Annotated in this window: 65 protein-coding genes (2 of these 65 running past the window's edge); 37 read left to right on the top strand and 28 right to left on the bottom strand. The window is 67.8% G+C overall.

Annotated elements, in window-relative coordinates; translation table 11 throughout:
• Positions 1-42: the final stretch of a PfkB family carbohydrate kinase gene (locus LFM09_RS14405; protein WP_414096910.1), read on the top strand. 804 nt of this gene lie to the left of the window's left edge; 42 of the gene's 846 nt are visible here — the last part of the coding sequence; the start codon falls outside the window, past its left edge; the stop codon is at positions 40-42.
• Positions 6-641, top strand: coding sequence for a nucleoside/nucleotide kinase family protein (locus LFM09_RS14400; RefSeq protein ID WP_414096909.1), 636 nt, complete (start codon positions 6-8; stop codon positions 639-641). Before LFM09_RS14405 ends, LFM09_RS14400 begins: the two co-directional genes overlap by 37 nt.
• Here the strand turns inward: LFM09_RS14400 and LFM09_RS14395 are convergent.
• Together LFM09_RS14395 and LFM09_RS14390 are read right to left on the bottom strand one after the other, a co-directional pair.
• Entirely contained in the window at positions 638-1,408 is a 771-nt protein-coding gene (locus LFM09_RS14395) for a right-handed parallel beta-helix repeat-containing protein (protein WP_414096908.1), read from the bottom strand. The genes LFM09_RS14400 and LFM09_RS14395 overlap by 4 nt on opposite strands.
• A gap of 266 nt (positions 1,409-1,674) precedes the next feature.
• Entirely contained in the window at positions 1,675-2,343 is a 669-nt protein-coding gene (locus LFM09_RS14390; RefSeq protein ID WP_414096907.1) for a DedA family protein, read from the bottom strand.
• 156 nt (positions 2,344-2,499) lie between these two features.
• On the opposite strand from LFM09_RS14390, the gene LFM09_RS14385 reads away from it, so the two are divergent.
• Entirely contained in the window at positions 2,500-3,876 is a 1,377-nt protein-coding gene (locus tag LFM09_RS14385) for an FAD-binding oxidoreductase (RefSeq protein WP_414096906.1), read from the top strand.
• Here the strand turns inward: LFM09_RS14385 and LFM09_RS14380 are convergent.
• Positions 3,866-4,492, bottom strand: coding sequence for a maleylpyruvate isomerase family mycothiol-dependent enzyme (locus LFM09_RS14380; protein ID WP_414096905.1), 627 nt, complete (start codon positions 4,490-4,492; stop codon positions 3,866-3,868). The genes LFM09_RS14385 and LFM09_RS14380 overlap by 11 nt on opposite strands.
• A gap of 40 nt (positions 4,493-4,532) precedes the next feature.
• Between LFM09_RS14380 and LFM09_RS14375 the strand changes: the two genes are divergently transcribed.
• The gene (locus LFM09_RS14375; RefSeq protein ID WP_414096904.1) at positions 4,533-5,492 is read left to right on the top strand and encodes a sigma-70 family RNA polymerase sigma factor; all 960 of its coding nucleotides are present in this window, start codon (positions 4,533-4,535) and stop codon (positions 5,490-5,492) included.
• Here the strand turns inward: LFM09_RS14375 and LFM09_RS14370 are convergent, their stop codons facing one another.
• The 10 genes from LFM09_RS14370 to LFM09_RS14325 form a co-directional block, all read right to left on the bottom strand.
• Positions 5,493-6,926 (bottom strand): amidohydrolase family protein, encoded by a 1,434-nt coding sequence (locus tag LFM09_RS14370; RefSeq protein WP_414096903.1) that lies wholly within the window; start codon positions 6,924-6,926, stop codon positions 5,493-5,495. It abuts the gene before it with no gap.
• A gap of 43 nt (positions 6,927-6,969) precedes the next feature.
• Complete coding sequence (locus tag LFM09_RS14365; protein ID WP_414096902.1) at positions 6,970-8,115, bottom strand: glycoside hydrolase family 18 protein; 1,146 nt, start codon at positions 8,113-8,115, stop codon at positions 6,970-6,972.
• A gap of 34 nt (positions 8,116-8,149) precedes the next feature.
• Entirely contained in the window at positions 8,150-8,719 is a 570-nt protein-coding gene (locus LFM09_RS14360; protein ID WP_414096901.1) for a TetR/AcrR family transcriptional regulator, read from the bottom strand.
• Positions 8,662-9,798 carry an FAD-dependent monooxygenase gene (locus LFM09_RS14355; protein ID WP_414096900.1) on the bottom strand — a complete coding sequence of 379 codons (1,137 nt, stop codon included), beginning with the start codon at positions 9,796-9,798 and terminating at the stop codon, positions 8,662-8,664. The genes LFM09_RS14360 and LFM09_RS14355 overlap by 58 nt, the downstream gene beginning before the upstream one ends.
• Complete coding sequence (locus tag LFM09_RS14350; protein WP_414096899.1) at positions 9,705-9,944, bottom strand: FAD-dependent monooxygenase; 240 nt, start codon at positions 9,942-9,944, stop codon at positions 9,705-9,707. Before LFM09_RS14350 ends, LFM09_RS14355 begins: the two co-directional genes overlap by 94 nt.
• A 79-nt stretch (positions 9,945-10,023) precedes the next feature.
• A complete protein-coding gene (locus LFM09_RS14345) occupies positions 10,024-10,749 on the bottom strand; it encodes a DedA family protein (protein WP_414096898.1) in 726 nt (241 codons plus the stop codon).
• Between the two features lie 17 nt (positions 10,750-10,766).
• Positions 10,767-10,961 (bottom strand): hypothetical protein, encoded by a 195-nt coding sequence (locus LFM09_RS14340; RefSeq protein WP_414096897.1) that lies wholly within the window; start codon positions 10,959-10,961, stop codon positions 10,767-10,769.
• 4 nt (positions 10,962-10,965) lie between these two features.
• Complete coding sequence (nagA, locus tag LFM09_RS14335; RefSeq protein ID WP_414096896.1) at positions 10,966-12,117, bottom strand: N-acetylglucosamine-6-phosphate deacetylase; 1,152 nt, start codon at positions 12,115-12,117, stop codon at positions 10,966-10,968.
• Positions 12,114-13,025, bottom strand: coding sequence for an ROK family protein (locus tag LFM09_RS14330; protein WP_414096895.1), 912 nt, complete (start codon positions 13,023-13,025; stop codon positions 12,114-12,116). The genes nagA and LFM09_RS14330 overlap by 4 nt, the downstream gene beginning before the upstream one ends.
• Before the next feature lie 139 nt (positions 13,026-13,164).
• Complete coding sequence (locus tag LFM09_RS14325) at positions 13,165-13,728, bottom strand: SigE family RNA polymerase sigma factor (RefSeq protein ID WP_167972523.1); 564 nt, start codon at positions 13,726-13,728, stop codon at positions 13,165-13,167.
• A gap of 40 nt (positions 13,729-13,768) precedes the next feature.
• Here LFM09_RS14325 and LFM09_RS14320 point away from each other — a divergent pair, with 40 nt between their 5' ends.
• Positions 13,769-14,053, top strand: a complete 285-nt coding sequence (locus tag LFM09_RS14320; protein WP_414096894.1) for a YciI family protein — start codon at positions 13,769-13,771, stop codon at positions 14,051-14,053.
• Here LFM09_RS14320 and LFM09_RS14315 read toward each other — a convergent pair.
• Positions 14,043-14,894, bottom strand: a complete 852-nt coding sequence (locus LFM09_RS14315; protein ID WP_414096893.1) for an SDR family oxidoreductase — start codon at positions 14,892-14,894, stop codon at positions 14,043-14,045. The two genes, LFM09_RS14320 and LFM09_RS14315, sit on opposite strands and share 11 nt — an antisense overlap.
• Positions 14,895-14,938: 44 nt before the next feature.
• Complete coding sequence (locus tag LFM09_RS14310) at positions 14,939-15,865, bottom strand: aldo/keto reductase (RefSeq protein ID WP_414096892.1); 927 nt, start codon at positions 15,863-15,865, stop codon at positions 14,939-14,941.
• A 190-nt stretch (positions 15,866-16,055) separates the two neighbouring features.
• Between LFM09_RS14310 and LFM09_RS14305 the strand changes: the two genes are divergently transcribed.
• Both LFM09_RS14305 and fbaA read left to right on the top strand, forming a co-directional pair.
• Complete coding sequence (locus LFM09_RS14305) at positions 16,056-16,847, top strand: TIGR03620 family F420-dependent LLM class oxidoreductase (RefSeq protein WP_414096891.1); 792 nt, start codon at positions 16,056-16,058, stop codon at positions 16,845-16,847.
• 57 nt (positions 16,848-16,904) lie between these two features.
• The gene (gene fbaA / locus LFM09_RS14300) at positions 16,905-17,939 is read left to right on the top strand and encodes a class II fructose-bisphosphate aldolase (protein WP_414096890.1); all 1,035 of its coding nucleotides are present in this window, start codon (positions 16,905-16,907) and stop codon (positions 17,937-17,939) included.
• A gap of 64 nt (positions 17,940-18,003) precedes the next feature.
• Here fbaA and LFM09_RS14295 read toward each other — a convergent pair whose 3' ends face one another.
• Entirely contained in the window at positions 18,004-19,119 is a 1,116-nt protein-coding gene (locus LFM09_RS14295; protein WP_414096889.1) for a hypothetical protein, read from the bottom strand.
• Positions 19,120-19,369: 250 nt separating this feature from the next.
• Here LFM09_RS14295 and LFM09_RS14290 point away from each other — a divergent pair, with 250 nt between their 5' ends.
• Positions 19,370-19,780, top strand: a complete 411-nt coding sequence (locus LFM09_RS14290; protein ID WP_414096888.1) for a DUF3151 domain-containing protein — start codon at positions 19,370-19,372, stop codon at positions 19,778-19,780.
• A gap of 6 nt (positions 19,781-19,786) precedes the next feature.
• Entirely contained in the window at positions 19,787-20,947 is a 1,161-nt protein-coding gene (locus LFM09_RS14285) for an FUSC family protein (RefSeq protein WP_414096887.1), read from the top strand.
• On the opposite strand, the gene LFM09_RS14280 is transcribed toward LFM09_RS14285, so the two are convergent.
• From LFM09_RS14280 to LFM09_RS14270, 3 genes are all read right to left on the bottom strand, one after another.
• A complete protein-coding gene (locus LFM09_RS14280) occupies positions 20,856-21,107 on the bottom strand; it encodes a hypothetical protein (RefSeq protein WP_414096886.1) in 252 nt (83 codons plus the stop codon). The genes LFM09_RS14285 and LFM09_RS14280 overlap by 92 nt on opposite strands.
• Positions 21,107-21,694 (bottom strand): HNH endonuclease family protein, encoded by a 588-nt coding sequence (locus LFM09_RS14275; protein WP_414096885.1) that lies wholly within the window; start codon positions 21,692-21,694, stop codon positions 21,107-21,109. Before LFM09_RS14275 ends, LFM09_RS14280 begins: the two co-directional genes overlap by 1 nt.
• Before the next feature lie 145 nt (positions 21,695-21,839).
• The gene (locus LFM09_RS14270) at positions 21,840-22,448 is read right to left on the bottom strand and encodes a hypothetical protein (RefSeq protein ID WP_414096884.1); all 609 of its coding nucleotides are present in this window, start codon (positions 22,446-22,448) and stop codon (positions 21,840-21,842) included.
• Between the two features lie 110 nt (positions 22,449-22,558).
• On the opposite strand from LFM09_RS14270, the gene LFM09_RS14265 reads away from it, so the two are divergent.
• Complete coding sequence (locus LFM09_RS14265) at positions 22,559-23,848, top strand: adenylosuccinate synthase (RefSeq protein ID WP_112276682.1); 1,290 nt, start codon at positions 22,559-22,561, stop codon at positions 23,846-23,848.
• Positions 23,849-23,854: 6 nt separating this feature from the next.
• On the opposite strand, the gene LFM09_RS14260 is transcribed toward LFM09_RS14265, so the two are convergent.
• Complete coding sequence (locus LFM09_RS14260; protein ID WP_414096883.1) at positions 23,855-24,037, bottom strand: hypothetical protein; 183 nt, start codon at positions 24,035-24,037, stop codon at positions 23,855-23,857.
• Positions 24,038-24,361: 324 nt separating this feature from the next.
• Between LFM09_RS14260 and LFM09_RS14255 the strand changes: the two genes are divergently transcribed.
• From LFM09_RS14255 to LFM09_RS14240, 4 genes are read left to right on the top strand one after another with little or no spacing between them, the layout of a single operon-like run.
• A complete protein-coding gene (locus tag LFM09_RS14255; protein WP_414096882.1) occupies positions 24,362-25,129 on the top strand; it encodes an ABC transporter permease in 768 nt (255 codons plus the stop codon).
• On the top strand, positions 25,114-25,815 hold the full coding sequence (locus tag LFM09_RS14250; protein ID WP_414096881.1) for an ABC transporter ATP-binding protein: 702 nt from the start codon (positions 25,114-25,116) through the stop codon (positions 25,813-25,815). Before LFM09_RS14255 ends, LFM09_RS14250 begins: the two co-directional genes overlap by 16 nt.
• Positions 25,799-26,767, top strand: coding sequence for an ABC transporter substrate-binding protein (locus tag LFM09_RS14245; RefSeq protein ID WP_414096880.1), 969 nt, complete (start codon positions 25,799-25,801; stop codon positions 26,765-26,767). The genes LFM09_RS14250 and LFM09_RS14245 overlap by 17 nt, the downstream gene beginning before the upstream one ends.
• Entirely contained in the window at positions 26,764-27,888 is a 1,125-nt protein-coding gene (locus LFM09_RS14240) for an LLM class flavin-dependent oxidoreductase (RefSeq protein WP_414096879.1), read from the top strand. Before LFM09_RS14245 ends, LFM09_RS14240 begins: the two co-directional genes overlap by 4 nt.
• Here the strand turns inward: LFM09_RS14240 and LFM09_RS14235 are convergent.
• Both LFM09_RS14235 and LFM09_RS14230 read right to left on the bottom strand, forming a co-directional pair.
• Positions 27,878-28,960 carry a glycerophosphodiester phosphodiesterase gene (locus tag LFM09_RS14235; RefSeq protein ID WP_414096878.1) on the bottom strand — a complete coding sequence of 361 codons (1,083 nt, stop codon included), beginning with the start codon at positions 28,958-28,960 and terminating at the stop codon, positions 27,878-27,880. The genes LFM09_RS14240 and LFM09_RS14235 overlap by 11 nt on opposite strands.
• 83 nt (positions 28,961-29,043) lie before the next feature.
• Positions 29,044-30,603 carry a Na+/H+ antiporter gene (locus tag LFM09_RS14230; RefSeq protein WP_414096877.1) on the bottom strand — a complete coding sequence of 520 codons (1,560 nt, stop codon included), beginning with the start codon at positions 30,601-30,603 and terminating at the stop codon, positions 29,044-29,046.
• Between the two features lie 20 nt (positions 30,604-30,623).
• On the opposite strand from LFM09_RS14230, the gene LFM09_RS14225 reads away from it, so the two are divergent.
• The 5 genes from LFM09_RS14225 to LFM09_RS14205 all read left to right on the top strand — a co-directional run bounded on the left by LFM09_RS14225 (position 30,624) and on the right by LFM09_RS14205 (position 36,038).
• Positions 30,624-30,884, top strand: a complete 261-nt coding sequence (locus tag LFM09_RS14225; protein ID WP_414096876.1) for a UBP-type zinc finger domain-containing protein — start codon at positions 30,624-30,626, stop codon at positions 30,882-30,884.
• A gap of 119 nt (positions 30,885-31,003) precedes the next feature.
• The gene (locus tag LFM09_RS14220; RefSeq protein WP_414096941.1) at positions 31,004-32,893 is read left to right on the top strand and encodes a TRAP transporter permease; all 1,890 of its coding nucleotides are present in this window, start codon (positions 31,004-31,006) and stop codon (positions 32,891-32,893) included.
• Positions 32,883-33,860, top strand: a complete 978-nt coding sequence (locus LFM09_RS14215; RefSeq protein ID WP_414096875.1) for a TAXI family TRAP transporter solute-binding subunit — start codon at positions 32,883-32,885, stop codon at positions 33,858-33,860. Before LFM09_RS14220 ends, LFM09_RS14215 begins: the two co-directional genes overlap by 11 nt.
• 16 nt (positions 33,861-33,876) lie before the next feature.
• Complete coding sequence (purD, locus tag LFM09_RS14210; RefSeq protein WP_414096874.1) at positions 33,877-35,133, top strand: phosphoribosylamine--glycine ligase; 1,257 nt, start codon at positions 33,877-33,879, stop codon at positions 35,131-35,133.
• A complete protein-coding gene (locus LFM09_RS14205) occupies positions 35,130-36,038 on the top strand; it encodes an ADP-ribosylglycohydrolase family protein (RefSeq protein ID WP_414096873.1) in 909 nt (302 codons plus the stop codon). The genes purD and LFM09_RS14205 overlap by 4 nt, the downstream gene beginning before the upstream one ends.
• Here LFM09_RS14205 and LFM09_RS14200 read toward each other — a convergent pair.
• On the bottom strand, positions 36,028-36,876 hold the full coding sequence (locus LFM09_RS14200) for an AraC family transcriptional regulator (RefSeq protein ID WP_414096872.1): 849 nt from the start codon (positions 36,874-36,876) through the stop codon (positions 36,028-36,030). The genes LFM09_RS14205 and LFM09_RS14200 overlap by 11 nt on opposite strands.
• Before the next feature lie 49 nt (positions 36,877-36,925).
• Complete coding sequence (locus LFM09_RS14195; protein WP_414096871.1) at positions 36,926-38,077, bottom strand: hypothetical protein; 1,152 nt, start codon at positions 38,075-38,077, stop codon at positions 36,926-36,928.
• Positions 38,078-38,454: 377 nt separating this feature from the next.
• Here LFM09_RS14195 and LFM09_RS14190 point away from each other — a divergent pair, with 377 nt between their 5' ends.
• From LFM09_RS14190 to LFM09_RS14150, 9 genes are all read left to right on the top strand, one after another.
• Positions 38,455-38,910 (top strand): hypothetical protein, encoded by a 456-nt coding sequence (locus LFM09_RS14190; RefSeq protein WP_414096870.1) that lies wholly within the window; start codon positions 38,455-38,457, stop codon positions 38,908-38,910.
• Positions 38,907-39,494 (top strand): DUF3558 domain-containing protein, encoded by a 588-nt coding sequence (locus LFM09_RS14185; protein ID WP_414096869.1) that lies wholly within the window; start codon positions 38,907-38,909, stop codon positions 39,492-39,494. Before LFM09_RS14190 ends, LFM09_RS14185 begins: the two co-directional genes overlap by 4 nt.
• 10 nt (positions 39,495-39,504) lie before the next feature.
• A complete protein-coding gene (locus LFM09_RS14180) occupies positions 39,505-40,797 on the top strand; it encodes a hypothetical protein (protein WP_414096868.1) in 1,293 nt (430 codons plus the stop codon).
• Between the two features lie 23 nt (positions 40,798-40,820).
• Positions 40,821-41,558: an ESX secretion-associated protein EspG gene (locus tag LFM09_RS14175; protein ID WP_414096867.1), complete on the top strand. Its 738-nt coding sequence runs from the start codon at positions 40,821-40,823 to the stop codon at positions 41,556-41,558.
• Between the two features lie 104 nt (positions 41,559-41,662).
• Positions 41,663-41,968, top strand: a complete 306-nt coding sequence (locus LFM09_RS14170) for a hypothetical protein (protein WP_414096866.1) — start codon at positions 41,663-41,665, stop codon at positions 41,966-41,968.
• Position 41,969: 1 nt separating this feature from the next.
• On the top strand, positions 41,970-43,115 hold the full coding sequence (locus tag LFM09_RS14165; protein WP_414096865.1) for a WXG100 family type VII secretion target: 1,146 nt from the start codon (positions 41,970-41,972) through the stop codon (positions 43,113-43,115).
• 20 nt (positions 43,116-43,135) lie between these two features.
• Positions 43,136-44,266, top strand: a complete 1,131-nt coding sequence (locus LFM09_RS14160; protein ID WP_414096864.1) for a pyridoxal phosphate-dependent aminotransferase — start codon at positions 43,136-43,138, stop codon at positions 44,264-44,266.
• Between the two features lie 14 nt (positions 44,267-44,280).
• Positions 44,281-44,430, top strand: a complete 150-nt coding sequence (locus LFM09_RS14155; RefSeq protein ID WP_414096863.1) for a hypothetical protein — start codon at positions 44,281-44,283, stop codon at positions 44,428-44,430.
• A 38-nt stretch (positions 44,431-44,468) separates the two neighbouring features.
• A complete protein-coding gene (locus LFM09_RS14150) occupies positions 44,469-45,194 on the top strand; it encodes a potassium channel family protein (RefSeq protein ID WP_414096862.1) in 726 nt (241 codons plus the stop codon).
• Here the strand turns inward: LFM09_RS14150 and LFM09_RS14145 are convergent.
• Both LFM09_RS14145 and LFM09_RS14140 read right to left on the bottom strand, forming a co-directional pair.
• On the bottom strand, positions 45,138-45,734 hold the full coding sequence (locus tag LFM09_RS14145) for an HAD-IA family hydrolase (RefSeq protein WP_414096861.1): 597 nt from the start codon (positions 45,732-45,734) through the stop codon (positions 45,138-45,140). The two genes, LFM09_RS14150 and LFM09_RS14145, sit on opposite strands and share 57 nt — an antisense overlap.
• A gap of 1 nt (position 45,735) precedes the next feature.
• Positions 45,736-46,677 carry a threonine aldolase family protein gene (locus tag LFM09_RS14140; protein ID WP_414096940.1) on the bottom strand — a complete coding sequence of 314 codons (942 nt, stop codon included), beginning with the start codon at positions 46,675-46,677 and terminating at the stop codon, positions 45,736-45,738.
• Between the two features lie 183 nt (positions 46,678-46,860).
• On the opposite strand from LFM09_RS14140, the gene LFM09_RS14135 reads away from it, so the two are divergent.
• The 7 genes from LFM09_RS14135 to LFM09_RS14105 are packed head-to-tail and all read left to right on the top strand — an operon-like array spanning position 46,861 to position 52,282.
• Positions 46,861-47,379 carry a SigE family RNA polymerase sigma factor gene (locus LFM09_RS14135; protein ID WP_414096860.1) on the top strand — a complete coding sequence of 173 codons (519 nt, stop codon included), beginning with the start codon at positions 46,861-46,863 and terminating at the stop codon, positions 47,377-47,379.
• Positions 47,380-47,396: 17 nt separating this feature from the next.
• Complete coding sequence (locus tag LFM09_RS14130) at positions 47,397-48,089, top strand: hypothetical protein (RefSeq protein WP_414096859.1); 693 nt, start codon at positions 47,397-47,399, stop codon at positions 48,087-48,089.
• Between the two features lie 27 nt (positions 48,090-48,116).
• The gene (locus LFM09_RS14125; RefSeq protein WP_414096858.1) at positions 48,117-48,701 is read left to right on the top strand and encodes a TetR/AcrR family transcriptional regulator; all 585 of its coding nucleotides are present in this window, start codon (positions 48,117-48,119) and stop codon (positions 48,699-48,701) included.
• Between the two features lie 57 nt (positions 48,702-48,758).
• On the top strand, positions 48,759-49,292 hold the full coding sequence (locus tag LFM09_RS14120; protein WP_414096857.1) for a SigE family RNA polymerase sigma factor: 534 nt from the start codon (positions 48,759-48,761) through the stop codon (positions 49,290-49,292).
• Positions 49,289-50,044 (top strand): hypothetical protein, encoded by a 756-nt coding sequence (locus tag LFM09_RS14115; RefSeq protein WP_414096856.1) that lies wholly within the window; start codon positions 49,289-49,291, stop codon positions 50,042-50,044. Before LFM09_RS14120 ends, LFM09_RS14115 begins: the two co-directional genes overlap by 4 nt.
• Before the next feature lie 25 nt (positions 50,045-50,069).
• Positions 50,070-51,488: an adenylosuccinate lyase gene (gene purB, locus LFM09_RS14110; RefSeq protein ID WP_414096855.1), complete on the top strand. Its 1,419-nt coding sequence runs from the start codon at positions 50,070-50,072 to the stop codon at positions 51,486-51,488.
• Entirely contained in the window at positions 51,485-52,282 is a 798-nt protein-coding gene (locus LFM09_RS14105) for an MOSC domain-containing protein (protein ID WP_414096854.1), read from the top strand. The genes purB and LFM09_RS14105 overlap by 4 nt, the downstream gene beginning before the upstream one ends.
• On the opposite strand, the gene LFM09_RS14100 is transcribed toward LFM09_RS14105, so the two are convergent.
• A complete protein-coding gene (locus LFM09_RS14100; protein ID WP_414096853.1) occupies positions 52,279-52,707 on the bottom strand; it encodes a hypothetical protein in 429 nt (142 codons plus the stop codon). The two genes, LFM09_RS14105 and LFM09_RS14100, sit on opposite strands and share 4 nt — an antisense overlap.
• A 93-nt stretch (positions 52,708-52,800) precedes the next feature.
• Here LFM09_RS14100 and LFM09_RS14095 point away from each other — a divergent pair, with 93 nt between their 5' ends.
• On the top strand, positions 52,801-53,676 hold the full coding sequence (locus tag LFM09_RS14095) for a phosphoribosylaminoimidazolesuccinocarboxamide synthase (protein WP_414096852.1): 876 nt from the start codon (positions 52,801-52,803) through the stop codon (positions 53,674-53,676).
• A gap of 50 nt (positions 53,677-53,726) precedes the next feature.
• On the top strand, positions 53,727-54,377 hold the full coding sequence (locus tag LFM09_RS14090) for a DUF2334 domain-containing protein (protein ID WP_414096851.1): 651 nt from the start codon (positions 53,727-53,729) through the stop codon (positions 54,375-54,377).
• On the opposite strand, the gene LFM09_RS14085 is transcribed toward LFM09_RS14090, so the two are convergent.
• A protein-coding gene (locus LFM09_RS14085) for an MBL fold metallo-hydrolase (RefSeq protein WP_414096850.1) crosses the window boundary here: on the bottom strand, positions 54,340-54,673 show its 3' portion. Its footprint extends 290 nt past the window's final position; 334 of the gene's 624 nt are visible here — the last part of the coding sequence; its start codon lies beyond the right edge, outside the window; its stop codon occupies positions 54,340-54,342. The two genes, LFM09_RS14090 and LFM09_RS14085, sit on opposite strands and share 38 nt — an antisense overlap.

Raw genomic sequence — 54,673 nt, 5'->3', positions numbered from 1 at the left:
GCACGGTGGCAGGACAGCAGGTCAGGTTCGAAGAGCTGCTAGAGCGCGCTCGCGCGCTCACCGATCTCGGCGAGCGCAAGATCCTCGGGATCGGCGGGGCACCCGGATCCGGCAAGTCGACACTCGCGCGCCGGATCGTCGAGGCGCTCGACGGCCAGGCGGTGCTGGTCGAGATGGACGGGTTCCACCTCGCGCAACGCGAGCTGGAACGGCTGCGGCTGGTCGAACGCAAGGGCGCGCCCGACACGTTCGACATCCCCGGCTACGTCGACCTGCTCGGACGGATCAAGGCGTGCGGGCCGGACATGATCTACGCGCCGGAGTTCCGCCGCGAGATCGAGGAGCCGATCGCCTGCGCGGTGCCGGTGCACCCGGACGTCCCGCTGGTCGTCACCGAGGGCAACTACCTGCTGCTCAACTACGACAAGTGGAAGCGCGTCCGGATCATCCTGGACGAGGCGTGGTTCCTGTTCATCGACGAGGACGTGCGCGTGCAGCGCCTGATCGACCGCCACCTGCGGTACGGGCGCACCTTGTCGGAGGCGGAGGAACGGGTGCTGCACGGCACGGACCACGTGAACGCGTTGATGGTGAACTCTTCGAAGGGATCAGCGGATTTGCTGATCACCGAGGTTCTTTAAGCGCAGACAATGGTGAAGCAGCCGAGGGCGTCGTTGTTGGAGATGTTGCCGCCACCGTCTTTCACGGTGTTCGGCTGCGCCCACATTCCGTATTGACCGTTGTTCTCGCTCGTGTTGCGGCGAACGGTGATGTCGAGCGGAACGGGAACGTCGATGCGCAGGCCGTCCCCGACGTTTTCGGCGAACGTGTTGCGTTCGATCACCAACGGGCCGGTGAGCGTTTCCTTCGGGTCGACGAAAAGGCCGGCGGAGCGCATCTTCTCGAACCTGTTGCCGCGGATGACGCCGTTGACCGGCCGGTGGACGCCGACCCAGTTGCCGCCGCTGAACGTGTTGCGCAGCAGTTCGATCCGGCCGGTCGCGATCAGCTCGAACCCGTCGAGTTCGCTGTCGCGGACGGTCAGCCGCTGGGACCCGCCGAGCGTGAGGGGGTTCAGCTCGGTGTTGACGATGTCGGCCTCGATGGCGCCGATGTGGTTGATGCCGTTCATCGTGCCCTGGTCACCCCGGATGACGAGGTGGTCGGCGTAGATCTGGTTCATGGTGAACGTGCTGTTCAGCAGCTGACACCGAGCGCCGCAGAAGAGCCGCCAGGCGTCGATCCTGCTGCGCAGGAACGTCACGGACGTCGTGCCGTTCCACAGGTAGGTCCCGTTCCTGTTGCCGACGGTCGTGTCGATGAACCTGGTGTTGGTCGCGTTGTCCGCGACGAGGTTGATCCCGGCCACCGTGCCGTTGCGGATCGTCGTGCCGTCGACGTTCGTCATGCTGAGCACGGGAGAACCACTCAGCGTGTGCCCGTTGAGGTTGATCGTCACCCCGTTGGCCCCGATGATGAGGCCGGCCGTTCCGGAACATTCCAGATCGGCCGTCAACTTGACGCTTTGTCTCAGCGTGTCACCGCATTGCGGCATCGCTTGTGCTTGTGCCGGTGTTACTGCGCCGAACAGTGCAATTAAAGCGACTAATGCGCCTAAAAATCGCATGACAGGCCTCCCCTTGCCTTTGTGGGAAAGACCAGGGTGGCAGATTTTCAGCTGGCGTGGTGCTCGCTGAGGTGTTCCAGGTCGTCGCTGGTCTCGTCGACCGGCTTCTGCATCTCCTGGCGGTAGCGCCAGATGCCCCAGCCGGTACCGCCGAGGAAGAACGCGACGCTGATGACGAGCGCTGCCGTCTCCAGCCACGGGAGCTCCTGCAGGATGCCCGCGCCGTAGTAACCGGCCAGCACCAGCGTCGGCACCCACGCGACGGCCCCGATGGTCGTGGCCAGCGTGAACCGGCGGATGTCCATGCGCGCGGCACCGGCGATCATCGGCGCCAGCGTGCGGATCCACGGCAGCCAGCGGGCGAGCACGACGGCCCAGAACCCGCGCCGGTCGAGGAAGTCACCGGCCCGTTTCAGGTTCTTCCGGTTCAGCACCTTGCCGCCCTTGCGCGCGAGCACGCGGGTGCCGGTGTGCCGGCCGATGTAGTACCCGACCTGGTTGCCGACGACGGCCACGATCAGGGCCACGAGGGACAACGCCCACGCCGACACCTCGCTGTTGTGCGTCGCCAGCACGACACCGGCGGCGAACAGCAGCGAGTCACCGGGCAGGAACAGCCCGAAGATGAATGCGCACTCGACGAAGATGAAGCTCAGCACGATGAGCCACACGGCCACCGGACCTGCGGTCTCCAGCGAGGCAAAAGCATGTGCCACGGTGAGCCAGCCTACGTCGTGCTGCGCCGGCGGCACGGCGACATCGGTCTAACGGGACAACGAAATCTTGATTGAGCACGCTCGGTCACCACATGAACTCCCTTCGGTTGAGATCACTTTCGAGTGAACCAGTCGAGTCGGACTAGCGTGGGGGATATGGAGACGTTGCTCGAAGCACTGCGCTCCGCACTCGGTGACTCCGGTGTGCTGACCGACGCCGATGTCACCGCGAGCTACCAGCGCGACATGATGCCGTTGGCGCCGTACGGCAGCCCGTTGGCGGTGGTGTTCCCCTTGAACACCGAGCAGGTCCAGGCGGTGGTGCGAGCCTGCGCCCGCCACCACGTCCCCGTCGTGCCCCGCGGGGCGGGCAGCGGCCTCTCGGGTGCCGCGAACGCCGTCGACGGCTGCGTCGTGCTGGTCACGACCAAGATGAACGCGATCGTGGAGATCGATGCCGACAACCGCCTCGCCGTCGTCGAGCCGGGCGTGATCAACCTCGACCTGCGCGGTGCCGTCGAGAAGGAAGGCCTCTTCTACCCACCGGACCCGAGCAGCTACGACTGGTGCACGATCGGCGGCAACCTCTCCACCAACGCCGGCGGCCTGTGCTGCGTGAAGTACGGCGTGACCACCGATTCCGTGCTGGGCCTCGAAGTGGTCCTGGCCGACGGCGAGGTGCTGCGAACCGGCCGCCGCACGGTCAAGGGCGTCGCGGGCTACGACCTGACCAAGCTCTTCGTCGGCTCGGAGGGCACCCTCGGCGTGATCACCAAGGCCACGGTGGCGCTGAAACCGCTCCCGCAGGCCCCGGCGACGCTGGTGGCCTCGTTCGGCAGCACCGCCACGGCCGGTGCCGCGGTCAGCCGGATCGTCCGCGAGGGCCTGGTGCCGTCGCTGATGGAGATCATGGACAGCACCTCGATCAAGGCCGTCGAGGAGTACTTCAAGACCGAACTGGGCATGGGCAAGGGCTGCGCGGCGTTGCTGATCTGCCAGTCCGACGCCGGCGGCGAACAGGCCCGGCACGAGCTGCAGCAGATCGAGGCCATCTGCAACGAGGCCGACCTCGTCTACGCCACCCACGACGTCAACGAGGGCCGCGACCTGCTGGCCGTGCGCCGGGCCGTGCTGACCGCGCTGGAGGTCTACGGCACCTGGCTGACCGACGACGTGTGCGTGCCTCGCACCCGCATCGCCGAGCTCATCCAGGGCTGCGAGGACATCGCGAAGGAGGTCGACCTCAAGATCGCCGTCGTCGGCCACGCGGGCGACGGCAACATGCACCCCACGATCGTCTACGACCCCGCCGACGCCGACCAGTTCGCGCGCGCCCAGAAGGCGTTCGACGACATCCTCGCCGTGGGGCTGTCCCTGGGCGGCACGGTCACCGGCGAGCACGGCATCGGCAAGATCAAGCGCGAGTGGCTGGCGAAGGAGATCGGCCCGGTCGGCCTCCGGGTCCACCGCGACATCAAACGCGCGCTGGACCCGGAGAACCTGTTCAACCCCGGCTCGATGTTCAGCCTCTAGCCCGCAGCGTGGCGACGCCGTCACCGGTCAGTTCGTCGCAGTAGCTGCTGCGGCCGGTCATGGCCATGATCAGGGCCAGGGTCGGGCCGGACACCAGCGCGCCGGAGCCGGTCTCGAACGGTCCGTCGGTCGCGGTCAGCCGGAGATCGGTGATGCGTCCCTTGGCGAGCACGACCAGGTCGGTGCCCCGGTAGTACTCGGCGAGCCGGGTGAGCGTGGTGATCGGGTAGTCGCGGTGGATGCCCAACGGCCGGCGGATGTCCTCGCCGTGCACGATCACCTCGCCGAGCATGGCGGCGACCGGCAGCGGTGGTTTGGTGGTGCTGCCGATCACCCGCTCGAACCGGGCGAACGTGTCGGCGGGCGTCGTGCCCAGGTGCTCTGCCAGCCGCATCGCGACCTGCTTGTCGAAGTCGAACCGGTTCCGGTAGACGCCGATGAGCCACCGCAGGGGGTTCAAGCTCGCGGCTGCCGTCAGGTGGGCGAGCACCTCTCGGACGGTGAACTCGGTGCTCAGGGACATGGTCGTCCACTGTTCGTCGGTCAGTCCGGCGAGGTCGGCCGCGAGCGCGGCACGTTCGGTGTGCACCAGCGCCCAGGTGTCTCGTGTCGTCATGCAAGGTGGGACTGCCGGGGGCGGGGCAGAATCGTCGCCCGTGGGGGAAGTTTCTTCCGAGGAGTTCGGCAGGCTGGTGGAGCCGATGCGCCAGGAGCTCCACGCGCACTGCTACCGCATGCTCGGCTCGGCCCACGACGCCGACGACGCGGTGCAGAACGCGTTGCTCCGGGCGTGGCGCGGGCTCCCCCGCTTCGAGGGCCGCAGCACCTTGCGCACCTGGCTTTACACCGTGGCGACGCGTGCGTGCCTGGACCTGATCGCGGCCCGCGGCAGGCGAGCTCTGCCGGTCGATCTCGGTCCCGCCAGTGCCCACGTCGTGCTCGACGGCAACGACCCGCTCGCCGACGTCGACTGGCTCGGCCCGTATCCCGACGCGGAGACGAGCTACGAGCAGCGCGAGGCCGTCGAGCTGGCGTTCGTCGCCGCGTGCCAGCACCTGCCGGGCAACCAGCGGGCGGTGCTGCTCCTGTTCGAGGTGCTCGGCTACTCGGCCGCGGAGATCGCCACCATGATGGAGACGTCCGCGACCTCGGTGAACTCCGCGCTGGCCCGTGCTCGCAGGCTGATCAGGGAGAAGGTGCCTGCCCGCACACAGCAGCAGACGGTGCGGGCGCTCGGCGACACCCGCTTGAGGTCGGTCGTCGACGGGTTCGCCGACGCGTTCGAGAAGCGCGACACCGACGCCCTGATCGCTCTGCTCACCGAGGACGTCACCTGGTCGATGCCGCCGCTGCCGCACTGGTACTCCGGCCGCGCCACCGTGGCGGAGTTCGCGGGTCTGGTCCCGATGGGCCTGTGCCCGAGCTGGCGGACGGTGGTGACGAGCGCGAACGGCCAGCCCGCCGTGGCCTGCTATGTCGGTGGTGACGCCGCCGGTCCGCACACCCCCTGGTCGATCAACGTGCTGACCCTGCGCGGTGACCGCGTCGCCGAGATCACGTCGTTCCTCGACGGCGGCCACTTCGCGTGTTTCGGGTTGCCCGGCTCGCTGCCCTGATCAGCAACAGGCCTGCACGGCCGGCGGGAACGGTTCCTGCGCGGCCTTTTCCACGTCTGCCAGCATCTTCTGGCGCTCCGCCGGTCCGAGCACCCGGCCGCGCGTCAGCACGGAGTGGATCCGTTGCGTGTTGCGGATGTCTTTGAGCGGGTTGCCGTCCAGGACGACGAGGTTCGCTTCCGCCCCGGCGTTCAGGGTGGCGTTGCGCGTCCCCGCCCTGAGCGCTGCCTTCGGCGACAATCCCGCCTGCACCAGCAGTTCCAGCTCGTCGTGCACCGAGAAGCCGGAGAACACGTACGGGTTGCCCGCGTCCGTGCCCAGCAGGACTTCCACGCCCTGCGCGTGCATCTCCGCGACCTGTTCGATCCGGCGCTCGAAGAACTCCGCCTGCTGCCTGATCTCCTGCGGTGTCACCGGAACCCAGCGGGTCAAGCCGTCCCGCCACAGGTCGCGGTAGAACGCCGGCATGTACTTCATGCGCGGATCGTTCGAGAACCGGTCTGCCGGGCTGGAGTACACCCGCATCGCGACCATCGTCGGGCACAGTGCGGATCCGTTGCGCCGCAGTCGTTTCGCGAGGTGAACAGCCTTGGGGTGACTGTGGGACGAGGCGGCCTGGCGTTCGAACTCCAGCACCTGCTTGAACCACGCGAACGGGTCAGCCGGATCGAGTGGCAGATCAGCGATCGCTTGGCGCAGCTGGGCTTCTCGTGAGCTCGTCGCGAGCGACTGGCCGTACATGTGCTCGAACGTCTTCTGCCCCAGGTCGCTCGCATCGCCCAGCGCCACGTGGTTCGAGCAGTGCCCGGCGAACGTGATGCCCTGCCTCGCGCACTCGTCCGCCATGGCCGCCAGCGTCGGCCGGTCCAGGTACGAGTAGACCTTCACGAAGTCCGCACCCTGGGTCTTGGCGTCCCGCACGGCCTGACGTCCCTCGTCGGGCGTGGCAACGATCTGAGCGCCGGGCAACGTCGAGTGCGGGCCGTCGATGATCATGCTGCCGACGACGAGCCGCGGTCCGAAGACCTCGCCGCGCTCGATTCGCTCGCGCAGCTCGTAGATCGGCGGGAGGCCCCACATCTCGCGGATCCCCGTCACCCCGTTGACGAGGCACAGCGGCAGGGTGATCCGGTCCAGGAACGCGCCGTGCACGTGCATGTCCCACAGGCCCGGGATGACGAACTTGCCGGCCAGGTCCAGCACCGTGGAGCCGCGCGGCAACGGCAGGTCGCACGAGCCGACCGCGAGAATCTTGTTGTCCGCCAGCACAACCGTGGCGTTCGGACGCGTACCGGTCGAGTCGACGAGCGTGACGCCTCGCAGCGCGGTGACGTTGACGCCGACGGAGGCACTGGCCGGGCTCGGTGCGAGCACTGCCGCCGCACCGAGACCAGCCAGCCAACCCAGCACTTCACGTCGAGTGGTGTCAGTCATGCCGTTCAACCAACACCTTGACGTTGCGTAAGACTCAACGCCTTTAGCGCGACATCGCCTTCAGCAGCGAGTACTGCGCGTCGTCGTGCCCGAGCTCCCACATGAACGTGCCGAGCAGCCCGCGTGAGCGAGCGAAGTCCGCGCGGATCCCGATCGACCGCGGGTTCTCGTACGAGACGAACTTCTTCTCGGCCGCGTTGTAGAGCCACGGCGACTGCGCGACCGGGTGCCAGTACTCCTTCCAGCCCGGGGTCGCCTTCAGCTTCAGCGCCTCCTCGTAGCCGTCGACCCAGAACGCGCTGTCGTAGGCCTGGTAGAGGCCGTGCTGCGGGCCCTCGGTCTTCACGTTGAAGCCGCGGCCGTAGAAGGGCGTGCCCAGCACCATCTTGCGCGGCGAGACGCCGTGGCGCTGGTAGTAGTCGATGGCGCCGACGACGTTGTTCCAGCGACGGTCAGGCTGTGGCATCGGGTCCTGAGCGACCTCGCGGAAGCCGGCGTTGAACGTGGCCACGGGCGAGAAGCCGGTGCCCATGTCGTAGGTCATGACGTTGATGAAGTCCATGATCTGCGACAGCTCGCGCAGCTCGAACGACTTCGCCGGGTCGTACGGGCCGTCGGTCTGCAGGCGGCCGGTGGGCAGCGCCGCCGTGACGAGCTTCTTCCCCAGCGCCTTGCGGAAGTCGCGGGTCAGCAACGTCATGTTGCGCTTGTCCTCCGGCCGGTCCTTGATCTCCGTCGGACCGCCGTAGACCGGGAACTCCCAGTCCAGGTCGATGCCGTCGAACGTGCCGTCGCGGAAGAACAGGTCCACACAGGACTTGACGAGCACCGAGCGGGACTCGCCCGTCAGCGCGGCGTCGGAGAAACCGCCCGCACCCCAGCCGCCCAGCGAGATCAGCGCCTTCAACGACGGCTTGCGCTGCTTGAGCGCGCGGATGTCCGCGAAGTCCTTGGCCGCGGTGGCCGCCGGCATCACGCACTTGCCGTTCTCGATCAGCGCGAACGCGTAGAACAGGTGCGTGATCGGGGTGTTCGTCGGGATCGACGAGATCGGCTTGGAGCCGCTGTACCAGTTGCCGTAGTAGGCACCGACGATCTTGCGCGGGCCTGCCTCTGCGAGCGGCACGACGCCAAGTGAGACGGACAGTGCGGCCAGTGCGACCGCCAATCCCTTGCGGAGCAACGACATCACGGCCTCCACCAGTGGTTTAGACCATGGCAACCTATGGCCGGTATCCGACCTGGTGCAACACTTTGTGCAGGTAAGTTTCCAGTTCTTCCGGTGAGTTGTGCTCCGGACGGGTCAGCGCGCGGTAGAAAAGTGCACCTCCGACCATGTCCACGACGAGCGAGAGGTCGGTGCCGGGCGGGAAACCGGGACGGATCACCTCGTAGATCACCGCTCGCCGCGGCGCGATGAACAGCTCCCAGTACCGCCGCATCAGTTCGAAGTTGTCCGCGGACGCCCCCACGATCCGGCGCAGCAGCTGGATCGACTGCTGGGTGGACATCAGGGCCGCCCAGCCCTTCAACGTCTCCTCCGGCGGTGCGGCGGCCATCCGTTCGGGATCGAGCGCCGCGACGGTGCGCGGCAGCTCGATGACGCTGAACAGGAGCTCTTCCTTCGTGGCGAACCGGCGGTAGACCGTCGCGCGGGTCACGCCCGCGCGCTTGGCCACCTGCTCGATCGAGGTGCCGTCGAGGCCGCGTTCCAGGAACAGCTCGAAAGCCGCCGTCAGGATCGCGTGGTCTGCTTCGGGGTCTCTGGGACGCCCAGCACTTCGTTCAGCCACGCGGAGAGCCTTTCCGGGGAGTTCGGTCCGCGCCACGCGAGGTGGCCGTCCGGGCGCATCAGCAACGTGTCGCCGGCGCGTTCATGGTGCACGACGTCCCCCAGCCGCTCCCGCGCCACCTCCAGGCACGTCGCGGGCCCCGCCAGCACCCACCTCCCGGTCCGGGCGAACGCCGGCACGCGCTGCCCGCCGCGTCGTCCGGCGGCCAGCGGCCCGGAGTACCGGACGTCCAGCTGTGAGGCGGCGCGGACCAGCCGCCGTTGCACGACCGGAAGGGTCATCAGCGGCCACGTGAAGTCCCGGAGCCTCTGCGTCATCCGCCCCGGCTGCAGCGCCCACCTCGTCGCCGGCGTGGTCGCCGCGAGCACCCGTGCGGCGACCGGCCTGCGTTCGGCCTCGTAGGTGTCGAGCAACGCGGCCGAAGCCCTGCCCTGCACCACCAGCGCGAGTTTCCACGCCAGGTTCTCCGCGTCACCGAGCCCGGTGTTCATGCCCTGTCCGCCCAGGGGGCTGTGGATGTGCGCCGCGTCGCCGGCCAGCAGGACGTTGCCGCGCCGGTACGTCGCCGCCTGCCGCCGGTGGATGCGGAACGTCGACTCCCACACCACCGCGTCGACCGGTCCCGGCGTCCACCGCCCGCCGTCCGGTGACATGACCCGCCAGATGTCGCCGGGCAACGGGAACAGGGTCGTCATCCGCGGCCCGTCGACGAACAGGTGGATCGACTCGCGGTCGAGGTCCCACTCCGCGTGGACGTCCCGCAGCAGGAAGTTCTCCATCACCGGCTGGCCCTCGAACGCGATCCCCGCCGTCTTGCGCACCGCCGAGTGCGCGCCGTCGCAGCCGACCAGCCAGTCCCGGCCCGACACCGCCGAGATCGGCGTGTTCCACTCGATCTCCACCCCCAGCGCGGACAGCCGGTCGCGCAGCCGTTCCTCGACCCACGCCTGCGACACGATCAACTGGCCGGCCTCGCGCAGGAAGTTCATGTCCAGCGCGACCTCGCCGTTGATCCGCAGCGACCGCAACCGCACCGCCTTGTCCGGCAGGTCGCCCAGCGCCCCCAGCCGGGCCAGCACCTCCCCCCGCGCGGCTGCAACCCCAACGCCCGCGACGTCGTGGCCGGCCCCTCCGCCGCGTCCACGATCCGCACATCCACCCCGAACTGCCTGAGTCCGCACGCCAGCGCCAAGCCGGTCGGACCCGCCCCCGCAATGATGACCATATGAATGCAGTACAGCTCTGTATTCAAATCTCGCCGGCAAAAAACCCGCCTGCGGAACAGGCGGGCTTTCAGTCGCTGGTCAGCGTTCGACGCGCGGGATGATCTGCGTCGAGTCGTCCTGGTGGAGCTGCGCGTCCATGACCTGGGTGATGTCGTCGGCCTCCTCCTGCAGGAGCGACTTCTTCTCCTTGCGCGCCTTGATCACCTCGATGATGATCGGCACGATCGAGAGGAAGACGATCGCGAGCAGGGTGACCTCGAGGTTCTCCTTGATGAAGGAGACCTGGCCGAGGAAGTAGCCGAGGATCGTCAGACCCGCGGCCCACGCGACGCCGCCGATCGCGGAGTACGTGAAGTACTTCTTCGGGTCCATCTTGCCGACGCCGGCCATGGCCGTGATGAAGGTCCGCACGATCGGCACGAAGCGCGCGAGGACGATGGCGCGCGCGCCGTACTTGTCGAAGAACTCCTGCGTCTTGTCGACGTACTCCTTCTTGAAGATCTTCGACTCCGGCTTGCTGAACAGCGCCGGACCGGCCTTCTGGCCGATGTAGTAGCCGACGACGTTGCCGATGAACGCGCAAATGGTCAGCAGCACGCAGACGAGCCAGAGCGGGGTGTCGATGGTGCCCGCCGCGACGAAGAGACCCGCCGTGAACAGCAGGGAGTCGCCCGGCAGGAAGAAGCCGACGAGCAGCCCGCACTCCGCGAAGATGATGAGGCACAGCCCGATGAGCATGTACGGGCCGAGCCCGTTCAGCAGAACGGTGGGGTCCAGCCAGTCAGGGCCCAATGCAATCGTCACGGCGACAACGGTACAGGTCAGCTGAGCGTGATCACTGCGGCCACCGTGCCCGCTGCCAGGCCCAACAGCAGCGCCAGGCCCAGCACCCACCACACCGACATGCGCTCCGGGCGTTCGTCAGGAACCGGGACAGGTACGGCAAATCCGGCATTCGTGCTGGTCGCCTGCGCTCGCAGCGCGTCGGTCACCAGTCGCTCCGGATCGTCCGCCATCCACCTATTCCTTGACCCACTCGCCCCTGACCATCACGTCCCTCGGTTTCAATTCTGCATCGAGCACCACGAGGTCCGCCGCACAACCCGGCTGCAGCTTGCCGGTGTCGAGACCGAGCAGTTCTGCGCCGCGGGTCGCCGTGGCGTACGCGGCTTCCACAAGCGACAGTCCACAGGCGTTGACGGCGTTGCGGAACGCCATGTCCATGGTCAGCGTGCTGCCGGCCAGCGCGGCGCCGCCCGCCAGCGTCGGAACGCCGTCCACGACCCGGACTTCGAGCCCGCCGACGTCGTACACGCCGTCACCCACACCGGCCGCCGCGATGGCGTCGGTGATGAGGACCGTCCGCTTGAGACCGGCGTGGTGCGCGGCCAGGCGGACAGCGGTCGGGTGCAGGTGCACGAGGTCGCAGATGAGCTCGACGGTGACGCGTTCGTCGTCCAGCAACGCGCCGATCGGGCCTGGCTCGCGGTGGTGCAGCGGCCGCATTCCGTTGAACAGGTGCGTCGCCACCGAGGCACCGGCGTCGACGGCCGGGCGGACCTGCGCCTCGGTCGCGTCGGTGTGGCCGATGGCGGCGATGACGTTGTTGTCCACGAGCTGACGCACGGCCGCGACCGCGCCCTCCAGCTCGGGGGCGATGGTGATCATCCGGACGGTGCCCTTGCCCGCGTCGAGCAGCTTGGTCACCGCGGTCTGTTCCGGCGGGCAGAGGATGGCCGGGTCGTGCGCGCCGCAACGAGCAGCTGAGAGGAACGGGCCTTCGAGGTGGATGCCCGCGACGACACCCTCCTGGACCAGCTCGGCCAGTGCGGACACCTGGTCGGCCAGCTCCGGCACCGGGCGGGAGACGAGCGAGGCGAGCAACGTCGTGGTGCCGTGCCTGCGGTGCGCGGACGCGGCCTTGCGGACCTTCAGCGGGTCGCTGCTGGTGAACGCGTCACCGCCGCCACCGTGGCAGTGGATGTCGACGAAGCCGGGCACGATCGTGCAGCCGCTCACGTCGGTCGTGGGGCCCTCGGGTGCGACGCCCTCGCCCACGGCGACGATGCGGCCGTCGCGCACGCTGACCCATCCCTGCTCGAGCACCCCGCTCGGCGTGACGACCCGACCATTGGTCAGCGTCACGTCGACGGGACCTCCCCACGTGCTCATTTCGCCTCCAGCATGTCGATGGCCAGCAGCGCCGCGCCGAGGAAGCCCGCCTCGTCGCCGAGCGCCGCCAACAGCAGCTCCGGTCGGCGCTGGAAGGCGATGAGCCCGTCCAGCCTGTCACGCAACGGCTCCACCAGCAGGTCTCCTGCCAACGCGAGCCCCCCGCCGAGCACAACGGCCTCCGGACCGAGCAGCGTCGCCAGCACCAGGATCCCCCTGGCGAGCGCGTCCACGGCCTCGTGCCACACGGCGACAGCGTCCTGATCCCCGTCTCTCACCCTGCTCGCGACCTCAGCGGCCCCGTTGACGGGCGTGCCGGTACGTGCGGTGTACCGGCGCGCGATCGCAGCGGACGACGCGACCGTCTCCACGCAGCCGATCTGGCCACAGGCGCACGGCACGCCGTGGCCGACGTTGACGTGCCCGATCTCGCCCGCGTAGCCGTCGCCGCTGAAGATCTTCCCGTCGAGCAGCAGCGCGCCCGCGATGCCCGTGCCGATGGGCAGGATCACCGCGTTGCGCAGCCCCTTCGCGGCACCCATCCGGCACTCGGCCAGGCCCGCCGCGCGCACGTCGTGGCCGAACGCGACCGGGATGCCCAGTCGTTCGGTGAGGACGGTGCTGAACGGGAACTGGCTCCACGGCAGGTTCGTCGTGTACACGCCGACGCCGTTGGCCTCGTCCACGATGCCCGGCGCCACGATCCCCACGGCGTCGATCTCGTGCTCGGAGGCCTGCCCGAGCTCGTCGACGAGCTCGGCGATCACGGCCAGGAGCGGCTCCAGCTCACCGGGAGTCGCCCGGCGCGCGTGCTTCTCCGCCGCCACGGCGTCCGGGGTGCCGGAGACCAGCGCCGCCTTCGTTTCGGTGCCACCGATGTCAACGGCGACCACGTGTCTGCGTGCCACGAGGACTGATCCTGCGGCATCGGGGCCCTATTGGTCTATACCAAGTACCGGATTGGGCGCGTGGTCTTGTCCGCTGAGACCGCTCTCACCGGGCAAAACGGCTCAACTGGGGAAAACTTGAACGCTGCTAACGATCGGGTTAGCCCGCCATGATCTTCTGGAGGGCGTCCAGCGCACGGGAGGCCGTCGACTTCACGGTGCCCTTGGAGATGCCGGTGGCCTCGGCGATCTCGGCCTCGGACAGGTCGCCGTAGTAGCGCAGCACGAGCACCTCGCGCTGGCGCGGCGGCAGCTGCTGCAGGGCCTTGACCACGGCCTGGTGCTCGGCGGTCAGCATCGCGAGCGACTCGGCCGACCGCGCGTTCGCCACGTGCGGCGGGGTGTAGTCGCGCGCGGTCTTGCGCCGGCGCAGCACGCTGCGCGAGCCGTTGACCACGGCCGTGCGGAGGTAGCCCACGGCCGCCTGTGCGTCGCGCAGGCCCTTCCAGTTGCGGTGCAGGCCGGCGAACGCCTCCTGAACCACGTCCTCGGCCGTTGAGGGCTCGTCCACCAGCAGCAGCGCGAGCCTCACGAGGCGCATGCGGTGCTGCTTGTACAGGTCTTCGAGCGTGAGGGGCCCTGTGGGAGGTCCTGCGACGCCGTCCTTGATTCGCAGGTTGGTCAGGGTGTCCTGCACGGTGCGCGGGGTTTCGTCGCCAACCACAAGGTAGGACGGTACCGGTCACCATCGCTACGGTGGTCGCATGGCCCGCTTTGCAGTCGAATTGGTGTTCGGTCCGGACCGTGAGAAGCGCCTCGCGGTGCGCCCCGCACACCGCGAGTACATCGCCTCTCTCGCCGAGAAGGGCGTGGTCCTCGCCGCAGGTCCGTACGCGGACGACACCGGCGCGTTGATCATCTACGACGCCGCCGACGAGGCGACGTTGAAGGAGATCATCTCGGCCGACCCGTACACGCCTGCGAACGTGATCACCAAGTGGGAGATCCGCGTCTGGAACGCGCTCCTGGGTTCGTGGCTCACCGACTAGCGGCTTGACCGCCCGGTCCGACCAGGCCTGATGTGTCCTGCTGGGCCATCTGCCGGTCGGCCTCGGCCACCTTTGCGACCGCCTGGCGGTCCACGACCATCGGCGTGAACGCGCGGAAGTACTTCAACGCGCCGACCCAGCCGGGGACGTGGACCGCCCTCGAGCGCTTCTCGACGCCCCTGACCACGGCTTTCCCGACGTCGCGGACGGGGTACTTCTTGCCGGCGAGCCCCGGCATGCCCTTGCGCAGCTTGCCGAAGACGGGGTGCTGGTCGGCGCTGTTGACCATGTCCGTGGAGATCCACGAGAAGTAGGCCGTGCCGACGTCGACGCCCAGGTGCCGGACCTCGGCGCGCAGGCTGTCCGCGAACGCCTCGCAGCCCGCCTTCGCCGCCGAGTAGGCCGCGTTGCCGGGGATGTGCACGATCGCGGCCAGCGACGACACGACCAGGCAGTAGCCGCGGCTCTTGACCAGGTGCGGCAACGCCGTGCGGACCGTGCGCCAGACGCCGAGCAGGTTGACCTCGATGACCCGTTCGAACGCCTTGGGGTCCATCGAGCGGACGAACCCGGTGGCCGCGATGCCCGCGTTCGCGATCACCACGTCGATGCCGCCGAAGTGCTCCGCGACCTCGTTCGTGACGCGTTCGAGCACGTCCCAGTCCGTGACATCGGCTTCCCACGCCTTGCCGCCGGTCTGGGCCGCGACCTCTTCGAGCTGGGCCTTCTCGAGCCCGACGAGCGCGAGACGAGCCCCGCGCGCGGCCAGTTGCCTCGCCACCTCGGCGCCGATGCCCCTGGCCGCGCCGGTGATCAGTACCACCTTGCCCGTGACGTCCATGCCGTCACGGTAACGCAACCTACTCCCGGTAAGCTACTGGCAAGTTAAATTGCGCTCAGACGGTCCACCTCGGCCTGCGTCAGTTCGAGTGAGAGCACCGGGACGAGGTCGCTGAGCTGCTCCAACGTCCGTGCGGACGAGATCGGCGCGGCCACCGTCGGCTGCTGGGCGAGCCACGCCAGAGCGACCGCGGCCACGGTCGTCTGGTGCGTCTCGGCGAGTTCGTCGAGCACCTCCAGGACCTGCAGGCCGTGCTCGTCGAGGTACTTCGAGGCCGCCTTCGCCCGAGCGCTCTCGACCTCGACGCCGGGCCGGTACTTGCCGGTCAGGAAGCCCTTGGCGAGCGACCAGTACGGCACGGTCGCGAGCCCGTTGTCCTGCACGACCTGCTGCAGGTCACCCTCGAACGCGGCGCGGCTGACCAGGTTGTACTCGGGCTGCAGCGCCACGAACTTCGCGAAGCCCTCGCGCTCCTGGATCTCCAGCGCCTCGGCCAGGCGTTCGGCGGAGAAGTTGGAGGCCGCGATGAACCTGACCTTGCCGTCGCGCACGAGCTGGTCGTACGCAGCCAGCGTCTCCTCGAGCGGCGTGGTCGGGTCGTCCAGGTGGTTGTAGTAGAGATCGATGTGGTTCACGCCGAGCCGCTTCAACGAGCGTTCGGCGCTGGTCAGGACGGTGTCGCGCTTCTGGTTGTTGAACCCGGCGAGCATGCCGACCTTGGTGGCGACCACGACGTCGTCGCGGTTCCCACGCTTGGCCAGCCACTTGCCGATGATCGTCTCCGACTCACCGCCGGAGTTGCCCTCGCCCCAGGCCGAGTACACGTCGGCGGTGTCGACGAAGTTCCCGCCCGCCTCCGAGTAGGCGTCGAGCACTGCGAACGAGGCGTCCTCGTCGGCCGTCCAGCCGAAGACGTTGCCCCCCAGGCAAAGTCGGGACACGTTCAAATCAGTGGTGCTCAAGATCGGCATGACGCGAACGTACGCCGTGCTGTCAACCGATGTGGACGAGTCCGGAGTGTGGGCGCAGACGGGTGCGTGGGCGGCCAAGATCGACGATGCCGCGTGGCTCGAAGAGCGTGGTAGCGGGAGCGGACGACGTCGCGATCCAATTCCTGAACGGCCACCAAGAGGAGGTGGCCGCCGCGCTGAAGGAGTGAGCGTGCTCGGGACGTTCGGTGTGTGGGGACCCAAACATGCCTGGTCGGAGCGAGCGGGCGAGGTGGCGGAGTTGGAGGCGCTCGGCTACTCGACGTTCTGGTACGCGGCTTCTCCGGAGGCCGACCTGGCCGTGCCGGAGCAGATGCTGGCCGCCACGACGACGATGACGATCGCGACCGGCGTCCTCAACGTGTGGGAGACCGATCCGGAGACCGTGACGGCCTCGTACCGCCGCATCGGCAGCGACCGGCTCGTGCTCGGCGTCGGCGCGGGCCACAAGCTCTACAACGCCGAGTACGAACGGCCGCTGGAGCGGGTCTCGGCGTACCTGGACGGCCTGGACGTCCCGCAGGACCGGCTCATGCTCGCCGCGTTGCGCCCGAAGATGCTGGAACTGGCAGCCCGGCGCACCGCGGGAGCGCACCCGTACCTCAACACGCCCGAGCACACCGCGGAGGCACGTCAGGCCCTCGGCGACCGGCTGCTCGCACCCGCGGTGTGCGTCGTGGTCGAGGAGGACCGGGAAGCCGCGCGGAGGATGGCGCGGGAGTTCACGCTCGTTCACCACACACCGCTGGCGAACTACCGGAACAGCTGGAAGAGGTACGGGTTCACCGACGACGACTTCGCGGGCGCCGGCTCGGATCGCCTGGTGGACGCGGTGGTACCGATGGGTAACCCCGATCAGGTGGCGCAGCGGTTGCGGGCACACCTGGAGGCGGGCGCGGACCACGTGGCCATCCAGTCCTTGAACGGCCGCTATGACGAGTTGGCCGCCGCGCTGGCCCCGTGACACGTGCTCGTAGGATGCGGTCGACACGGCGTTCAGGGCACCTGAGGAGGACGACCGATGCCCATCGCAACCCCCGAGGTCTACGCGGAGATGCTGGACCGGGCCAAGGCGAACGAGTTCGCCTACCCCGCGATCAACGTCACCTCGTCGGAGACTCTCAACGCGGCTCTGCGCGGATTCGCCGAGGCCGAGAGCGACGGCATCATCCAGATCTCGACCGGCGGTGCCGAGTTCGCCTCGGGCACCAAGGTCAAGGACATGGTGACCGGCGCTGTGGCGCTCGCGGAGTTCGCGCACGTGGTCGCGGCCAAGTACCCGGTGAACATCGCGCTGCACACCGACCACTGCCCGAAGGACAAGCTCGACGGGTACGTGCGTCCGCTGATCGCGATCAGCCAGGAGCGGGTGGACAAGGGCGGCAACCCGCTCTTCCAGTCGCACATGTGGGACGGCTCGGCCGTGCCGCTGGAGGAGAACCTCCAGATCGCGAGCGAGCTGCTCGACCTCTCCGCCAAGGCGAAGATCGTCCTCGAGATCGAGGTCGGTGTCGTCGGTGGCGAGGAGGACGGCGTCGACAACGAGATCAACGACAAGCTCTACACGACGCCAGAGGACTACCTGAAGACCGTCGACGCGCTCGGCGCCGGTGAGAAGGGCCGCTACCTCCTCGCCGCGACGTTCGGCAACGTGCACGGCGTCTACAAGCCGGGCAACGTGAAGCTGCGTCCGGAGATCCTCAAGCAGGGCCAGGACGTGGCGGCGGAGAAGCTGGGCCTCCCGGCCGGCTCGAAGCCGTTCGACCTCGTCTTCCACGGCGGCTCCGGCTCGCTGCTCGAGGAGATCCACGAGGCCGTGTCGTACGGCGTCATCAAGATGAACATCGACACGGACACGCAGTACGCCTTCACCCGCCCGATCGCGGCGCACATGTTCGCGAACTACGACGGCGTGCTGAAGATCGACGGCGAGGTAGGCAACAAGAAGACCTACGACCCGCGCAGCTACCTCAAGGCCGCCGAGACGGCCATGGGCGCCCGCATCGCGCAGGCGTGTGAGCACCTCAAGTCGTCGGGCCGCATGATCGCGGGCTGACCTGCTTCAACGATGAAGGGCACCTTCATCCACGTCACGTGGATGAAGGTGCCCTTCATCTTTTTCAGCTGAGCTTGAGGCGTGAGGCGAGCAGTTGGGCTTCCGGACGGTGGATGAGCATGTCGCCCGCGGTCCACAGCACCGCCAGCAGCACGGCGGTCACCGCGGCCGACGAGAACGAGATCGGCGGACCCCACAGGTACTCCTGCTGGAACCAGATGCCGACGTAGCCGACCGTCGTGACGGTGGCAGACCCCAGCACGGCCGCGGCCGGCGTGGGCATCTTGGCCGCGTGCGCCGCGTCGATCGCGAGCCCGACGAGGATCAGGAACAACGGCACCGCGGACTTCGGGAAGTCGATCCCGGCCAGCATCGGCCAGATCAGGCACCGGTACGCGACATAACCGCCGGCGACGGCCGTGGCCGCCCAGGGCTTCTCGATCGTGCGCCGCGCGATCACCAGCACGATCGCGGCCGCCACCAGGCCCCACACCGGGTAGACCCAGTCCGCGATCGGCAATGCGAAGTTGACCACCGCCTCACGCCCGACCGGGATGCCGAGCTGGTCGGCGGCGAACTGCAGCAGGATCGGCTCGGCCTCCGGCCTGCCGCTGTCGTAGGCCTGCAGCGCGCGCACGCCGTACTCCTGGTGCTGGTTGGGGAACCAGACGTTCTCCAGGAAGAAGAACCACAGCGCGACCAGGCCGAACGTGCGCATGTTGCCGTTCGGGAAGTACTTCATCCACCCGCGGATCGCGCCGGCCAGCATGACCGCGGTGCCCAGGTACAGCAGCGCGTGCGAACCGGACCACGACGTGATGTCGAGGCCGTTGATCCGGTGGTTGATGACGTCGATCGGCAGCGCGACCAGGAAGATCCCGCACCCGACCTGCATCAGCCGCAGTGTGAGCTTGTCGACGCCGTAGCCGGTGAACGTGTGGAACAACGTCAGCCCGACCACGATCACCGTGCCGACGGTGTTGATCAGGTGCGGCGGGGCGAGGTCGTCGCGCAGCCATTTGAAGTGCCACGAGACGTCCCACGACGAGCCCAGCAGCTTGAGCAGCAAGCCGACCAGCCAGAGCTGGTACAGCTGCTTCGTCAGCGTCGCCGGTGTGTCCCTGCCTGGTGCGCCTCGCTCCCAGTACTGGTCGCGGAACTGCCTTACCCCCTGGATCATCCGCACATCATGAGCGGACAGGCGGTGGACAGGAAGCCGAAACCACCCTGGTTTTACCCTGATGTTTCCAATTCGTATGCACGATCGGGTGAGCGTCGTTGATCTCTCCGGGCTAGCGCGGCACAGTGCACGCCCATGGCTAAGAAGATCGTCGCCGGAGTGCTCGTGACCGCGTTGATGCTGGCCGTTGTGGCCGCTGTCATGAGGGTGTTCATGTCCTGACACGTGGCAGTGCGGCACGATGGGCCGCATGCATGAGAACCTCCTCGGGCCTGAGCCGACCCGTCTTCCCGAGCGCCCTGAGGCGCAGGCAGCCGCGGATGGTGGCACCGATCCCGGCAAGATCGTTCGCGCTTACCCCGACTTCTCCGAGGCGTGGGCGCTGCTGGCAGAGCGTGCCCTGCACTCGGGTGACCCCGTCGCCGCGTACGCCTACGCCCGCACCGGCTACCACCGCGGCCTCGACCAGCTGCGTCGTTCCGGCTGGAAGGGCTTCGGCCCGGTGCCGTGGGACCACCGGCCGAACCAGGGCTTCCTGCGCGCGCTCGCCGCGCTGGCCCGTGCCGCCCGCGAGATCGGCGAGGACGAGGAGTGGGAGCGCTGCTCGAAGTTCCTCGCTGACTCCGACCCCAAGGCGCCGGCCGCGCTGGGTCTGGCCTGATCTGACGTGGGTGCTGTCCGGGACGCGGTCGGGCGCGGGCTGACGCGGTGGCGCGGGGCCGCGCTGCCGATCGTCCAAAGTGCTCTGTCCGCGGGCCTCGCCTGGCTCGTGGCGACCCTCGTCATCGGACACGAACACCCGTTCTTCGCGCCGATCGCCGCAGTCATCTGCCTCGGAGTCTCTTTGGGGCAACGGCTGCGGCGCGTCGGCGAGCTCGTCGTCGGCGTGTCCGTCGGCGTCGGGGTGGGCGACGCGCTGATCGGCTGGATCGGCAGCGGGCCGTGGCAGATCGCGCTCGTCGTCGGCCTCGCGATGTCCGGAGCCGTGCTGCTGGACGGCGGCTCGGTCATCGCGCTTCAGGCCGGGTCGTCCGCGGTTCTGGTCGCGACGTTGCTGCCGCCGAGTGCGGGCGGCGGGTTCGACCGCATGATCGACGCGCTGACCGGTGGCCTCGTGGGCCTCGCGGTGGCGGCGTTGCTGCCGGCCAACCCGGTCACCGTGGCCCAACGGCAGCTGAAGGCGCTCACGAACACCCTCAGCAGCGCATTGCGGAACATCGCCGAGGCCCTCACCGAGGACGACGCGGTCAAGGCGGCCGGCGTGCTGGCGGAGCTGCGGACCAGCCAGTCCACGATCGACGACTACAAGTCGGCGCTGCAGACCGGCAGCGAGATCGCGAGGATCGCGCCCATCCGGTGGCGGTCCAAGGACGAGCTCAGCAGGTACCAGACCGCGGCCGGGCCGGTGGACTACGCGATCCGCAACACCCGCGTGCTCGCCCGCCGGACGATGGCGGCGCTCAAGGCGCACGAGGAGATTCCGGACGGTGTGCCGGAGGTCCTGAAGGACTACGCGGACGCCGTCGACTGTTTGAAGGCCGAGCTCGAGAAGGGCAAGGAGCCCAAGCAGACGCGGGAGGCCGTGCGAAACGCCGCGCGGGTGCTCACCGCGCGGCGCCTCGGCGGGGACGGGTTCTCGTCGAAGGTCGTGCTGGCGCAGATCCGGAGCGTGGCCGTGGATCTGCTGCAGGCGACCGGGTTGAGCAGGAGCGAGGCCATGGAGGCGTTGCCGCCGCTCAGCCCTCCGGCCGGTTCAGCAGGCCCAGCAGCAGCGAGTGAACCGGCTCGTGATCGCGAGGATCGGCCAGGGCACACGACGCGCCCGTGATGGCGTACCACTCTTCCGCACCCTCGTAGCGGACCAGCGCACGCAGCTGACCGTCATCGGCCAGGTCCGTGCGCAGTTCCAGGTCTCCGGTGACGACGCCGACCTCGTCCGTCATCACGCCACCGGGACCGGCCACGAAAAGCGAGGAGAGTGAGTTCATCAGCAGCTGTTGAGCATTCCCGTCAGTGCGGTCTTCTCGGAACTCTGCAGGGTGAGTCCCCAGTTCTTCTTCGTCCGGACCCACATCTTCGCGTACGTGCAGTTGTAGGACGACAGCGGAGGCTTCCAGGAGGCCGGGTCCTGGTCGCCCTTGGCCTGGTTCACGTTGTCGGTCACCGCGATCAGCTGCGGGCCGGACAGGTCGTTCGCGAACGACTGGCGTCGGGACGTGGTCCAGGACGACGCGCCGGACCGCCAGGCTTCCGCCAGCGGCACGATGTGGTCGATGTCCACGTCGGAGGCCGCGGTCCAGGTGGCGCCGTCGTACGGGGAGAACCAGCGGCCCGACGTGGCCGCGCACGACGAGTCGGTCACCACGTTCGTGCCGTCGCGCTTCAGCACGACCTCACGGGTGTTGCACGTGCCCGACTGAGTGATCCAGTGGGGGAACTTGTCGCGCGAATAGCCCGTCATCGAGCCCTCGCTGGCGACGGTGAGGCTCGCCAGCTCGGATTTCGCAGTAGTGGTGCTGGGGATGTTCGGCGGTGTCGCGAGTGCAGGGGAAACAAAACCAATGGTGAGCGCCATTGTGGCAACAGAAACACCAATGATTCGGTTAACTTTTGACATCATCCCGACCTTCCTTGTTGGAAGTGATCGGGACCACCCTTAGTCACATTATGGAATTACGCAATGCCTTTGGGTGACACTCAAGTGAACGACAAGCACACGCCTAGACGCCTCGAACCAGCCTCAGGTCCTCGGTGTGCCGGTACCAGGTCCACTTGTCGATCGCGCGCGGGTGCTTGTGACCATCGAGAACGGCGGTCGTGGGCAGGCAGCCGAGCTGGAACGCGCGCGGCCGGCTCTCCCGGACCCGTGTGCCGATGAGGCGCTTGTTGACGATTCGGACGATGAGGCCCAAGCCGCCGTCGGGGTCGGGCGTGCACTCGATCCGCGACGCCTGGCCGCGCAGCACGTTGTCCGCGTCGCTGTAACCCACGCCACGAACCGGCGACAACACGCCGAGTCCCATCAGGACACCGCCGACGTCGTCACGGACGAACGGGACGGGATCTACGTCACCGTTCAGTGCGACGTCCAGCGCCCGGCCGGGGTCCGGCGAAAGGCCCCAAAGTGCGGCAACGGGCGAATCGCCCACGGGCACGTAACCGAGGGCGACGGAAGCGAGCTTCTCCTTGCGCAGCAACCGCAACGCGACCGCGGCCAGGTCCGCGTCAGTACCCACGACGATCAGCCGTTCGGCGTCCAGGTGTTGATCTACGTGGTCCTTGCCGGGGCGGGCTGGAACGACGTGGACGTCGTCACGTTGAGTGATCATTGGCAACTGCGTGTTTCCGCAGGCCAACACGATTCCGCGCACGGTCATCTCCTGGTCTACCCTCGCTTACCGGCATTCGCTTGAACCAGTCCAAGTGCTTGGAGTTTCACATGCCGGCCGTCGTGCTGATCGGTGCCCAGTGGGGCGATGAGGGCAAGGGCAAGGCCACCGACATCCTCGGTGAGCGTGTCCAGTGGATCGTCCGCTACCAGGGCGGCAACAACGCGGGTCACACCGTGGTCCTCCCGGACGGCCAGAAGTTCGCCCTGCACCTCATCCCGTCCGGCATCCTCACGCCCGGCGTGAAGAACGTGATCGGCAACGGTGTCGTGGTCGACCCCGGCGTGCTGCTCGAGGAGCTCGCGGGCCTGGAGGAGAAGGGCGTCGACACCAGCGGCCTGCTGATCTCGTCGGACGCGCACTTGATCATGCCGTACCACGTGGCCATCGACAAGGTGACCGAGCGGTACCTGGGCAAGGCGAAGATCGGCACGACCGGTCGCGGCATCGGCCCCGCCTACCAGGACAAGCTCGCCCGCGTCGGCGTGCGCGTGCAGGACCTGCTGGACGAGAAGATCCTCCGGCAGAAGGTCGAGGCGGCCCTGGACTTCAAGAACCAGGTGCTGGTCAAGGTCTACAACCGCAAGGCGCTCGACCCCGACCAGGTCGTCGACCAGGTCCTGGAGCGCGGTCAGCACTTCGTGCACCGCATCGCGGACACCCGCCTGCTGCTCAACCAGGCGCTGGACCGCGACGAGATCGTGGTGCTGGAGGGCTCGCAGGGCACCCTGCTCGACGTCGACCACGGCACCTACCCGTTCGTCACGTCGTCGAACCCGACCTCGGGTGGCGCGACGGTCGGCTCCGGCGTCGGCCCGACCCGCATCAGCACGGTGATCGGCATCCTGAAGGCGTACACGACCCGAGTGGGCTCCGGTCCGTTCCCGACCGAGCTCAACGACGACCAGGGCGAGTACCTCCGCAAGCAGGGCGGCGAGTTCGGTGTCACCACCGGACGCTCGCGCCGCACCGGCTGGTTCGACGCCGTGATCGCCCGCTACGCCTCGCGCGTCAACGGCATCACCGACTACTTCCTCACCAAGCTGGACGTGTTGTCCGGCCTGGAGAAGGTGCCGGTCTGCGTCGCGTACGAAGTGGACGGCCGCCGTGTCGACGAGATGCCGATGACGCAGACCGACGTGCACCACGCCGTCCCGGTCTACGAGGAGCTGCCGGGCTGGTTCGAGGACATCTCGCACTGCCGCACGTTCGACGAGCTGCCGGCCAACGCCAAGGCCTACGTCGAGTACCTGGAGAGCATCATCGGCGCCCGCGTGTCGGCGATCGGCGTCGGTCCTGGCCGCGACCAGACGATCGTCCGCCACGACGTCCTCGGCTGATCAAACTCACCGAAGGGCCGTGATCAGCTCCCCGAGCCGGTTGCGGCCCTTGATCAGTTCTCGGGCCATCGTGCCGTCGTCCTTCACCACGCCGTGGACGGCGTCCTTCACCACGCCGTGGACGGCGTCCGGTGGCGGTGCGAACGTCTCCCCGGCGAGCTGAGCCGGTGCCACGCACTTGGGTTCCACGCAACGAGTCCGGCTCGAGCGTGCGGTACGGCTCCGCAAACCCGGTCCAGCGCGCCACGAACACGTCGGCGTGCTGTTCACGGGCTCTCAACGCCGTGACGCCAGGAGGAACAGGTACGGCACGAGCACGAATGCCCGCCAGAGCGCGAGAGTCGCGTATGTCGTTGTGACATCTGACCGGACGTGCGTCAGTTCGTGCAGAACGATGGCGTCACTCGGCCGTTGGAAGAAAAACCACCCGCGACCGACTATCTCGAAGTCAGACGCTTTTTCACGATTTGGGCGTCGTTGACTCACGCTCTGGACTCGCCTGTACTTCGCGCCGTGGCCCTTTCACTCGTTCGGAAACCGACGCTACCGGTGCGGTGGATCAGCCCGGTCGCGCTGGTCCTGCTGTGGCAACTGGCCAGCTCAACGGGTGTTCTCTCGCCCGAGAAGCTGGCTTCTCCACTGACGGTGGCGGAGTCCGCCGCGGAGCTCATCGCGGACGGACAACTGGTCGACGCATTCCTCGTTTCACTGGGCCGCGTTTTCTTCGGATTTCTCATCGGCGGCCTGGTCGGCGTCGCTCTCGGGCTCATTTCGGGCCTTTCCCGGTGGGGCGAGACATTGTTGGACCCGCCCGTCCAGATGTTGCGCACGCTGCCGCACCTCGGCCTGATCCCGCTGTTCATCCTGTGGTTCGGCATCGGCGAGGAACCCAAGCTGGCGCTGGTCGCGGCCGGTGTCGCGTTCCCGCTCTACCTCAACCTGCACGCGGGCATCCGGCAGACCGACCCCGGTCTGGTCGAGGCCGCTCGTGCGCTGGGCTACAGCCGGTTCGAACGCGTCGCGCACGTCGTGCTGCCGTCCGCCGTGCCACAAACCCTGGTGGGACTGCGGATCGCGCTCGGCACCGCGTGGTTGTCGCTGATCGTCGGCGAGCAGATCAACGCCGACTCCGGGCTCGGCCACCTGATCAACAACGCCCGTGAGTTCCTCCGCACCGATGTCGTGGTCGTCGGCCTCGTGGTCTACGCGCTGCTCGGCCTCACCACGGACGCGCTGGTGCGCCTTCTCGAAAGGAGAGTGCTGCGATGGCGAGCCCGGTGAGCGTGCGCGGACTGCGCAAGGCTTTCGGCGCACGGACGGTCCTGGACGACATCGACCTGGAGATCGCGCCGGGTGAGTTCGTGGCCCTGCTCGGTCGCAGCGGCTGCGGGAAGTCGACGTTGCTGCGCATCCTCGCGGGCCTGGACCGGGAGATCACCGGCGAGGCGCGGGTCTCCGGGACGGTGTCGATCGCGTTCCAGCAGCCGCGTCTGCTGCCGTGGCGCAAGGTCTGGCGGAACATCTCGTTGGGCCTGCAGAAGCCCGACGGGCGCGCGATCGCCTTGAAGGCGCTCGAAGAAGTGCGGTTGCCCGATCACGCCGACGCGTGGCCCCTGACGTTGTCCGGTGGTGAGGCACAACGGGTTTCGCTCGCACGGGCGTTGGTGCGCGAGCCAGACGTGCTGCTGCTGGACGAACCGTTCGGCGCGTTGGACGCGTTGACCCGGCTCGCCATGCACCACCTGGTGGAAGACCTGTGGGTCAGGCACCGGCCCGCTGTGCTGCTCGTGACGCACGACGTCGACGAGGCGTTGCTGCTGGCCGACCGGATCCTCGTGCTGGACGAGGGCCGGATCGTCGCCACCCACCACGTCGACCTGCCCCGCCCGCGTCGCCGGGCTTCCGTTGTGGAGCAACGCACCCGCGTGCTCGCCGATCTGGGAGTGGATGTTGAAACAGCTGCCTAAGAGGAGCCTGCTCGGTCTGCTCGCCGCGATTTTGTTCACGACCGGGTGCGCGGCGACGGCACAGGACACCCCGGCCGGCGAGGTCGTGCTGAAGGTCGGCGACCAGAAGGGCGGCGCGAAGGCACTGCTCACCGCGGCCGGTCTGCTGAACGACTTCCCGTACAAGCTCGAATGGTCGACGTTCACCTCCGGCCCGCCTCTGCTGGAGGCGGCTTCCGCGGGAGCGATCGACCTCGGAGGTGTCGGCAACACACCGCCGATCTTCGCCGCCGCCGCGAACGCCAAGATCGCCGCCGTTGGTGCGTCGAAGGGCGAGGTCGAGGCAGACGCGATCCTCGTGCCGGAGAACTCGCCTCTTCGCAGTGTCAACGACTTGAAGGGCAAGAACATCGCGGTCGCCAAGGGCAGCTCGGCGCACGGCCAGGTGCTGCTGACGTTGCGCGCCAACGGCTTGACGACCAAGGACGTCACGTTGAACTACCTGCAGCCGTCGGATGCGTACGGCGCGTTCACGCAGGGCAAGGTCGATGCTTGGGCGGTCTGGGATCCGTACACCGCGCAGGCGCAGCAGGAGGCGAAGGCCCGCGTGCTCACCACCGGTGAGGGCAGGTCGAACGGGTACGGCTTCCAGGTCGCGGGCCGCAAGGCGTTGGACGACAAGGGGAAGAACCCGGCGATCAAGGAATACCTGATCCGCTACTACAAGGCGCAGAAGTGGGCCGACACGCACCGCGAGGAGTGGGCGAAGGCGTGGGCGGCGGAGACGGGCCTCAAGTACGAGGTCGCTCTGGCCGCGGTCAACCGCAACGGCGACCTGCCGGTGAAGCTCGACGACACCCTGATCAAGTCCGAGCAGGAGCTCGCGGACGCGTTCACCGAGGACAAGACGTTGCCGGGCAAGGTCGACTTCGCGAAGTTCGTCGACACGAGGTTCCAGGGAGATCTCGCATGAGCGTCACACTGCACTGGTTCCTGCCGACGTCCGGCGACGGCCGCACGGTCGTGGAGCACTTCCACGCCAACCGCGCGGCGGCGGCCGGGGCTCGTCGCGAGCCGGACATCGACTACCTGGCGCAGATCGCGCGCACGGCCGAGCAGGTCGGGTTCACCGGTGTGCTCACGCCGACCGGTACGTGGTGCGAGGACGCGTGGCTGACCACGGCCGCGTTGATCGCGCAGACCTCGAAGCTGAAGTTCCTGGTGGCGTTCCGGCCGGGGGTGCTGTCGCCGACGCTGGCCGCGCAGATGGCCTCGACGTACCAGCGGATCTCGCGCGGGCGGTTGCTGCTGAACGTCGTCACCGGCGGTGATTCCGTTGAGCAGCAACGGTTCGGTGACTGGCTCGACCACGACCAGCGCTACTCCCGCACGGACGAGTTCCTGCAGATCGTGCGCGGGATCTGGACCGGCGAGCCGTATTCGTTCGAGGGCGAGCACTACCAGGTCCAGGACGCGACTTTGCTGGCTGCGCCGAATCCGACCCCGCCGATCTACTTCGGTGGCTCGTCGGACGCCGCACTGCCGGTGGCCGCTCGAACCGCTGACGTGTACCTGACCTGGGGCGAACCGCCGGAGGACGTGGCAGCGAAGATCGCGCGGGTCCGGGCGTTGACGGACCGACCAATCCGGTTCGGCATCCGGCTGCACACGATCAGCCGGGACACCTCAGCTGAGGCGTGGGCGGCAGCAGCGAAGTTGCTCGACGCGCTCGACCCAGCGGCGGTGGCCAAGGCGCAGGAGCAGCTGCGGACGTCGGAATCCGTTGGCCAGCAACGGATGCTGGCGCTGCACGGCGGTGACCTCAGCCGTGGCGTGCGAGGCCTGGAGATCTACCCGAACCTGTGGGCGGGCGTCGGGCTCGTGCGTGGCGGTGCGGGAACGGCGCTGGTGGGTTCGCACTCGGAGGTCGCCGACCTGATCGAGGAGTACCACTCCGTCGGGATCAGCGAGTTCATCCTCTCCGGCTACCCGCACCTCGAAGAGGCCTACTGGTTCGGCGAAGGCGTGCGGCCCCAGCTCGAACAACGCGGGTTGCTCGACGGGGACCGCACGCTCGCATCGGCTATCGCTTGACCTTGGCTTCGATGGCCGTGTCGGGGTTGTCCGCGAACACGCCGTCGATGCCGGTCTTGAAGAACACGTCGTACTCCTCGAAGGCCCGGCCGTACGCGGCCGGGTCGACCGAGGACCGGAAGTCGGCCGGCAGGAACGAGTTCTCGTTGCGGAACGTCCACGAGTGCACGATCAGACCGACCTTGTGCGCGTCCTTGACCACGGTCGTCGGCTGCTTGAGGAAGCCGGCGGCGTCCCGCGGGATGATCAGGTCCTTGGTGAGACCCACGCCGTCCGCGTAGCTGCGGATCTCGCGCAGACCAGCCGGGGTGACCAGGTCGGCGTAGGTGCGCTTGTCGCCGCCCACGATGAAGTCGTACGGCGCGCCGGAACCGTTGACCAGCTGGACCAGCGGCACGCGCAGCGACCTGTTGAGCTCCTTGAGGTTGGAGACCTCGAACGACTGCACGTAGACCTTGGCGCTGCGGCGGTTGAGACCGTTGCGGTTCAGCACGTCGACGAGCTTCGGCTCCAGCGCGAGACCGATCGACTTGAAGTACGTCGGGTGCTTGGTCTCCGGGTAGATGCCGATCTCGCGGTCGAGCTCACGGGACAGGCGCTTGGTGAGGTCGATGACCTCCTGCAGTGTCGGCACCTCGAAGCGGCCGTCGTAGAGCGTGTTTCGCGGGCGGATCGCGGGGATGCGTTCCTTGGCGCGCAACGTCTTCAGCTCGGCGAGCGTGAAGTCCTCGGTGAACCAGCCGGTGATCGGGGTGCCGTCGATGACCTTGGTCTTCTTGCGGTCGAGGAACTGCGTCTTGGTCGAAACGTCGGTCGTGCCGCCGATCTCGTTCTCGTGCCGCGCGACCAGCTTGCCGTCCTTGGTCGAGACCAGGTCCGGCTCGATGTAGTCCGCACCCGTGCGAGCCGCGAGCTCGTAGGCCGCGAGGGTGTGCTCGGGCCGGTACGCCGACGCACCCCGGTGCCCGATGACGATCGGGCCCTTGTCGTCGTGTGCCGAAGCGGAGGGCAGGGACGCCACCACCGCACCCGCGAAGACGAGGACTACGGCGGCTAGACCTCTCCGATACATCGTTCGACCTCCCGTTTGTGTTGAGAGCGCACCCAAGCATCGCAACACGAAAAGCAGGTGAACGGTTACTCACGAGGCAGTGTCTATTCACGTGACAGGGCGGCTTCCTCCAAGTCCAGCTCGCGCAGCACGCGGAAGAGCACCTCGTCGTCGATCTCCCCGTTGTCTCGCGCCTTGATGAACTCGTCCCGTTCGGCCTTGAGCATCGCCGTGCGCAGCCTCCGGTACGCGGCTGCGGGGCTCTCCTCCTCCTGCCGCCCGAGCCGTTCCCAGGCGGCGTTGCCCCGATGCTCGGCGAGCGATCGCAGCTGGTCGCGGACGTGCTCGGGCACGTTGTCGATCTCCTCGTCCAGCCGCGTCACGGCCGCCTGCGCGGCGCGGTGCTGCACCTGGGCCTCGGCCAGTGCGTCCTTGCGGGCGTCGTCGCCCTCGAAGCCGATCTTGTTGATCAGCCACGGCAACGTCGTGCCCTGCAACAACAACGTGGCGACCGTCACGACGAAGGCGCAGAACAGGATGATGTCGCGTCCCGGGACGTTCTCCGGGACCGCCGCAGCGGCGGCCAGTGTGACCACGCCGCGCATGCCCGCCCACGAGATCACCGTGACCTGGCCGAGGTGCGGAGGCCGGTCCTCGCGTTTCTTGAGCTTCGGGAAGAGGATCCTCGGCAGGTAGGTGGCCGGGTACATCCAGACGAACCGCGCCAGGATCGTGGCGAGCAGCACTGCGGCCGCGCCCAGCAGCAGACCCGTGTCGAGGTCGACGTTCCTGACGATGGTCGACACCTGCAGGCCGATGAGGGCGAAGACGAACGACTCCAGCAGCACGTCCGCACTGCGCCACACCGCGGCGTCCTGCAGCCGGGTCGAGTAGGTGCCGCGCGGCGCGTTGTGGCCGATGTACAGGCCCGCGACGACCACCGCGAGCACACCGGAGACGTGCGCCGCCTCCTCGGCGAGCAGATAGGCACCGAACGGCACGAGCAGACCCAGCGCGCTCTCCAGCACGCCCTCGCAGAGCCGTTTGCGCAGGAAGCGGACCACCACGCCGACGACGAGACCGACCGCGATGCCGCCGACCGTGATCAGCAGGAACATCCCGACGCTGGTGACGGGGTGCATGGCCGTGCCCGCCGCGGCCGCCACCGCGACCTTGAACGCGGTCAGCGCCGTGGCGTCGTTGATCAGGCTCTCGCCGACCAGCAGCGTCATCGCACGGCGTTGCAGCCCGAGCTTGCGCCCGATCGCGACGGCGGCAACGGCGTCCGGCGGGGCGACCACCGCGCCCAGGACCAGCGCGGCGGCGAACGGCAGGTCGGGGAAGACCAGCCTGGCCGTGATGCCGACGACGAACGTCGTGAACAGCACCAACCCGACCGCGAGCAGGCCGATCGGGCGCAGGTTCGCGCGGATGTTGAGGTACGAGCTGTCCAGCGCGGCGCTGTAGAGCAGCGGCGGCAGCACCAGGACCAGGATCAGGTGCGGGTCGAGCTCGAACTCCGGCACACCTGGGATGAACGAGACCACGAGCCCGACGGCGACCAGCACCAGCGGCGCCGACCAGTTCAGGCGGCGCGCGATGGCGGTGACGACCAGCGCTCCGAGCAACAGCAGCAGTAGTTCAGGCCCGACCATGCCGCTCATTCTGCGTAATGATGGGAGCCATGACCTGTTCGCACGTGGGAGCGCTGCCCGCAGCGGTGGCGCCGGAGTCGACCGAGGGCTGCGTCGACTGTCTCGCTCTGGGTGAGCACAACTGGGCTCACCTGCGGATGTGCCTGTCCTGTGGGCACGTGGCGTGCTGCGACTCGAGTCCCGGCAAGCACGCGACCAAGCACTTCGGTGCGTCCCAGCATCCGGTCATGAGGTCCTTCGAACCGGGCGAGGACTGGCGCTGGTGCTATGTGGACAGTGCCATCGTGTGAGCAGCGCTTCTTTGCAATCCCTTTGGATTGATCGTCTGCCCTTGTGACAGCGGCCACAGTACGGTTCGACCGTGGCCAACCCGGACCTCGCCCGCATCGTCGCGGAGCACGACGAGGAGATGCCGTCGCGCTCGCTCTCACCCAGGTGGGAGCGGGCCCTTTGGATCGCCGGCCTGCTGATCGCACTGCTGGTGCTCAAACAGGTGTTCTTCCCGTTCGCCAAGGGAAGCCAGTACTACCTGATCATCTTCCTGGCGGTGACGCTGCCGCTGGTGTTCCTGTCCTACGGCAAGGGGCACCAGCCGCCCTGGTGGGACTGGGTGCTGGCTGGTGCCGCGTTCGTCGTCGGCGCGTACCCGCTGTTCGGGGGCTTCGACGAGTTCCTGAACCGGCAGGGGCAGCTGACGTCGTTGGACGTCACCGCCGGCGCGATCCTGCTCGTGCTGATCCTGGAGGCCTGCCGACGCACGACCGGGTGGGTGCTTCCGGTGGTGTGCCTGGGGTTCATCGCCTACGCGTACTACGGCGGGTTCCTGCCGCCGGCGTGGTCGATCGCGCACTCCGGCGTCGACTTCTCGCAGATCATCAACGGGTTCTTCAACGACGCCAGCGGGTTCTACGGGACGCCGCTGGACGTCGCCGCCACCTACATCGTGCTGTTCACGATCTACGGCGCGGTGCTGAACGCTTCTGGCGCCGGGAAGTTCTTCGTCGACGTCAGCTTCGCCGCCTTCCGGAAGTCGCGGACGGCGCCCGGGCGTACCGCGGCGACGGCTGGGTTCCTGCTGGGCACGGTGTCCGGCTCCGGTACCGCGACGACCGTGTCGTTGGGCGCGGTGACGTGGCCGATGCTGCAGAAAGCCGGTTATCCCAAGGAGAACGCGGGCGGGCTGCTCGCGGCGTCCGGCATCGGGGCGATCCTGTCGCCGCCGACGCTCGGCGCGGCGGCGTTCATCATCGCGGAGTACCTGCAGGTGTCGTACCTGTCGGTGCTGATCTGGGCGATCATCCCGACGTTGCTCTACTACCTGGGCATCGCGCTGGCGGTCGAGGCCGACGCGCGGCGGTTCGGGGCGCGGCCGGTCGACGTGGACGCACCGCGGTTCTGGGACGTGCTGAAGCTCGGCTGGTACCACTTCCTGTCGCTCGGGATCATCATCGTCTTCCTGGCTTTGGACATCCCGGTCTACAAGGCCGTCGTGTACGCGACCGGTGTCGCGGCGCTGTTCGCGTTGATCAACCACCGGCGTGACTGGTTCCGGCTGATCGCCGACTCGCTGTCTGTTGGCGTGCGCTCGGCGTTCCCGGTGATCGCGGTGTGCGCGGCGGCCGGCGTGATCACGTCGACGATCACCAAGACCGGGCTGGGGCAAGCGCTTGCGGGGTCTCTCGTGGACCTGGCTTCGCTGCTGACCTCGTCGCCGACGGTGATCCTGATGTTGACGGCGGTGTTCGCGGCCGTCGCGGTGTCGGTGCTCGGGCTGGCCGTGCCGGTGACCGCGTCGTTCATCATCTCGTGGGTCGTGATCGGGCCGGCGTTGATCACGCTGGGCGTCGAGCCGGCCGAGACCGCGATGTTCATCTTCTACTACGCGGTGTTGTCCGAGGTCACGCCGCCGACGGCGCTGGCTGCGGTCGCCGCGGCCGCGCTGACCGGCGGCGATGTCATGAAGACGATGTGGCAGACGTGGAAGTACACGCTGCCGGCGTTCCTCGTGCCGCTGGCGTTCGTGCTGACCGACAACGGCGCCGGCCTGCTGCTGCGCGGGCCGTTGCTGGATTCGGTGTGGACGTTCGGTGCGTCCGCGCTGGGGGTAGCCGCTCTTGCGGTGCTGACCGGCGGGTGGCTGTTCGGTCCCGCGCGCTGGCCGGAACGCGTGCTGTGCGTGCCGGCCGCGTTGTTCCTGCTCTATCTGCAGCCGTTGACGATCGCCATCGGGGCCGGGTTCCTCGTGGTGGCCGTGGCGGTCCACCTGGTTACTCGTAGGAGGGTTCCTGATGCTGCGTAAGTACGCGATCGGTGCGATCGCATTGGCTCTCGTGGTTTCCGGGTGTGGTGGCAAGCGCACGCCCACGACGCCGGACGCCGGCGGCTCTCAGACGTCCTGTGAGGCGTCCGACGGCCGGATCACGATCGCGACCGGCAACTCCGGTGGCGTGTACTTCGTGGTCGGCGGCGGGTTGGCGAAGCTGATCTCCGACAACTCGAAGCTGAAGGCGTCCTCTGCCGAGACCGGTGCGTCCGTGCAGAACATCCAGCAGCTCGTCTCCGGCACGTACGACATCGCGTTCTCGCTCGCCGACACGGCAGCCGACGCGGTGAACGGCACCGGGGCGTTCAACGGCAAGAAGGAGAAGATCGCGGCGCTGTCGCGGATCTACCCGAACTACACGCAGGTGCTCGTCCGGGCGGACTCCGGGATCAACTCGATCGCGGACATGAAGGGCAAGCGGATCTCGACGGGCTCGCCGAAGTCCGGCACCGAGGTGATCGCGGGCCGCCTGCTGAAGTCGGCGGGTCTCAACATCGACTCCGACGTTCAGGCTCAGCGTCTGGACCTGACCAAGACCGCGGACGGGATGAAGGACGGCAGCATCGACGGGCTGATCTGGTCCGGTGGTCTGCCGACGCCGCAGATCACGGACATCACGACGTCGCTCAAGGACCGGGTGAAGTTCGTCGACATCACCCCGTTGCTGCCGGAGATGAAGAAGATCAGCCCGGTCTACGACACCGCGTCGATCCCGGCGGCGACCTACGGGACCTCGGACGTTCCGACGATCGTGGTGCCGAACCTGCTGCTCGTCCGAGAGGACTTCGCGGCCAACAACGCGTGCGCGGTGACCAAGCTGATCTTCGACAAGAAGGCTGACCTGGAGAAGGTGCACCCGGCCGTGAAGGACATCGACAAGGCCAAGGCTTCGGCCTCCGACCCGGTCCCGCTGCACCCTGGGGCGAAGCAGGCGCTCGGCTGAACTACGCTGGGGCATCGTGCGCGTCCTGGTCATCGGGTCTGGAGCCCGTGAGCATGCCCTTGTCCTCGCGTTGTCGCGCGACCCGCAGCTGACTGCTTTGGCGTGCGCGCCTGGCAACGCCGGCATCGCGGGACACTCCGAGATCTACGGCGTGGACGTCGCAGATGCTTCGGCGGTCGCCACCCTCGCGAAGGAGTGGAAGGCCGACCTCGTTGTCATCGGCCCCGAACAACCCCTGGTCGTCGGGGCCGCTGACGCGGTTCGTTCGTTGGGGATCCCGTGCTTCGGGCCGTCGAAGGCGGCGGCCCGGATCGAGGGGTCCAAGGCGTTCGCGAAGGACGTCATGAACGCCGCGGGGGTGCCGACCGCGCACAGCGAGGTCGTGGACAACCCGGCCCGCCTGGACGCCGCGCTGGGCCGCTTCGGGCCGACGTGGGTCGTGAAGGACGACGGTCTGGCCGCGGGCAAGGGCGTCGTGGTGACGTCCGACCTGGCCGCTGCCCGTGCGCACGCGATGACGTTGCTCGACGGTGGTCACCCGGTGCTGCTGGAGTCCTTCCTGGACGGTCCTGAGGTGTCGCTGTTCTGCGTCACCGACGGTGTGTCCGTCGTGCCGCTGATCCCGGCCCAGGACTTCAAGCGTGTGGGTGACGGGGACCACGGTCCGAACACCGGTGGCATGGGTGCTTACGCGCCGCTGCCGTGGGCGCCTTCCGGGCTGGTTGATGAGATTGTTTCGCGTTGTGTGCAGCCGGTTGTCGACGAGCTGCGCGCGCGGGAGACGCCGTTCGTCGGTCTGCTGTACGCGGGTCTGGCTCTGACGTCCAACGGCGTGCAGGTGATCGAGTTCAACTGCCGCTTCGGTGACCCGGAGACCCAGTCGGTCCTGGCCCTGCTGAAGTCGCCGATCTCGTCTCTGTTCCTGGCCGCGGCTCAGGGCACGCTTGCGGATCTTCCTGCTCTGGAGTGGGAGAACGGCTACGCCGTCACGGTCGTCGTGGCTGCCGAGGGCTACCCCGGCCGCCCGCGCACGGGTGACGTGATCACCGGCTCCGAGGCCGACGGCGTGCTGCACGCAGGCACTCGTCGCCGCGAGGACGGCGCCGTGGTCTCCGCGGGCGGCCGCGTGCTGTCCGTCGTGGGCACCGGCAAGTCGCTGTCGAAGGCCCGTGACCGCGCTTACAAGCGCATCGCGGACATCCACCTCACCGGCTCGCACCACCGTTCGGACATCGCCTCGAAGGCAGTCGACGGCCAGATCACGGTGCCGTGAGCCTGCTCGGCTGCCTGCTGGGCGGCGCCGTGGGAGACGGCCTGGGTGCGCCGATCGAGTTCTCGTCGATCGACACGATCCGGCGTCTTTACGGTGAGGCGGGCGTCGTCGACCTGCCGTCGTTGGAGATCACCGACGACACCCAGATGGTGCTGTTCACTTTGGAGGGTCTGCTGCTCGCGCGGCAGCACTCCGTTGATCCGCTGCTCTCGGTTCGTGCGGCTTACGGCCGTTGGCTGCACACCCAGGGCGGGCCTCCGGTCGCCGACGACGGCTGGCTGATGGCGGACCAGCGCCTGCACTCCCGGCGCGCGCCGGGCCACACGTGCATCACCGCCTTGAAGCACAACGAAAAGAACGACTCCAAGGGCTGCGGCGGCGTCATGCGCGCCGCCCCCGTCGCCGTGTGGTCCCGCGACATGCGCGAGGTCTTCACGTTGGCGGCAGGAACAGCGCGCATGACGCACCACCACCCCAGCGGCTACCTGTCCGCAGGCGCTCTGGCCGTGATCGTCGCCGCTCTGTTCGGCGGCCACGACCTGGTTTCGGCCGTGTCTGTAGCCCGCTCCGAACTGGTGCGCTGGGAAGGGCACGAGGAACAAACCTCGTTGCTGGACAAGGTGATGGGCCTCGGCCCACTGACCCCGGAAGAAATCGAGTCCGAACTGGGCGGCGGCTGGGTGGGCGAAGAAGCCCTGGCCATCGGCCTGCACGCGGCCCTGGTGGGCGCAGATTTCCCTGCTGCTCTACGCCTGGCGGTCAACCACTCAGGCGACTCGGACTCGACCGGCTCGATCTGCGGCAACATCCTGGGCGCCCGCGACGGCGTTGCCGTGATCCCTCAGTCGTGGCTTTCCGTGCTCGAACTGCGAGACGTGATCGAACGCCTGGCCCTCAGCTGGTGACGGGAATCCACAACTCCGCTTTCGCCGTGTCACCCTCGATCTGCGTGTGCAACATCGACGGCCCCTCAACGCTCTCGTAGCTGTTGGACGGGAACCACTGCGTGTACACGTCCCGCCACATGTGCTGAATCGTCTCGGGATACGGCCCTTCGGCCTTGAACACCGCCCACGTGTGCTCCGGCACGTCGAGCGTCTCCATGTCGCTCGGGGCTTCTTCGTTGGTCACCACCCCGTGGAAGTAGTCGAGGTGATCTCCTTCCTCGACGCCCTCCTGGTTGAACGTGAGCGCGACGAGCCCTCCCGGCTCCCCGTCGCTCAGCTCCTTCATCCGCTCCAACGTCGGCATACCGATGCCCCTGATGAACTCGACGATCGCGGGGTTCATCCCCAGGTGCACCAACGGCACCCGCGTCCCCCGCCCAACAACCTGGAACGCCTTCTTCTCAACGATCCGGTACTCCATGCTCGAACTCCCCTCGACAATCAGCTTGAACGTCAGAATCTGCTGTGACTGCAACGACCTTCTCTCGGTCCGCGCCTCCTGCGGCCCGACCCCGTGCATGGCCCTGAACGCCCGGGCAAAGGCCTCGTTGGACCCATAACCCCACCTGATCGCAATGTCGAGCAGCGAGTCGTGTCCACTGAGGACCTCACTCGCGGCCTTGGTGAGTCGCCTCCGCCGGACGTACTCGCTCAACGGAATCCCCGCGAGCGCACTGAACAACCTCCGCAGGTGGTACTCACTCGTCCCCGCGATCCGGGCGAGGTGTCGCACGTCCACCTCGCCGTCGAGGTTGTCCTCGATGTGGGCCATGGCTTGGTTCAGTCGTTCCAGCACGCGTCCAACGCTATGGGCTCAGCCGGGGAAGCACCCGACTTCCTGTGCCCTATCCGATCGCCTTGCGCACCTCGTCGACCATCCGCTTGGCGATCGGCGCGAACTGCCGCACGTACTGCTTGGGGTCGTCCGGCGCCCAGTCTCCGTACCCCGTGAGCCGCACCTGAGTGCGTCCAGCCACGAACGAGATCGTGGGCGAGTCACCGACCAGGTAGCTGCAGGTCGCGAAGTCCCCGATGTTCTCGTCGCTGAGCACCGCCTCACCCGTGATGCCGCGCGCTGGTGAGTTCGGGTTGCAGTCCTGTGCGTTCTTCACCGCCATCTCGGCATCCCGGTACGTCCGCAACTCGACCTTCAGCGCCTTGCCATCGCTCCGGTCGCGGGCGGTGAACCACTCGGGCGACAGCCGCCGGCAGTCTTGCTGATTCGAGTAGTAGTACCGCGTCTCGTTGTTCTCGTGGACGAACTTCTCCATGCCTTCCGGTGCGTGGAAGTCGGCCTCGACGAGGCCGGAGTCCTTGCTCTGGGTGAGCTCCTGGAAGAGTTCGGCGCTCAAGATGTCACAAGCATTCGGCACACTCTCGTACCTGCCCGTGTGCACGTGCGTGGTCCGCCCTTGCGGTCCCTTGACGAAGTTCTCCGCCACCCGCCGCGCAAGACTCTCGAACGTCGCCCGGTAGTCGGTGATCTCCTTGTTGTCAGCCATCGTGCGGGCACCCAGATGCGCCTGCACTTTGCTGTCAGCGGAGATGATGCGCGCGTTGAAGCTGTCGGGTTTCGTGTCGGGTTTGATGAAGACCTTGATGCCGTCGACGGCCAGCGACGTCTCGTCCTTGTCTGGACCGTTCACCTGATACAGGCGGTTGAACGGCGTCTGATCAATGGAGAGCGTGATCCGTGTGATCTCTTTCCCGTTCATGGGCTCGTACAAGCACGACGAGATGGCCTGGATCTCGTCCTTGATGGTCGCGTCGGCGGCAGGCACCGACCGCGGCACATAGCTCTGGCTGTGCCAGCCGTGCGCTGCGGCCTTGAACCCGACCTCTTCGATCAGCGTCGCGGGCATCATGGTGCAGGCGTCGTAGAGCGTCACGTCCCCGTACTTGACCGCCTCCGCCTCGGTCTTCTGCACGACCACCTCGGTGTCAGCAGGTTCAGGCACGGTCGGGGACGCCTGCTTCTCGTCGTTCCCCTTCAGCAAGACCGCTGCTGTGACCCCGCCCCCGACGAGGACCACCGCAGCCAAGATCGCGGTAATGATCAACCCCGTGCGTTTCTTCTTCGCGGGTGGAAGCGGTTGCTGCGGGTGCTGAAAGGGATAAGGCTGCTGATACGGGTGTTGCGGTGGGTATGGCTGCTGTGGTCCGTGCACGAGGTACCCCCAGGTGGTCGTGTGCGTTCCTCCCCAAGTCGCGGAAGCTACCGGAATCACAACGGCGCGCCATCGGAAACGGAACTGAGAGTGACGTGGAACCAACGAGGGGTGGTCTTCGTCCAACCACAGGTACGTCTTACGCAGGCGTTGGTAGCCTGCGAAGCGGGACCGAACCGTTACCAACCGTACGGGGGTAGGACGTCGTGACACAGGAGAACGCGGGGGCGGATGCCGTTCTCGGTGCCGCTGCGGGACTGGCTGGTGGCGCGATCGGGGCCGCAGTAGGCCTGCTTGGGAAGGCGACGGCGTTCCTGGACAGCATGTCGGGTCCGTCGACGCAGAAGTTCGAGGTGAACAAGGACAACATCCTGAAGGCCGGCGGGATCATCGGGGACTGCGCGGAGAGGCTGGAGAGGAAGCTCGGCCGTGTCTCGACCGAGTTGTTGATCCCTTCGAGCGGGGATGCTGATGGTGTGGTCGGTGCTGACATCGCAGCCGCGTGGAACAGCCGACTGATGGGTGGTTCGGACACCTATGCCGGGCGTGTCGAGGGCTATGTCAAGGCCCTCAGGAACTTGTCGGAGCAGTTGAGGGAAGCCGCCACGCAGTACGGTTTCACCGAGGAAGAAATCACCACGACGTTCGGACCTGCGAAGTGACCAAGAAGTATGTTCCAGTCGTTGCAGCATTGCTGTTGGTGATGGTTTCGGCCTGCACGAGTGGTGGGGAGATTGGCAAGGCCAACCCCGACTCGTCCGCCACCTCGACTCCGCAATCTGCGGACAAGCTGCCCAAGCGGCCTGCTGAGCTCAAGGTGAACAACGTCGATCCCTGCAAGCTGCTCAGTGCGGCACAGATGGATCAGATCAAGATCGCCGAAGCTGATCCGGAGCAGTCGACGGTGATCGATGGCACTGCGATGCCGGGCTGTTTCTACAGCAACAACCTCACCTACTCGTACATCGCAGTCGTGGCCACCAACAAGGGTGTCGACTACTGGCTGCGCAGCGGCGGAAATGTGACCGCTGAGGTTGTGAACGTGGCCGGATATGGCGCTGCTCAGGTCAAGCTCATTGGCGTGGATAACGCGAACTGCGCGGTCGCCGTCGACGTTGCGGAAGGCCAGCAGCTCTTCATGAACTACAAGCCGGACAGCGAGAACAAAGAGACTCAGCAGCAATTGTGCGACAAGGCGAAGAAAGCTGCCGGCCTCGCGCTCGAGACGCTCAAGACGCTGAAGTGAGGGGGAGGGCATGTCTGGATATCGCGAGCTGAACGACTGGAACTTTCCCGGCTGGTCGAACGATCAGTTGGCCGCCGAGGTGCAGCGGCTCAGCAACGGCGACCTCGCACGGAAGTTCTCCGTTGCTTCGGAGGCGTTGCGAACGCTGGCAGACAGCCTCTACTCGGTCGACGAGGAGCTGCGGGTCCAGCTGAGGACCCTCGGCATCGAGTGGCAGGGTGCGGCCGGCGAAAAGGCCCAGGAAAAGACCAGCGTCGCGGCCGAGGGCGTGAACGACGCGGGTGAGTCGTCCCAGCAGAGCTCGGACGCGATGGCGCGTCAGCAGGAGAGCTCCAGCTCCGTGCGTCACAGCACGCCTCACGAGCAGGATCTGCGCGGCGCCACCGAGAAGAACCTCCTCGACAAGGGCGCGGGTCTCATCGGCATCGAGACCGATCACGCAGCCGAGGTCGAGGCCACGAACAAAGCTCGTCAGCAGGCGATTGACGCCCTGAACGGCTACAAGAACAGCAGTCAGAGCGCGCTGGACGGCTTCCGCGCTCCCAACCAGGCTCCCGACATTGTGGTCTCCAGTGCCGCCGTGTCCACGCCCGTTGGCCCCACGGTCGGCCTGCCCAACGCGGGCCCGCCCGGCGTCCACGGCGGTCCGGGTTACACCGGCTCCCTCGGCCCCGGAACACCAGGTATCCCGGTCGGCCCGACCCCCAACCTCCCAGGCGGCAGCACGGGCGTGATCCCCGGCACGCCGACGCCAGGCCCGATCGCGGCCGGCCCAGGCCTGCCCAAGCCGATCATCGCTCCGTCCATCGGCGTGGCCGCTGCAGCGGCAGCCGCGACCGGTATGGCTGGCGCAACGGGTGCCGCCCGCGGTGCTCAGGTCGTCGGTGGTGGGCGCGGGCCGAGCCAAGCGCCGAAGACCCCCATCGCTCCCACCGGCCCGAAGGGTGCGCCGGCCACGATCGGCGGCGAGAAGGCCGGTGCGGGTGGCGGCAAGTCGGGGCCCGGAAGCATGCCGGGTGGACCTGGCGCGACCGGTGCAGCGGGCAAGGGCGCGATGACGCCTGGCGGCGCGAGTGGTGTTGGGCCCGCTGAGGCGAACCGGCCTGGTGCGGCGGGCGGTAAGGGTGCCGCCGGTGGCAAGGGGGCTGGGTCGTTCATGTCGCCTGCGGCCGGTGCGGCCAAGGGTGAGGGCGAGGAGGACGGCGAGCACGTGCGCAAGTACGGGGTCGACTCCGACGAGATGTTCGGTGATGATCGCATGGTGGTGCAGTCCGTCATCGGCGAAGACCCGAAGGACAAGTAGATCCCTTGAGTTCACCAGGTTCTGTGGTTTTGTCCACAGTGGAGTTCGCCGTGGTCTGGGAGGCGCAACGCCTCCCGGCCGCGCACGTCGCGTTGGACACGCGGATTCCGTCGATCACCCACACCGAGAAGGCCGAGGTGGTCAAGCGGGCCTGGGAGTCGCTGGAGGCGCGCGGCCTGGCCGAGAACGGCCGGGTCGTGCCCGAGCTCGCGGACGGGTTTGCTTTGCTGGCCAACCATCAGGTCTCGATCGACCTGTGGATCTGGGCCGATCGGCAGATCAGCGGGCTTGCGGCGGCTATCGGGGACGAGGCGATCCTGGCGGTGCAGGATCGCGATGAGATGTGGTTGATCGAGGCGCGTGGGACCGCTCTCGCCGAGGCCGCTGTCTCGGTGGCCGGGGAGATGCCGGCCGGGTTCGGGCGGTCGATCAGCTTGCCTTACGACGAGCTCGTCAAGGCTGCCAAGGACGTCGGGCAGGACGCGCAGCGGTTGATCACCATGCTGGAGCGGCAAGGGATGCGGCTCGGCGACGCGCAGGAGCTGGCCGGGATGTTGGACGGGACGTCCACGCGCGGGCAGTTCGGCGTGCAGCGCAACGGGCAGCGCGCCAAGCGGGTGGTCTCCTTCCACGACACGCACAACGGGCGATATCTGCGGCAGCTCAAGCCGAGCAGTGACGGGCGGCAGTGGTGCACGATCACGCCGGTGGACAACCACCGCCTCGCCGGCGCGATCTGGGAGCTCCTTCAGGAGGTCTGAGGAACGTCCTCGCCAAGCCTTGCGTCCTAACCTCGAACAATCACCCGGCCGGGCAATGCAATTCGTTCTAAGGTCGGTATGAGACATCGAGGGGGTGGGCGCGCATGGCCGCAACGAAGTTCAACTTCGAAGCCATGGAACAGTGCCGCACGACCGTGAGCAGCCAAGCCGGGCAATTCGGCGCGATCGGCGACGGCTTTTCCAATCAGTACGGCAATTCGGACGTGTTCGGAAAACTCGGCGCATCCGGCGCTATCTCGGGCGCGGTGACCGCAATGGATCAGGCGGGCACGCAGGAGTTCGAGGCGGCGGAGAAGGTGCTGCGCAAGGTCGAGGGTGCGCTCGACGCGATCCAGACCACCGTGGAGAACGTCGAGGAGTCCAACAAGACGTCCATGAAGGCGGTGTGACGTGAGCGCCATGGACGAGGTCGCGGCACTGCCTGGTGGCGCTGAGCTGGCCGGGCTCGCGGACAAGATCGAGACCGCGCAGCCGCAGGCCGTGCGCGACATCGCGAACCGCTGGAAGCAGGCGGCCGGGAAGTGCGGCGACCAGACGAACGCCCTGCAGCGGTCGGTGAGCCAGCTCGACGGCGCCTGGGAGGGTGCGTCGGCGGACGGGTTCGTCGCCTACATGGGCAACCTCATGAAGTGCGGCACCTCGATGACGGACGCGCTCAACGGCGCCGCGGCCGACCTGGAGGCGGCCGCGAACGCGTTGGAGGGCGCCAAGACCTCGATGACCAGCATCTGCGAGAACCTGCTGAGCCGCGCCCGCCAGCTGCGCCAGCAGATGCACAACCAGCCGCAGGAGGACGTCGACAGCGCCATCCGCGGCCTCTGCGCCGAGGCGACCGGCGATGCGAAACCCGTGATCTCCCAGGCGGAGAACGCCGTGAACGCCGCCGCCGGCACGCTGAAAGGCCGCCCCGGCGCGCTTTCCCCGAAGTTCTCGTCCATTGAGGACCCGAACACCCAGGCCTTCACCCCGGCACCCGACAAGCCCGTCCAGTGGGCACCGACCCCGCCCCCGGACGACTCGACCAAGGCGTCCTCTTCGGACACTCAGTCGAAGCCGGCGCCCACCCAACAAGGCGGCAACGGCGGCGGTGGAGGCGGCGGCGCATCAGGAGGCGGTGGCGGAGGCGGCATGGGCGGCCTCGGCTCCAGCGGCGGCCCTCCCTCGGGCAGCCCGCCCCCGGGCAACGTCGAGGAGTGGATCCGCGAGGCCATCAAGATCCTGCAGGCCAACGGCATCCCGGTCACCGACGAGAACATCGACGAGATCTGGAAGATCATCGAGAAGGAGTCGAGCGGCAACCCGCACGCCATCAACCTCTGGGACTCCAACGCCCAGAAGGGCACGCCCTCCAAGGGCCTGATGCAGTGCATCGACTCGACCTTCAACGCCCACAAGCTGCCCGGCCACGACGACATCTGGAACCCGGTGGACAACATCATCGCCGGTGTCCGCTACACGTTCTCGCGCTACGGCGGCTTCGAAGGCCACCCCGGCCTCAAGGCGATGTCCCAGGGCGGTGGCTACCAGGGCTACTGACCGGCGGTTAGCCTGACGACATGCTGACCGTGGCTGCCCGTGCCGATGTCCCGCCCTTCCACGTCATGGACGTGCTTTCCGCTGCCGCGCAACGGCAGCGGACGCACGGTGACGTGATCTCGCTGGCCGCCGGGCAGCCGTCCAGCCCGGCACCGAGGCCCGTTCGCGACGCCGCGGCAAGGGCCCTGAACGAGCACGCGCTGGGCTACACCGAGCAGCTCGGCATCCCCGAGCTGCGAAGCGCCATCGCCGGGCACTACAAGCGCCAGTACGACCTCGACGTGACGCCGGACGACGTGGTGGTCACGACGGGGTCGTCCGGCGCGTTCACGCTGGCGTTCCTCTCGGCCTTCGACGCCGGCGACCGGGTCGCCCTGGCCAGGCCCGGCTATCCCGCCTACCGCAACATCCTGAAGGCGCTGGGATGTGAGGTCGTCGAACTGCCGTGCGGCCCGGAAACGCGGTTCCAGCCCACGGTCGAGATGCTGGACGAGGACCTCAAGGGCGTGATCGTGGCCAGCCCGGCCAACCCGACCGGCACCGTGGTCGACGTGGGCCCGATCGCGCGGTGGTGCGAGAGCAACGGCGTCCAGCTGGTCAGCGACGAGATCTACCACGGCATCAGCTACGGCGAACCGCTGCACTGCGCCTGGGAGACGTCGAAAGAAGCGATCGTCGTCAACTCGTTCTCGAAGGCGTTCGCGATGACGGGCTGGCGGCTCGGCTGGATGCTGCTGCCGGAACGGCTCCGCAGGGCCGTGGACTGTCTGACCGGCAATTTCACGCTCTGCCCGCCCGCGTTGGCGCAATACGCCGCGGTCGAGGCATTCCACCCCGACGCTTATGCCGAAACGGCACAGCACCTGAAAAGGTACAAAACCAACCGCGACCTCCTCCTCGAAGGCCTGACGAACCTCGGGATCGACAAGCTCGCACCGGCGGACGGCGCCTTCTACGTCTACGCGGACGTACGACACCTGACGGACGACTCGATGGCGTTCTGCAAGAAGTTCCTGACCGACACCGGCGTCGCGATCGTCCCCGGCATCGACTTCGACCCGGTCGACGGCCACCACTTCGTGCGCATGTCGTTCGCCGGTGCAACACAGGACGTCGAGGAAGCGTTGAGGCGACTGAAGGCGTGGCTGTAGGAGGGGAGACAACCGTGTGGGCGATCATCGGGTGGCTGGTGGCGATCTGGATCGTGCTGGCCGTCGTCGGATTCGTGGTGAAGGGCCTTTTCTGGCTCGCTGTGATTGGAGGACTACTCCTCGCAGGCACCGCGGCTTACGGTGCGATCAAATCGAAGAAGTAACCCTGGTCTAATCGGGACGCACCGCTCACCATGAAGCGGTGTTGCAGTCCAACGAGGCCCGCCTCGAACAGTGGGAGCGAAAGGTCGAGTGGCCGCTGACGGCTCTCGCCGTGCTGTTCCTCGTCGCGTACGCGTGGCAGGTCTTCGACGACCACGGGCGGATGCACTTCACGCTGGAGATCGTGTTGTGGCTGGTCTGGGCCGTGTTCGCGGCCGAGTACGTGACCAGGCTGACGCTCGCCAACAACAAGATCTGGTTCCTGAAGACGCACTTGTTCGATCTTGCAGCGGTCGTGCTGCCGATGATCAGGCAGCTCCGCGTCCTCAGGCTGATCACGGTCCTCACCCTGCTCAACAAGAAGTTCCAGGACAAGATCCGGCAGCGGGTCAGCATTTACGTCGCGGGCGTGACGACAATCGTCGCGTTTTGTGCGAGCCTCGCCGTGCTGGACGCGGAAAGGCATGCGGAAAACGCGAGCATCACCACGTTCGGTGACGCGTTGTGGTGGACGCTCACCACGATGTCGACGGTCGGATACGGCGACCGTTATCCCGTCACGGTAGAAGGCCGGCTCGTGGCCGGGTTGCTCATGGTCGGCGGCATCGCACTGCTCGGTGTCATCACCGGCACGATCGCCAGCTGGCTGGTGGAGAAGCTGCGCGGCGTCGAGGAAGCCGAGCTTGAAACCGCGCAGGAGCTCCGGAACCTACGCGCCGAGATCGCCGAACTCCGCGCGGAGCTCAACGCGCGCAGCGGCGGCTGACGTCCACAGCCGCGCGTCCCAGCCCGCGACGAGAGCGCCCTCGACGTTCGTGAGGCGGTCGTCGAAGAAGATCAGGTCCGACGAGCCGACGACGGTCTCCACGTGCCGCCAGATCGCCGCGTCCGGTTTCGCGCAGCCGAGATCACCGGAGAAGATCAGGTGCTGGAAGTGCTTGGCCCACGGCACCTTCTCGGCCAGCCGCGCGAACGTCACCGGCGCGTTCGACAGCAACGCGAGCGGCACGCCCAGAGCGTCCAGATCATCAATCAACGCAACGGTTTCCGCCACCGGGTCGTCCAGCCAACCGGCGTTGTCCAGCGCGGTCAGCTCGCGCACGGCAGCGTCGTCGAACGACAGCCCCAGCGAAGACCCGATCAACGCCCAGTAGTCGGCGTCCGAGCTGCCGCGGTCGTAGGCGTCACGGTCCCAGTACGCCGCCTCGAAGCGCTCCACGGACACCCCGACGCGTGCGGCCATCGCGGGAATCGCCGGGTTCCGCTGGCTGATGACCTCGCCGAAGTCGAACACGATCCAGCGCATCTCAGGCGTCCTCTCGTAGCCGGCGCAGCACCTCGGCGATGTCGGACGAGTCCACGTCGCCGTGCGTCACGAACCGAACCTTGCCGGACATCGGACTGGCGAAAACCCCGATCTCCCGCAACGAAACCAGCGTCTTGTCCAGATCGGGCACCGAGGCCAGCACGATGTTCGTCGCCGGCTCGTCGACCTCCCACCCCAACGACCGCAACCCGGCGGCCAAAGCGGCGGCGTTCGAGTGATCAGCAGCCAGACGACCAATGCGATCCAACGCGACCAGCCCGGCAGCGGCCAGCACTCCGCCCTGCCGAACCCCGCCACCCAGCATCTTCCGAACGCGCCGAGCCTCGACGACAAAAGCAGCAGACCCGGCCACAACGGACCCGACCGGCGCGCCCAGCCCCTTGGACAGACACACCTGAACGGTGTCCGCCCCCGCGGTCAACGCGGTGAGCGGCACCCCGAGCGCAACGGACGCGTTCCACAACCGAGCTCCGTCGAGGTGGACGGCCAGCCCGGCGGACCGAGCCGCCGACACCAGCAGCGCGTGCTCGTCAGCGGTCGTCACCGTGCCACCGGCAGCGTTGTGCGTGTTCTCCAGGCACAACAACGTGGTGCGCAGCCCGTAATAAGGAGACTCGCCCCCACCGGCGGCGATCACGGCCTCCGGCGACATGACCGGCAGCGCGTGCGGCATCCCACCGGCCAGCCAGGCGGCGGTCCCGAGCTCGGCGTCCAGGACGTGCGCGCCGAGCGGAGCCAGGAACCGGTCACCGCGCGAAACGTGCAGGAACAACGCGATGAGGTTGCCCATGGACCCGGAAGGGACCCAGAGAGCGGCTTCGACACCGAGCAGCGCCGCGACCCGCTCCTCCAGCAACGCCATGGTCGGGTCGTGATCGAGCACGTCGTCGCCGACCTCGGCCGACGCCATCGCGCGGCGCATCTCCTCGTCCGGCTGGGTGACGGTGTCCGAGCGCAGGTCGATGGGGGTCACGGACCCGATCACATCACATCCGGTGAACGACCATGGGGGTGATGTAGCTCTCGCTGTGGGTTCGTGCAACCGTTGGAGCCTCAGATTCCGTCCGGTAAGTGCAACTCGAGGAACGAGCGGAGAGCAGTCCGCGTGGATCAGCGCGACGAGCAGGAGTTCGCGGAGTACTTCGTGGCTCGCCGTGAGGCCGTGCGCCGAACGGCATACCTGCTGTGCGGCGACTGGCACCGCGCCGACGACTTCGCTCAGACAGCCTTCGTAGCGGTGCACAGGAGGTGGCGGAAGATCCGGGACAAGCAGGCCCTCGACGCCTACGTCCGGCGCACCCTCGTGCGCGCGGTGATCGACGAGTCCCGCCGTCCGTGGCGGCGCGAGAAGTTCACCGACGAGCTGCCGGAATCGCCGACTCAGGACAACGAGATCGGCGACACGGTGGCCACGCGTGACGCGTTGATGAAGGGCCTGCGCAGAGTCCCGCCCAGGCAACGGGCCGTGCTCGTGCTGAGGTTCCTCGAGGGCCTCGACGTGACGGCCACGGCCGAGGTGCTGAAGTGCTCGGAAGGAACTGTGAAGAGTCAGACCGCCCGCGGGCTGACCGCGCTGCGGGAAGCTCTGGGAGACGCGATCGACGACCTGAGGCCGGCCTCGTGAGCGAGAGGAGGACGTAGATGGACGAGCAGAAGCTCGCGGACCTGTTCCGCGATGCCGCACACGACGCGCCACCGGCGTCCTTCGACGCGGGTGACGTCCGAACGGCTTCGCGACGCGCCACCCTTCGCAGGCGCAACTCCATCGCGGCCGGCACTACCCTGGTCGTCGTGCTCGGCTTCGGCGGTGTCGTGGCCGGCGTGAACTGGACCAGCCAGGAAAAGAACGTCACGAACAGCGCGGGTGCTGGGCAGGAGAAGGACAACACGGCACAATCGCCGCTGTCCGCTCCGATCGTCCCGGAACAACAAGCCAAGCCGCCAACGCAGCAGGACTTCCCTGGCGACGCGTCCACGCAGGGGGACGCGTCCACGCCGGGAAGCATCGGCCCTTCGGCCGATGGACGCGCAGTGCAGGGCTGCGCCGCGGTGGACCGAAAGCTCGCCGTCGCCCTCGCCGGAGAGCTTTCGGTCTCGCCGGACCACGCCGTGGTCCCCGAGGCCTCGTGTTCGCCGCCGTCCCGCGCGGCCATGTTCAAGATCGACGGCCAGACGATCACGGCGATCGTGACGCCGGACGCCTTCGAGGCACCCGCCGGCGCGGCCAAGGTCAGGACCACGAGCGGCCAGGACCTCTACGTGTTCACCCAGGGCGACGGCGAGTTCAAAAGCCGTGTTCAGGAGTTCGCGAACGACATGGCGGCCCAGTTCTGACCAACCGCCCAGTACCCTGGCGCGACTATGACGGCAGCAACCCCCAAGGGTGAGCGCAGGCGACAGGCGCTCGTCGAGGCCGCGTCCGAACTGCTCGTGGAGGGCGGGTTCGACGCGGTCCGGCACCGCGCGGTCGCCGAACGCGCAGGTCTGCCGCTCGCGTCCACCACGTACTACTTCGACTCGCTGGACGAGCTGATCACCGCCGCGGTCGAGTTCCACGGCAGGACCGAGCTGGCGAGCTGTCGCGAGCGGCTGAGGACGATCTCCGAGCAGCTGGCCGACGACGACGTGCTGGTCGAACTGATCCTCGACCTGCTCGTGGGCCAGGACGTCACGGACACCGAGACGATGCTACTGCGCTACGAACGCCTCGTCGCGACCGGCCGCCGCCCGTACCTGCGGCCGTTGATGCGGACGCTCTCCACCGAGCTGCACCAGCTGATCGCCGACATCTTCGCCCGCTCAGGCCGTGACATCTCGGCGGACCGGGTGGAGGAGCTGATCGCGCTCGTCGACGGGTCGGTCGTCAACTCGTTCATCGAGCTCAAGTCGGACCCGCGCGGCGTGGCGGCCAGGATGCTCCGTTCGGCCCTTTCGCGTCACGAGTGATGCAACCTCCCGTTCCTCCAGTGCGTTCCCCTGGTTGAGGACGCGAGAGGGGAACGCATGCGCAAGGCCGATGAACAGGGCTTTCGCGAGTTCGCGGCAGCCAATGCCGCGTCTTTGCGACGTACCGCGTACCTCTTTTGTGGCGACTGGCACACAGCCGAAGACCTGATGCAGTCGTCGCTCATGAAGATGTACATGGCCTGGAAGCGCATCAAAGACCTCGACAACCTCATCGCGTACGCCCGCAAGGTGCTGCTGCGCACGTGGCTGGACGAGAAGCGCAGGCCGTGGCGCAGAGCCGAGCAGCGCGACGGGGAGCTGCCCGAGACCGCGGACGCCACCGTCGACCCGGACACGACCAGCGCGAAGCTGTGGGCACGTGAGTTGGTGCACACCGCGTTGCTGCAGGTCCCGCCGAGGCAACGGGCGGTGCTCGTGCTGCGTTATTTCGAAGACCTGTCGGTCGCCGAGGTGGCGGTGGCCATGGGTTGTTCCGAAGGAACGGTCAAGAGTCAGACAGCGCGTGGTCTCGCAACCCTGCGCACGATCGTGGAGAAGCTCGACAGCAGTTCGGGGAGGGTCGCGTCGTGAGTGAGCAGGAGATCCGCGAGGGAATGCTGCTGGCCGTCTGGGACGAGCCGCCGCTCGACTTCGACCCCGACGCGCTGATGAGGCGGGTCGAGCAGAAAAAAAGTCGTCGCCGAGCGCTGGTCGCTGTGGGCGTGGCTACGGCGATGATCGCCGTGGCGTCGTTGGCGCTGCCCGGCCTGCTGCCCCGTGACCGGGACGGCCAGCTCGCCTCTGAGGCCCAGACGAACACGTCGGCGCCCCCGAGCGAGTCGGCGGAGAAGAAGGCCCAGCGCATCGGCGACAAGCTGGCCGAGCGGCTCGGGCTGACGATGCCGACCCTGACGGACGTCTACGGGGGGCTCTACCCAGGCCGTCTCCACTACGGCACGAGCACGACGTCCGCTCCGCCGTCGAAGGAGCTCGAATCGGAGTTCACCGGCTACCTCTACCTGACCGACTCGATCGGACCGACCTCGCTGCGGGTGGAAGGCGGCCGGCTCGAGTTCACGAGCAAGTCGTTCTGCTCGGGCGCGATCTCGTGCAGGGAGTTGCCGCAGAGGGACGGATCGACCGTCATCGAGGCCGAGTTCAGCGACGGCGGTCCTGACCTCACGCGGTCGGAGGTCGTGCGCAAGTTCCAGAGCGGGTACGCCGCGAGGATCGTCAGCTACAACCTCAACCCGGCGACGGGCAGTGGTCTGCGCCAGACCGTGCCGGTGCGTGTGGAGGTGCTCACAACGCTGGTCACGGACCCCGCCGTCGACTGGGAGTGAGTCCTGTGTGCACTAACCTGAGGGCGTGAGCAAGCCGCGCATCGCCAACGTCCTCGCAGGTCGCTACGCCTCCACGTCGCTCGCGACGCTCTGGTCGGCCGAGCACAAGATCGTGCTGGAGCGCCAGCTGTGGCTCGCCGTGCTGCGCGCCCAGGCGGCTGCGGGCATCGACGTGCCGGCGACCGCGATCGCCGACTACGAGCGGGTGCTGGAGCAGGTCGACCTGGAGTCGATCGCCGCCCGCGAACGCGTGACGCGACACGACGTGAAGGCGCGCATCGAGGAGTTCAACGCGCTCGCGGGCCACGAGCAGGTCCACAAGGGCATGACCTCGCGCGACCTGACTGAGAACGTCGAACAGCTGCAGGTCCTGCGGTCGCTGGAGCTGATCAGGTCCAAGGTCGCGGCGGTCCTCGGCCGGCTGGCGCGCCTCGCCGCCGAGCACTCCGACCTGGTGATGGCCGGCCGTTCGCACAACGTGGCCGCGCAGGCCACCACGCTGGGCAAGCGCTTCGCGACCGGGGCCGACGAGCTGCTGGTCGCGTTCTCCCGGCTGGACGAGCTGATCTCGCGGTACCCGTTGCGCGGCATCAAGGGCCCGGTCGGCACCGCCCAGGACATGCTCGACCTGCTCGGCTCGCCGGAGAAGCTGGACGAGCTGGAGCGCACGGTCGCGGGCCACCTCGGCTTCGAGCGCGTGCTGACGTCGGTCGGCCAGGTCTACCCGCGCTCGCTCGACTTCGACGTGGTGTCGACGCTGGTGCAGCTCGCGGCGGCGCCGTCGTCGGTGGCGAAGACCATCCGGCTGATGGCGGGCCACGAGCTGGTGACCGAGGGCTTCAAGCCAGGTCAGGTCGGGTCCAGCGCGATGCCGCACAAGATGAACACCCGCTCGTGCGAGCGCGTGAACGGCTTCGCGGTGATCCTGCGCGGTTACCTGTCGATGGTCGGCGAGCTGGCCGGTGACCAGTGGAACGAGGGCGACGTGTCGTGCTCGGTGGTCCGCCGGGTCGCGCTGCCGGACGCGTTCTTCGCGTTCGACGGGCTGCTGGAGACGTTCCTGACGGTGCTGGACGAGTTCGGCGCGTACGCGGCCGTCGTCGCCCGCGAGCTGGACCGCTACCTGCCGTTCCTCGGCACGACGAAGGTGCTGATGGCGGCCGTGCGCGCGGGTGTCGGCCGGGAGACCGCGCACGAGGCCATCAAGGAGAACGCGGTGGCCGTCGCGCTGGCGATGCGCGAGCAGGGTCTCGCGGAGAACGACCTGCTGGACCGCCTTGCCGCGGACTCGCGCCTGCCGCTGGACCGGGCTGCTCTGGACGCGCTGCTGGCCGACCGCCTGTCGTTCACCGGCGTGGCGTCGGCGCAGGTCGCGGCCGTCGTGGAGCAGGTCGCCGCGGTGGTCGACAAGTACCCGGCGTACGAGCCGGAGCCGATTCTGTGATCGTTTCCGGCCTCGTCGTCTACCCGGTCAAAGGATGTGGCGGGTACTCCGTCACGTCCTCCGCCGTCGACCTCACGGGGCTGCGCGGCGACCGGATGATGATGTTGGTCGACGCTGCCGACGGGGTGTTCCTGTCGCAGCGGAAGGTGCCGGCGATGGCCGCGCTGCGTCCGTCGCTCGTGGACTCGGCGCTGGTCGTCGGCGGCGAGTCGTTCCCGGTTGTCGTTGACGGGCCTCGTGTTCCGGTGGTCGTGCACACGTGGCACGGCTCCGGGATCGACCAGGGCGACGCTGCCGCGCAGTACTTCTCGGACGCGTTGGGCAAGCCGGTGAGGCTCGTGCGGACACCGCCGGACCTGCACCGCGAGACGACCGGTGAGACCCCTGGAGTCGTGGGTTACGCCGACGGCAACGCGTTGCTGCTGGTCTCGCTGTCCTCATTGGACGGGTTGAACGAGCGGATCCTGGAGCGGGGCGGCGACCCGGTGCCGATGAACCGGTTCCGCCCCAACGTGATCGTGTCCGGATGGCCGGAGCCGCACACCGAGGACAGGGTGCGCCGCGCGGTCATCGGTGACGTCGAGCTGGGCTACGCCAAGGACTGCGTCCGCTGCGCCGTGCCGATGGTCGACCAGGAGACCGGTCTGAAGGACGGGCCTGAGCCGATCCGGTCGCTGGCCACCTATCGGCGTGACCCTGACGGCGGGGTGACCTTCGGGATGAAGGCCCAGGTCGTGCGCACCGGCACGATCGCGGTCGGCGACAAGATCGACGTCCTGGAGTGGTCTTCCTAGGCCTTCTGCCAGCGCAGCCGGTTGTTGCGGTCCGGGTCCTTGCGGCAGATCAACGGGTCGCCGCGCAGGCTGATGCCGATGGCACCTTCCGGAGCGCACGGCGCGTTCTCGTTGACGAGCAGTCCCCGTTGCGGAGTCTCGGTCGTCGTCGTGGGCTGCTGCGGCGGCGGAGCCTGCACGGGCGGCGGCTTCGGCGTCGTCGTGGTCGTGGTCGTCGTCGTGGTGGAGGTCGTGGTCTTGACCGTGATCTCGGCGACGTCCGGGGTCGGCACGATGCTGACCGGTTGCGCCGTGCTCGAGTTCTGCGAGCCCGACGGCGGGGACGAGAGAGGACTGGAGTCGCTGCCCCAACCTGCTACGACCAGCACGATGAGCAGTCCCGCACTGGCAAGAGCCGGGATCCACAGCGCCTTTCGGGTGAGCACGGGGTGCACCTTAAGGCTCTTCGGGCTTGATCTGTAGAGGTGAAGGGGCGTGCGTCGGTTTTCCGGAACGGACGGGCACGTAGGCTGACCCGCGTGCCAACGCTCGCTGACTACCAGCACGTCGCCCGCGGCAAGGTTCGCGATCTGTACGACGTCGACGACGAGCTGCTGCTGTTCGTCGCGTCCGACCGCATCTCGGCCTACGACCACATCCTGAGCACCGAGATCCCCGACAAGGGGCGTGTGCTCACCGCGATGAGCGTGTTCTGGTTCGAGCGGCTCGCCCCGAACCACCTGGTCAGCCACGACGACCCGCGGATTCCCGCCGAGGTCCGCGGCCGGGCGCTGCTGGTGCGCAAGCTGGAGATGATCGACGTCGAGTGCGTGGCGCGCGGGTACCTGACGGGCTCGGGCATGGCCGACTACACGGCGACCGGTGCGGTGTGCGGGATCGAGCTGCCGGCCGGGCTGGTCGAGGCGTCCGAACTGAACCCGCCGATCTTCACGCCCGCGTCGAAGGCCGAGATCGGGGCGCACGACGAGAACGTGTCGTTCGACGTCATCGCGGCCAAGCACGGAGTCGAGCTGGCGTCGAAGCTGCGTGACCGCACGATCGAGCTGTACAGCGAGGCGCGCGCGTACGCGTTGTCGCGCGGCCTGATCCTGGCGGACACGAAGTTCGAGTTCGGGTTGGACGCCTCCGGTGAGCTGATCCTGGCGGACGAGGTGTTCACGCCGGACTCGTCGCGGTACTGGCCGGCCGAGGGCTACGAGCCGGGTCGTGTGCAGCCGTCGTTCGACAAGCAGTACGTGCGGGACTGGCTGACCTCTGACGCGTCCGGCTGGGACCGCAAGAGCGACGTGCCGCCGCCCGCGCTGCCCGCGGACGTCGTCGAGGCCACCCGAAAGAGGTACATCGAGGCGTACGAGCGGCTCACTGGCCGGTCTTTCGCTGACTGGCTCGCGTGAGTTAGCTCCGCTTTCACGCGGATGTCACCACGGCATGGCGCACTCAGTACGTGCACTCACAGCTCGTGGTCTCTCTGTCCGGCATCGGTCCGCAGACACTCGACCGATGCGCTGATCTCGCCGCGGCGCTCGACCCGCGGAACGTGCCGTTGTCGCTGCTCTTGGTGCCCCGCGAGCTCGGCAAGGCGCAGGAATGGGTCCGTGCGCGGGCCGCTGCCGGTGACGCCGTCGTGCTGCACGGTCTCGGCCAACGGCGGTTGCCCGCCTACGAAGCGGGGCTGCTGCTCACCGGTGCGCGCGTCCAGATGGAAGCCATCGGGCTCAACGCCGACACGTTCGCGCCTCGTCGTTGTGTGGCGTCGCCCGGGACGTTGATCGCGCTGGCCAAGCACAAGTTCAACCGCTGCGCCGACGCGCACGCCGTCCGCGACGTCGGCACCGGCCTCGCGATCCTGGGCCGCCTGCACGCGTTGACCGAGCGCAGCAGCTTCGGTGAGCTGCGGTCGTTGGCGCTGGTCTACTCGGCGGCTCGCTCTGCTCGGCGCGGTGGGCTGACCCGGATCACCGTCGACGCCCGCGACCTGCACCGGCCCGGTGCGCGGCAGGCCGTGCTCGACGCCGTGGACATCGCACTCGCCCACGACGCAGCGCCGACCACGTACGTCAAACTGCCGTCTCCTCGCCAGGAGGCAGCGGCCTGACCTCGCTGGTCTCCGGCTTGAGCATCTCGAACAGCCGGTAGGCCATCTGCGGGTTCGCGAGCGTCTTCTCGTGGATCGGCACGGCCACCCGCGGCTTGACCGCGCGCAGGAAGTCGACGGCCTCACCGGTGCGCATCCACGGCGCGCCGGTCGGCAGGCCGAGCACGTCGACGTCCTCGTCCGGCACGAACAGCGAGTCGCCGGGGTGGTAGAACGCGCCGTCGCCGACCACGTAACCCGTGTTCGGAATGACCGGAATGTCCTGATGGATCACGGCGTGGTGGCCGCCGACGACC

This window comes from Lentzea alba (genome assembly GCF_047445655.1).
Taxonomy (GTDB): Bacteria; Actinomycetota; Actinomycetes; order Mycobacteriales; family Pseudonocardiaceae; genus Lentzea; species Lentzea alba_A.
Note: the sequence above shows the minus strand (reverse complement) of the source record. Positions and strands in the feature narration are given on the sequence as shown.

What these genes read in the sequence shown, in the direction of transcription:
- LFM09_RS14395 (WP_414096908.1), bottom strand. Translation starts at nt 1,408, where the DNA reads ATGACGAACGTCGACGGCACGACGATCCGCAACGGCACGGTGGCCGGG.
- LFM09_RS14385 (WP_414096906.1), top strand. Translation starts at nt 2,500, where the DNA reads ATGGAGACGTTGCTCGAAGCACTGCGCTCCGCACTCGGTGACTCCGGT.
- LFM09_RS14380 (WP_414096905.1), bottom strand. Translation starts at nt 4,492, where the DNA reads ATGACGACACGAGACACCTGGGCGCTGGTGCACACCGAACGTGCCGCG.
- LFM09_RS14370 (WP_414096903.1), bottom strand. Translation starts at nt 6,926, where the DNA reads ATGACTGACACCACTCGACGTGAAGTGCTGGGTTGGCTGGCTGGTCTC.
- LFM09_RS14365 (WP_414096902.1), bottom strand. Translation starts at nt 8,115, where the DNA reads ATGTCGTTGCTCCGCAAGGGATTGGCGGTCGCACTGGCCGCACTGTCC.
- LFM09_RS14350 (WP_414096899.1), bottom strand. Translation starts at nt 9,944, where the DNA reads ATGGTCATCATTGCGGGGGCGGGTCCGACCGGCTTGGCGCTGGCGTGC.
- LFM09_RS14340 (WP_414096897.1), bottom strand. Translation starts at nt 10,961, where the DNA reads ATGGCGGACGATCCGGAGCGACTGGTGACCGACGCGCTGCGAGCGCAG.
- nagA (WP_414096896.1), bottom strand. Translation starts at nt 12,117, where the DNA reads ATGAGCACGTGGGGAGGTCCCGTCGACGTGACGCTGACCAATGGTCGG.
- LFM09_RS14320 (WP_414096894.1), top strand. Translation starts at nt 13,769, where the DNA reads ATGGCCCGCTTTGCAGTCGAATTGGTGTTCGGTCCGGACCGTGAGAAG.
- LFM09_RS14315 (WP_414096893.1), bottom strand. Translation starts at nt 14,894, where the DNA reads ATGGACGTCACGGGCAAGGTGGTACTGATCACCGGCGCGGCCAGGGGC.
- LFM09_RS14310 (WP_414096892.1), bottom strand. Translation starts at nt 15,865, where the DNA reads ATGCCGATCTTGAGCACCACTGATTTGAACGTGTCCCGACTTTGCCTG.
- fbaA (WP_414096890.1), top strand. Translation starts at nt 16,905, where the DNA reads ATGCCCATCGCAACCCCCGAGGTCTACGCGGAGATGCTGGACCGGGCC.
- LFM09_RS14295 (WP_414096889.1), bottom strand. Translation starts at nt 19,119, where the DNA reads ATGATCCAGGGGGTAAGGCAGTTCCGCGACCAGTACTGGGAGCGAGGC.
- LFM09_RS14290 (WP_414096888.1), top strand. Translation starts at nt 19,370, where the DNA reads ATGCATGAGAACCTCCTCGGGCCTGAGCCGACCCGTCTTCCCGAGCGC.
- LFM09_RS14280 (WP_414096886.1), bottom strand. Translation starts at nt 21,107, where the DNA reads ATGAACTCACTCTCCTCGCTTTTCGTGGCCGGTCCCGGTGGCGTGATG.
- LFM09_RS14275 (WP_414096885.1), bottom strand. Translation starts at nt 21,694, where the DNA reads ATGGCGCTCACCATTGGTTTTGTTTCCCCTGCACTCGCGACACCGCCG.
- LFM09_RS14270 (WP_414096884.1), bottom strand. Translation starts at nt 22,448, where the DNA reads ATGATCACTCAACGTGACGACGTCCACGTCGTTCCAGCCCGCCCCGGC.
- LFM09_RS14265 (WP_112276682.1), top strand. Translation starts at nt 22,559, where the DNA reads ATGCCGGCCGTCGTGCTGATCGGTGCCCAGTGGGGCGATGAGGGCAAG.
- LFM09_RS14250 (WP_414096881.1), top strand. Translation starts at nt 25,114, where the DNA reads ATGGCGAGCCCGGTGAGCGTGCGCGGACTGCGCAAGGCTTTCGGCGCA.
- LFM09_RS14240 (WP_414096879.1), top strand. Translation starts at nt 26,764, where the DNA reads ATGAGCGTCACACTGCACTGGTTCCTGCCGACGTCCGGCGACGGCCGC.
- LFM09_RS14235 (WP_414096878.1), bottom strand. Translation starts at nt 28,960, where the DNA reads ATGTATCGGAGAGGTCTAGCCGCCGTAGTCCTCGTCTTCGCGGGTGCG.
- LFM09_RS14230 (WP_414096877.1), bottom strand. Translation starts at nt 30,603, where the DNA reads ATGAGCGGCATGGTCGGGCCTGAACTACTGCTGCTGTTGCTCGGAGCG.
- LFM09_RS14225 (WP_414096876.1), top strand. Translation starts at nt 30,624, where the DNA reads ATGACCTGTTCGCACGTGGGAGCGCTGCCCGCAGCGGTGGCGCCGGAG.
- LFM09_RS14220 (WP_414096941.1), top strand. Translation starts at nt 31,004, where the DNA reads ATGCCGTCGCGCTCGCTCTCACCCAGGTGGGAGCGGGCCCTTTGGATC.
- LFM09_RS14215 (WP_414096875.1), top strand. Translation starts at nt 32,883, where the DNA reads ATGCTGCGTAAGTACGCGATCGGTGCGATCGCATTGGCTCTCGTGGTT.
- LFM09_RS14180 (WP_414096868.1), top strand. Translation starts at nt 39,505, where the DNA reads ATGTCTGGATATCGCGAGCTGAACGACTGGAACTTTCCCGGCTGGTCG.
- LFM09_RS14170 (WP_414096866.1), top strand. Translation starts at nt 41,663, where the DNA reads ATGGCCGCAACGAAGTTCAACTTCGAAGCCATGGAACAGTGCCGCACG.
- LFM09_RS14160 (WP_414096864.1), top strand. Translation starts at nt 43,136, where the DNA reads ATGCTGACCGTGGCTGCCCGTGCCGATGTCCCGCCCTTCCACGTCATG.
- LFM09_RS14145 (WP_414096861.1), bottom strand. Translation starts at nt 45,734, where the DNA reads ATGCGCTGGATCGTGTTCGACTTCGGCGAGGTCATCAGCCAGCGGAAC.
- LFM09_RS14140 (WP_414096940.1), bottom strand. Translation starts at nt 46,677, where the DNA reads ATGCGCCGCGCGATGGCGTCGGCCGAGGTCGGCGACGACGTGCTCGAT.
- LFM09_RS14130 (WP_414096859.1), top strand. Translation starts at nt 47,397, where the DNA reads ATGGACGAGCAGAAGCTCGCGGACCTGTTCCGCGATGCCGCACACGAC.
- LFM09_RS14125 (WP_414096858.1), top strand. Translation starts at nt 48,117, where the DNA reads ATGACGGCAGCAACCCCCAAGGGTGAGCGCAGGCGACAGGCGCTCGTC.
- LFM09_RS14120 (WP_414096857.1), top strand. Translation starts at nt 48,759, where the DNA reads ATGCGCAAGGCCGATGAACAGGGCTTTCGCGAGTTCGCGGCAGCCAAT.